50 protein-coding genes are annotated in these 56,992 nt (G+C 71.5%); 19 read left to right on the forward strand and 31 right to left on the reverse strand.

Features of this window, described 5'->3' with window-relative positions; all coding sequences use genetic code 11:
• Nucleotides 1-247: 247 nt before the first annotated feature.
• Nucleotides 248-607 carry a VOC family protein gene (locus tag ACGGAQ_RS07845; RefSeq protein ID WP_393045728.1) on the forward strand — a complete coding sequence of 120 codons (360 nt, stop codon included), beginning with the start codon at nt 248-250 and terminating at the stop codon, nt 605-607.
• 94 nt (nt 608-701) lie between these two features.
• Here ACGGAQ_RS07845 and ACGGAQ_RS07850 read toward each other — a convergent pair whose 3' ends face one another.
• From ACGGAQ_RS07850 to rph, 3 genes are all read right to left on the reverse strand, one after another.
• Nucleotides 702-1,949, reverse strand: a complete 1,248-nt coding sequence (locus ACGGAQ_RS07850; RefSeq protein ID WP_393045730.1) for an RNA polymerase sigma factor — start codon at nt 1,947-1,949, stop codon at nt 702-704.
• Nucleotide 1,950: 1 nt separating this feature from the next.
• Nucleotides 1,951-2,307 (reverse strand): YciI family protein, encoded by a 357-nt coding sequence (locus tag ACGGAQ_RS07855; RefSeq protein WP_393045732.1) that lies wholly within the window; start codon nt 2,305-2,307, stop codon nt 1,951-1,953.
• 158 nt (nt 2,308-2,465) lie between these two features.
• Nucleotides 2,466-5,087: a rifamycin-inactivating phosphotransferase gene (rph, locus tag ACGGAQ_RS07860; protein ID WP_393045734.1), complete on the reverse strand. Its 2,622-nt coding sequence runs from the start codon at nt 5,085-5,087 to the stop codon at nt 2,466-2,468.
• 232 nt (nt 5,088-5,319) lie between these two features.
• Here rph and ACGGAQ_RS07865 point away from each other — a divergent pair, with 232 nt between their 5' ends.
• Both ACGGAQ_RS07865 and ACGGAQ_RS07870 read left to right on the forward strand, forming a co-directional pair.
• Nucleotides 5,320-5,883, forward strand: a complete 564-nt coding sequence (locus ACGGAQ_RS07865; RefSeq protein ID WP_393045736.1) for an alpha/beta fold hydrolase — start codon at nt 5,320-5,322, stop codon at nt 5,881-5,883.
• A gap of 48 nt (nt 5,884-5,931) precedes the next feature.
• Nucleotides 5,932-6,768 carry an alpha/beta fold hydrolase gene (locus ACGGAQ_RS07870; protein WP_393045738.1) on the forward strand — a complete coding sequence of 279 codons (837 nt, stop codon included), beginning with the start codon at nt 5,932-5,934 and terminating at the stop codon, nt 6,766-6,768.
• 55 nt (nt 6,769-6,823) lie between these two features.
• On the opposite strand, the gene ACGGAQ_RS07875 is transcribed toward ACGGAQ_RS07870, so the two are convergent.
• Both ACGGAQ_RS07875 and ACGGAQ_RS07880 read right to left on the reverse strand, forming a co-directional pair.
• On the reverse strand, nt 6,824-7,537 hold the full coding sequence (locus ACGGAQ_RS07875; protein WP_393045740.1) for a hypothetical protein: 714 nt from the start codon (nt 7,535-7,537) through the stop codon (nt 6,824-6,826).
• Nucleotides 7,538-7,707: 170 nt separating this feature from the next.
• On the reverse strand, nt 7,708-9,306 hold the full coding sequence (locus tag ACGGAQ_RS07880) for a glycoside hydrolase family 27 protein (protein ID WP_393046780.1): 1,599 nt from the start codon (nt 9,304-9,306) through the stop codon (nt 7,708-7,710).
• Nucleotides 9,307-9,592: 286 nt separating this feature from the next.
• Here ACGGAQ_RS07880 and ACGGAQ_RS07885 point away from each other — a divergent pair, with 286 nt between their 5' ends.
• The gene (locus tag ACGGAQ_RS07885) at nt 9,593-10,486 is read left to right on the forward strand and encodes an SGNH/GDSL hydrolase family protein (protein WP_393045742.1); all 894 of its coding nucleotides are present in this window, start codon (nt 9,593-9,595) and stop codon (nt 10,484-10,486) included.
• Nucleotides 10,487-10,627: 141 nt separating this feature from the next.
• Here ACGGAQ_RS07885 and ACGGAQ_RS07890 read toward each other — a convergent pair whose 3' ends face one another.
• From ACGGAQ_RS07890 to ACGGAQ_RS07900, 3 genes are all read right to left on the reverse strand, one after another.
• A complete protein-coding gene (locus ACGGAQ_RS07890; protein WP_393046783.1) occupies nt 10,628-11,773 on the reverse strand; it encodes an RNA polymerase sigma factor in 1,146 nt (381 codons plus the stop codon).
• 8 nt (nt 11,774-11,781) lie between these two features.
• A complete protein-coding gene (locus ACGGAQ_RS07895; RefSeq protein WP_393045744.1) occupies nt 11,782-12,189 on the reverse strand; it encodes a YciI family protein in 408 nt (135 codons plus the stop codon).
• 101 nt (nt 12,190-12,290) lie between these two features.
• Entirely contained in the window at nt 12,291-13,355 is a 1,065-nt protein-coding gene (locus tag ACGGAQ_RS07900) for a LacI family DNA-binding transcriptional regulator (RefSeq protein WP_393045746.1), read from the reverse strand.
• Nucleotides 13,356-13,991: 636 nt separating this feature from the next.
• Here ACGGAQ_RS07900 and ACGGAQ_RS07905 point away from each other — a divergent pair.
• A complete protein-coding gene (locus tag ACGGAQ_RS07905) occupies nt 13,992-16,829 on the forward strand; it encodes a glycoside hydrolase N-terminal domain-containing protein (RefSeq protein WP_393045748.1) in 2,838 nt (945 codons plus the stop codon).
• Nucleotides 16,830-16,929: 100 nt separating this feature from the next.
• Here ACGGAQ_RS07905 and ACGGAQ_RS07910 read toward each other — a convergent pair whose 3' ends face one another.
• Together ACGGAQ_RS07910 and ACGGAQ_RS07915 are read right to left on the reverse strand one after the other, a co-directional pair.
• On the reverse strand, nt 16,930-17,241 hold the full coding sequence (locus tag ACGGAQ_RS07910) for a hypothetical protein (protein WP_393045750.1): 312 nt from the start codon (nt 17,239-17,241) through the stop codon (nt 16,930-16,932).
• A gap of 106 nt (nt 17,242-17,347) precedes the next feature.
• Complete coding sequence (locus ACGGAQ_RS07915) at nt 17,348-17,797, reverse strand: iron chaperone (RefSeq protein WP_393045752.1); 450 nt, start codon at nt 17,795-17,797, stop codon at nt 17,348-17,350.
• A gap of 239 nt (nt 17,798-18,036) precedes the next feature.
• Here ACGGAQ_RS07915 and ACGGAQ_RS07920 point away from each other — a divergent pair, with 239 nt between their 5' ends.
• A complete protein-coding gene (locus tag ACGGAQ_RS07920; protein ID WP_354856189.1) occupies nt 18,037-19,050 on the forward strand; it encodes a LacI family DNA-binding transcriptional regulator in 1,014 nt (337 codons plus the stop codon).
• Nucleotides 19,051-19,101: 51 nt separating this feature from the next.
• Here ACGGAQ_RS07920 and ACGGAQ_RS07925 read toward each other — a convergent pair whose 3' ends face one another.
• The 4 genes from ACGGAQ_RS07925 to ACGGAQ_RS07940 are packed head-to-tail and all read right to left on the reverse strand — an operon-like array spanning nt 19,102 to nt 23,923.
• Complete coding sequence (locus ACGGAQ_RS07925) at nt 19,102-20,814, reverse strand: amylo-alpha-1,6-glucosidase (protein WP_393045755.1); 1,713 nt, start codon at nt 20,812-20,814, stop codon at nt 19,102-19,104.
• A gap of 56 nt (nt 20,815-20,870) precedes the next feature.
• Nucleotides 20,871-21,695: a carbohydrate ABC transporter permease gene (locus ACGGAQ_RS07930; protein WP_393045757.1), complete on the reverse strand. Its 825-nt coding sequence runs from the start codon at nt 21,693-21,695 to the stop codon at nt 20,871-20,873.
• Nucleotides 21,692-22,663, reverse strand: coding sequence for a carbohydrate ABC transporter permease (locus ACGGAQ_RS07935; protein WP_393045759.1), 972 nt, complete (start codon nt 22,661-22,663; stop codon nt 21,692-21,694). The genes ACGGAQ_RS07930 and ACGGAQ_RS07935 overlap by 4 nt, the downstream gene beginning before the upstream one ends.
• 18 nt (nt 22,664-22,681) lie before the next feature.
• Entirely contained in the window at nt 22,682-23,923 is a 1,242-nt protein-coding gene (locus tag ACGGAQ_RS07940) for an extracellular solute-binding protein (RefSeq protein ID WP_393045761.1), read from the reverse strand.
• Between the two features lie 300 nt (nt 23,924-24,223).
• Between ACGGAQ_RS07940 and ACGGAQ_RS07945 the strand changes: the two genes are divergently transcribed.
• Nucleotides 24,224-26,059 (forward strand): RICIN domain-containing protein, encoded by a 1,836-nt coding sequence (locus tag ACGGAQ_RS07945; RefSeq protein ID WP_393045763.1) that lies wholly within the window; start codon nt 24,224-24,226, stop codon nt 26,057-26,059.
• Between the two features lie 189 nt (nt 26,060-26,248).
• Nucleotides 26,249-27,856 (forward strand): arabinofuranosidase catalytic domain-containing protein, encoded by a 1,608-nt coding sequence (locus ACGGAQ_RS07950; protein ID WP_393045765.1) that lies wholly within the window; start codon nt 26,249-26,251, stop codon nt 27,854-27,856.
• A 144-nt stretch (nt 27,857-28,000) separates the two neighbouring features.
• Here the strand turns inward: ACGGAQ_RS07950 and ACGGAQ_RS07955 are convergent, their stop codons facing one another.
• On the reverse strand, nt 28,001-28,618 hold the full coding sequence (locus ACGGAQ_RS07955; protein ID WP_393045767.1) for a TetR/AcrR family transcriptional regulator: 618 nt from the start codon (nt 28,616-28,618) through the stop codon (nt 28,001-28,003).
• Between the two features lie 189 nt (nt 28,619-28,807).
• Between ACGGAQ_RS07955 and ACGGAQ_RS07960 the strand changes: the two genes are divergently transcribed.
• Both ACGGAQ_RS07960 and ACGGAQ_RS07965 read left to right on the forward strand, forming a co-directional pair.
• Nucleotides 28,808-30,448 carry an MDR family MFS transporter gene (locus ACGGAQ_RS07960; protein ID WP_393045769.1) on the forward strand — a complete coding sequence of 547 codons (1,641 nt, stop codon included), beginning with the start codon at nt 28,808-28,810 and terminating at the stop codon, nt 30,446-30,448.
• An 83-nt stretch (nt 30,449-30,531) separates the two neighbouring features.
• Complete coding sequence (locus tag ACGGAQ_RS07965; protein WP_393045771.1) at nt 30,532-31,350, forward strand: phosphatase PAP2 family protein; 819 nt, start codon at nt 30,532-30,534, stop codon at nt 31,348-31,350.
• On the opposite strand, the gene ACGGAQ_RS07970 is transcribed toward ACGGAQ_RS07965, so the two are convergent.
• The 7 genes from ACGGAQ_RS07970 to ACGGAQ_RS08000 all read right to left on the reverse strand — a co-directional run bounded on the left by ACGGAQ_RS07970 (nt 31,316) and on the right by ACGGAQ_RS08000 (nt 38,306).
• On the reverse strand, nt 31,316-31,885 hold the full coding sequence (locus ACGGAQ_RS07970) for a hypothetical protein (protein ID WP_393045773.1): 570 nt from the start codon (nt 31,883-31,885) through the stop codon (nt 31,316-31,318). The genes ACGGAQ_RS07965 and ACGGAQ_RS07970 overlap by 35 nt on opposite strands.
• Nucleotides 31,886-32,026: 141 nt before the next feature.
• Nucleotides 32,027-33,502: an arabinofuranosidase catalytic domain-containing protein gene (locus ACGGAQ_RS07975; protein ID WP_393045775.1), complete on the reverse strand. Its 1,476-nt coding sequence runs from the start codon at nt 33,500-33,502 to the stop codon at nt 32,027-32,029.
• Between the two features lie 636 nt (nt 33,503-34,138).
• Nucleotides 34,139-34,498, reverse strand: a complete 360-nt coding sequence (locus ACGGAQ_RS07980; RefSeq protein ID WP_393045777.1) for a hypothetical protein — start codon at nt 34,496-34,498, stop codon at nt 34,139-34,141.
• Between the two features lie 10 nt (nt 34,499-34,508).
• Nucleotides 34,509-36,263 (reverse strand): hypothetical protein, encoded by a 1,755-nt coding sequence (locus tag ACGGAQ_RS07985; protein ID WP_393045779.1) that lies wholly within the window; start codon nt 36,261-36,263, stop codon nt 34,509-34,511.
• 19 nt (nt 36,264-36,282) lie between these two features.
• Nucleotides 36,283-37,479 (reverse strand): hypothetical protein, encoded by a 1,197-nt coding sequence (locus tag ACGGAQ_RS07990; protein ID WP_393045781.1) that lies wholly within the window; start codon nt 37,477-37,479, stop codon nt 36,283-36,285.
• Between the two features lie 191 nt (nt 37,480-37,670).
• Nucleotides 37,671-38,003 (reverse strand): putative quinol monooxygenase, encoded by a 333-nt coding sequence (locus tag ACGGAQ_RS07995; RefSeq protein WP_393045783.1) that lies wholly within the window; start codon nt 38,001-38,003, stop codon nt 37,671-37,673.
• Between the two features lie 36 nt (nt 38,004-38,039).
• On the reverse strand, nt 38,040-38,306 hold the full coding sequence (locus ACGGAQ_RS08000) for a helix-turn-helix domain-containing protein (RefSeq protein WP_393045785.1): 267 nt from the start codon (nt 38,304-38,306) through the stop codon (nt 38,040-38,042).
• 103 nt (nt 38,307-38,409) lie between these two features.
• Here ACGGAQ_RS08000 and map point away from each other — a divergent pair, with 103 nt between their 5' ends.
• Complete coding sequence (gene map / locus ACGGAQ_RS08005; RefSeq protein ID WP_393045787.1) at nt 38,410-39,228, forward strand: type I methionyl aminopeptidase; 819 nt, start codon at nt 38,410-38,412, stop codon at nt 39,226-39,228.
• 28 nt (nt 39,229-39,256) lie between these two features.
• Here the strand turns inward: map and ACGGAQ_RS08010 are convergent, their stop codons facing one another.
• The 4 genes from ACGGAQ_RS08010 to ACGGAQ_RS08025 form a co-directional block, all read right to left on the reverse strand.
• A complete protein-coding gene (locus ACGGAQ_RS08010; protein WP_393045789.1) occupies nt 39,257-40,252 on the reverse strand; it encodes a sensor histidine kinase in 996 nt (331 codons plus the stop codon).
• Complete coding sequence (locus ACGGAQ_RS08015; RefSeq protein WP_393045791.1) at nt 40,249-41,421, reverse strand: DUF418 domain-containing protein; 1,173 nt, start codon at nt 41,419-41,421, stop codon at nt 40,249-40,251. Before ACGGAQ_RS08015 ends, ACGGAQ_RS08010 begins: the two co-directional genes overlap by 4 nt.
• Nucleotides 41,422-41,493: 72 nt before the next feature.
• Nucleotides 41,494-42,138 carry a LuxR C-terminal-related transcriptional regulator gene (locus ACGGAQ_RS08020; protein ID WP_393045793.1) on the reverse strand — a complete coding sequence of 215 codons (645 nt, stop codon included), beginning with the start codon at nt 42,136-42,138 and terminating at the stop codon, nt 41,494-41,496.
• A gap of 41 nt (nt 42,139-42,179) precedes the next feature.
• Nucleotides 42,180-43,007, reverse strand: a complete 828-nt coding sequence (locus tag ACGGAQ_RS08025) for a PIG-L family deacetylase (protein ID WP_393045796.1) — start codon at nt 43,005-43,007, stop codon at nt 42,180-42,182.
• Nucleotides 43,008-43,209: 202 nt separating this feature from the next.
• On the opposite strand from ACGGAQ_RS08025, the gene ACGGAQ_RS08030 reads away from it, so the two are divergent.
• Nucleotides 43,210-44,103, forward strand: a complete 894-nt coding sequence (locus ACGGAQ_RS08030) for an alpha/beta fold hydrolase (RefSeq protein ID WP_393045798.1) — start codon at nt 43,210-43,212, stop codon at nt 44,101-44,103.
• Between the two features lie 10 nt (nt 44,104-44,113).
• Here ACGGAQ_RS08030 and prfH read toward each other — a convergent pair whose 3' ends face one another.
• Nucleotides 44,114-44,722, reverse strand: a complete 609-nt coding sequence (gene prfH, locus ACGGAQ_RS08035) for a peptide chain release factor H (RefSeq protein ID WP_393045800.1) — start codon at nt 44,720-44,722, stop codon at nt 44,114-44,116.
• On the reverse strand, nt 44,719-45,906 hold the full coding sequence (locus tag ACGGAQ_RS08040; protein ID WP_393045802.1) for an RNA ligase RtcB family protein: 1,188 nt from the start codon (nt 45,904-45,906) through the stop codon (nt 44,719-44,721). Before ACGGAQ_RS08040 ends, prfH begins: the two co-directional genes overlap by 4 nt.
• 231 nt (nt 45,907-46,137) lie before the next feature.
• On the opposite strand from ACGGAQ_RS08040, the gene ACGGAQ_RS08045 reads away from it, so the two are divergent.
• On the forward strand, nt 46,138-46,668 hold the full coding sequence (locus ACGGAQ_RS08045; RefSeq protein WP_393045804.1) for an adenylate kinase: 531 nt from the start codon (nt 46,138-46,140) through the stop codon (nt 46,666-46,668).
• 7 nt (nt 46,669-46,675) lie between these two features.
• Here ACGGAQ_RS08045 and ACGGAQ_RS08050 read toward each other — a convergent pair whose 3' ends face one another.
• The 3 genes from ACGGAQ_RS08050 to ACGGAQ_RS08060 all read right to left on the reverse strand — a co-directional run bounded on the left by ACGGAQ_RS08050 (nt 46,676) and on the right by ACGGAQ_RS08060 (nt 50,672).
• Entirely contained in the window at nt 46,676-47,326 is a 651-nt protein-coding gene (locus ACGGAQ_RS08050; RefSeq protein WP_393045806.1) for a class I SAM-dependent methyltransferase, read from the reverse strand.
• 63 nt (nt 47,327-47,389) lie between these two features.
• Entirely contained in the window at nt 47,390-49,588 is a 2,199-nt protein-coding gene (locus ACGGAQ_RS08055; RefSeq protein ID WP_393045808.1) for a hypothetical protein, read from the reverse strand.
• Between the two features lie 157 nt (nt 49,589-49,745).
• Nucleotides 49,746-50,672: an AraC family transcriptional regulator gene (locus ACGGAQ_RS08060; protein WP_393045810.1), complete on the reverse strand. Its 927-nt coding sequence runs from the start codon at nt 50,670-50,672 to the stop codon at nt 49,746-49,748.
• 82 nt (nt 50,673-50,754) lie between these two features.
• On the opposite strand from ACGGAQ_RS08060, the gene ACGGAQ_RS08065 reads away from it, so the two are divergent.
• The 6 genes from ACGGAQ_RS08065 (at nt 50,755) to ACGGAQ_RS08090 (ending at nt 56,353) form a co-directional block, all read left to right on the forward strand.
• Nucleotides 50,755-51,723: an SDR family NAD(P)-dependent oxidoreductase gene (locus ACGGAQ_RS08065; RefSeq protein ID WP_393045812.1), complete on the forward strand. Its 969-nt coding sequence runs from the start codon at nt 50,755-50,757 to the stop codon at nt 51,721-51,723.
• Between the two features lie 94 nt (nt 51,724-51,817).
• On the forward strand, nt 51,818-53,029 hold the full coding sequence (locus ACGGAQ_RS08070) for an aromatic acid exporter family protein (RefSeq protein ID WP_393045814.1): 1,212 nt from the start codon (nt 51,818-51,820) through the stop codon (nt 53,027-53,029).
• 66 nt (nt 53,030-53,095) lie between these two features.
• Entirely contained in the window at nt 53,096-53,623 is a 528-nt protein-coding gene (locus ACGGAQ_RS08075) for a hypothetical protein (RefSeq protein WP_354861050.1), read from the forward strand.
• A 57-nt stretch (nt 53,624-53,680) separates the two neighbouring features.
• Entirely contained in the window at nt 53,681-54,523 is an 843-nt protein-coding gene (locus ACGGAQ_RS08080) for a DUF4097 domain-containing protein (RefSeq protein ID WP_393045817.1), read from the forward strand.
• A gap of 34 nt (nt 54,524-54,557) precedes the next feature.
• On the forward strand, nt 54,558-55,568 hold the full coding sequence (locus ACGGAQ_RS08085) for an ATP-binding cassette domain-containing protein (RefSeq protein ID WP_393045819.1): 1,011 nt from the start codon (nt 54,558-54,560) through the stop codon (nt 55,566-55,568).
• Nucleotides 55,565-56,353, forward strand: a complete 789-nt coding sequence (locus tag ACGGAQ_RS08090) for an ABC transporter permease (RefSeq protein ID WP_393045821.1) — start codon at nt 55,565-55,567, stop codon at nt 56,351-56,353. Before ACGGAQ_RS08085 ends, ACGGAQ_RS08090 begins: the two co-directional genes overlap by 4 nt.
• Nucleotides 56,354-56,992: the final 639 nt, after the last annotated feature.

Raw genomic sequence — 56,992 nt, forward strand, 5'->3', positions numbered from 1 at the left:
TTCACCGTCGACCCCTGCAACCTCCAACTGCTCTACCAAGGCCGATCCCCCAACTCCGGCGGCGACTACGGCCTCCTGCCCTACCGCCCCGGCCTACTCACCCTGCAACGCTGACCTCCACCACCTGACATCCGGGGGCGGGCTCGGCACCAGGCCGAACCCGCCCCGCGTCACGTGCCAGGGCCGCCCGTCCGTGCCAGGGTGGGTCATGCCATTGAATGCACACCAGTTGAGACCATCGGTCGCCGTGTCCGACATCGCGAGGGCCGTCGCGTTCTACGAAGGCAAGCTGGGCCTGGTGGCGCTGTGGTCCGCGCCCAGCGCCACCATCGCCGACGGCAGCCGCATCTACGCCTCCGGTGGCGGTCCGGCCCTCAACGTGTACCAGTCGGTCACCGCCGGGAAGACCCCGGCGACGCTGGCGACGTGGTACGTCGACGACATCGACGAGATCGTCGACGAGCTGACCTCGGCCGGCGTCGAGTTCGCCCGCTACGAGCAGATCGAACACGACTCGAAGGGGATCACCGAGCGGGCCGGCGGTGGTCGTATCGCGTGGTTCCAGGACCCGGACGGCAACACCTTCGCCATCGAGGCCGACGTCTGAGCGATCGCCGGGTGCCGCCGCGCCGGGACTCGCCCCGCTGAACTCTGCCGGGGCGCAGACGGCAACGGATCGGCCTGCCGCGAGGTGCTGGCGCTCAGAGATTCCGCTGGACTTCGGTCAAGCGCTCATTGAGGAACGCGCGCTCGACGTCGTTGTCGGTGAGGGTCAGCGCCTCCTCGTAGGCCGTCCGGGCCTGCGACCACTGCCCCAGTTGGCGCAGGAAGTCGGCCCGGGCGGCACTGAGGTACCCGTACGTGGCCAGGGCCGGATCGGCGAGCAGGGGATTCAGCGCGTCGAGGCCGGCCCGGGGACCGTCGCGGAGCCCGATCGCGACGGCCCGGTTGAGATCCACCACGGGCGACGGCCAGAGCCGGAACAGGGCGTCGTAGAGCGCGACGATCTGGGCCCAGTCGGTGTCCCCCCAGATCACCGCCTCGGCGTGCAGGGCGGCTATCGCGGCCTCCAGGGCGTACCGCGTCGGTGGCCGCCGGCGCAGCGCGTCGGTCACCAACGACCGGCCCTCGGCGATGAGCTGCCGGTCCCAGCGGGAGCGATCCTGCTCGGACAGCAGCACCAGGCGCCCGTCCGCGGACATTCGGGTGTCCTGGCGCGAGGCGTTGAGCAGCAGCAGCGCGAGAAGCGCGCTGATCTCGGCGTTGGTCGGCATGAGCAGATGCAGCATGCGGGCCAGGCTGATCGCGCTGTCCACCAGATCCTGACGAACCAGGTGGGCGCCGAGTGGCGCCGTGTGCCCGGTGGTGAAGATCAGGTGGACGACCTCCAGGACGGCGCTCACCCGCTCCTCGAGCTGGTCCGGGCCCGGCACCCGGTACGGGATGCGGGCCGCCGCGATCTTCTTCTTGGCCCGGGTGATCCGGGCTGCCATGGTCGTCGGCTGCACCAGGAACGCGCGGGCGACCTCGGGTGTGGACAGCCCGCAGACCAGGCGCAGGGTCAGGGCGACCTGCGCCTCCCGGGCCAGGGCGGGGTGCGAGCAGGTGAAGATGAGGCGCAGCCGATCGTCGACCAGGCCGTCCTCGGGCCCCGGCGTGGTCTCGTCGGCGACGAGCAGCGGCATCTTGCGACGGAACACCGATTCGCGGCGCAGCACGTCGCGGGCCCGGTTGCGCGCGATGGTGGTCAACCACGCGCCCGGTCGGTCGGGGACACCGGTTTCCGTCCAGGTCTCCAGGGCCTGTGCGAACGCGTCCTGCGTGCACTCCTCGGCGAGGTCGAGGTCCCGGGTCAGATGGGCCGTGGTGCTGAAGACCTGGGCCCAGTCGCGGCGGTGCGCCTGGGCGACCGCCGCGACAACCTCGTCTTTCGTCCGTGGGTCGGCCACGTCAGCCGTGGTCGACCACCGGGCGGATCTCCACACCGCTGTGCGAAGCGTGCACCTCGGGAAGCAGCGTCGCCATCGACAGAACCTCGTCCAGGTCGGTGGCCTCGATCAGGTAGTAGCCACCGAGTGCCTCCTTGGTCTCCAGGAACGGGCCGTCGGTCGTCTGGATCTGACCCACCGAGTCCGCGCGCAGCGTGGTGGCCGTGGGCGCCAGCTCCAGCTGCCGGCCGTCGATGATCCGCGTGCCGGCCTTGGCGACGAACGCCTCGTGCGCCGCGTCGTGCGCCTTCCACTGCTCGTCGGTCATCGCGTCCCACTGCTGGGCGTCGCCGTAGATGAGGATCATGTACTTGGCCATCTGTCATGTCCCGTCGTGTGCCGGCCCCCTCGGTGGTGGCCTCTACATTACGACGGGTCGCGCGGGCGGTAGATCGACAGCAGCGCCGAAAATCTGAGCCTCGCTGACCCGGTACGTGGCCCGCCGCGACCGGCCGACGACTGGTTCCCGACGATGCCCTACAACTGAGCCTCGTCCGGCGGTGACAGGATCTCGACGTACCCGTCGGTGCCGTGCACCCGGATCCGCTGCCCGTCGCGGATCAGCCTGGTCGCGTCCGCCACCCCGACGACGGCGGGCAGGCCGTACTCCCGGGCGATGACCGCCCCGTGGGTCATCAGGCCGCCGACCTCCGTCACCAGGGCATGGACCGCGACGAACAGGGGTGACCAGCTCGGGTCCGTGTAGGAGGTGACCAGGATGTCGCCGGGTTCCAGCTCGGCCTCGGCGATGTCCAGCAGGACGCGGGCTCGGCCCTCGACGATCCCACCGGAGACTCCGAGGCCGGCCAGCGCGCCGGCCGGCACATTGTCGCGCCGGTACGCCCCGGCGATGGCCTCGCCCTCGGAGGTGAGCACCCGGGGCGGCGTGAGCGTCCGGTGCCACCGGAACGCGTCCCTCCGCCGCTGGATGAGGTGGTCGTCGACCTGGTGCGTCCGCACGACGTCGCGCAGCTCGGAGAAGGTGAGATAGAAGATGTCGTCCCGGTCGCGGAGCACGCCGTCCCGCACGAGGCGCTCGGCCTCGGGAAGCAGGGCCCGCTTGTAGACGAAGTAGCGGCTGATGATGGCGTACTTCGGATACTCCCGGTACCCGATGAAGGTGCGGACCCGGTCGATCATCCGCGCGGTCTCGTCGGCCTTCCGGTCCCCGTCCGGCAGGGCCCGCAGCCGCTCCAGCAGCTCCTCGCGCTTCTGCTGCGCCGCCTGAAGCCCCTGCTCGAAGCGCCGTCCGGCGGCGCCCGGTTCGAGGAGCCTGATGTTGTCGAGGATCAGGGGTACGAGCGTGGTGGGGCGTTCGCTCCAGCGCGGTCTGGTGATGTCGATCTCGCCGACGCACCGCATGCCGTACCGGTCGAGGTAGGCCCGGATGGCGTCGCGCGCCTCGGTCCCGCCCGCGAGCCTCGGCAGCTCGTCGAGGAAGCCGTCGTCCTCGACGTCCCGCAGGAAGGCCACCACCTCCGGATGCGGTCGGATGACGTCCGCGACGTCGAGCAGTGCCAGGCCCATCTCCGACGTGATGTTGCCCGGGGCGGACAGCGTGAGGGTGTCGGCGGCGTTCTTCTCGCCCAGCCATTCGGACAGCTGCTCGTTGAGCCACCAGGTGGCCTCGATGCCCGCCATGATCGCCTGCATGCTCAAGGGATCACTGAGGATCCGCTTGTGCTCCTCGAACGCCTTCAGCAGGAAGTCGAACAGCGCCGTCCCCGTCACCGTCGCGATGTCGCGTCGCAGGGCGGCGAGAGACGCCTCGCTGCGCTCGATCAGCTCGGCGACGATCGCCGGGTCGTTCTCGATCGGGGCGGGCGTGCCGCCGACGGGCGGGCCGCTGGGGCCGCCGTCCGGGAGCGTCGGAACGAAGTCGGGGCGGGCGAGGACTGTCTCCAGCGCGTCCCTGGTCAACGGATCGGATCTCTCCGCCATCCGGAGGAAGCCGGCGCGGCTCGCGGGCGCTGCCAGCAGCCGGGTGGCGTCGACGAACAATCTCCCGCCGGCCTCGTGCATCGGCGCCATGGCCGTCAGCTGCCACATGGAGAGCCCCAACGGCTTCATGGCGTCGGTCATCATCTGCTGGTGGCCGACGGAGAGGTAGACGTGGTTCTCCCCGTCCTCGGCCGCCGCCGGGACGGGGAACAGCGTCGTGATCGGTCGGCTCTGCACGACCGCGACCTCGCCGTCGACCAGGCACCATTCGATGTCCTGCGGGTGACCGAAGTGCGCTTCGATCCGCCGGCCCACGTCCACCAGCCGCAGGACCTGCGCGTCCGTCAGCGCCGGCTGCTCCTGTCGTTCCGGGCTGATCGCCTGTTTCGTGGTCCCGCCGCCCGGCAGCGCCTCGATGGCGAGACGCTTGCTGGCGATCGTCCGGTCGATGATCGCGCCGTCGCGCACCCGGTAGGAGTCCGGGTTCACCAGCCCGGAGACCAGGGCCTCGCCGAGGCCGAAGCTGGCCTCCACGGAGGCGACCTTCCGGTTGGACGTGACGGGGTCGGCCGTGAAGAGGACGCCGGCTGCCTGCGGAAATACCATCTTCTGCACGACAACGGCCAGGTGGACCGCGTGGTGGTCAATGCCGTTGCGCTGACGGTAGGTGACGGCCCGCTCGGTGAAGAGCGAGGCCCAGCACCGGCTCACGTGCGCGCTGATCGCCGCCGGACCTTTGACGTTCAGGTACGTGTCCTGCTGGCCCGCGAAGGAGGCCGTCGCCAGGTCCTCCGCCGTAGCGCTGGATCGGACGGCGTAGGCAGCCTCCTCGTCGTGCCGGCTGAGCGCCCGGCCGATGGCCGCCGCCACGTCGTCGGGTAGGGCGACCCCTTCGATGGCCCGGCGGATCTGGGCGCTGAGGTCGCGGACCGCCTCCCGGTCGTCGGGCTTCAGGCGCGACAGGTGGTCGAGCTGATCGTCGATCGAGGGCACCTCGGCCATGACCCGTCGGAAGGCGTTCGTCGTCACGCAGAAGCCAGCCGGTACGCGGATGCCGTCGATCCGCGACAACGCCCCCAGACGGGCGCCCTTGCCGCCGACGATCGCGATCTGCGTCTCGTCGACCTCGTCGAGATCTCGCACATACTGGTCGATCATCGTGCCCCGTTTCTTCGTCCGTTCCGGTGTCCGGCGGACGATTCTGCGGCAAGACCCGGGTCTTGCGGCAAGGCCCCCGTTGCGATATACGTTAAAGTGGGAGCGGATACCAGTGGTGTTTTTCCCGCTGTGAATGAATCGTTCCGTTGATCCCTGCCTGTCCCCGCCTCGCGGCTCAACCCGCCGCCGGCGCGTGATGCCGCGTCGACGCAGCACACGAGAGGGGATCGTCATGGCAGCGAACGCACAGGTCCTGTTCGTCCAGGGCGCTGGCGCCGGCACGCACGACGAGTGGGACAACAGGTTGTTCGACAGCCTGCGACGCGGGCTCGGGGACACGTACGAGGTCCGTTACCCGCGGATGCCCGACGAGGGCGACCCGAGCTGCGCCACCTGGAGCGCCGCCATCCGGCGGGAGATCGCGGCACTGGACGACGGAGCCGTCGTCGTGGGCCATTCGGTGGGCGGGGCGATCCTCGTCCACGCGCTCGCCGAGCGGCCACCCGAGCGGGACCTCGCGATGATCGTGCTGATCGCCGCCCCGTTCGTCGGCGCGGGCGGCTGGCCCGGCGACGAGTTCGAGCTTCCCCCCGACCTCGGTGCCCGGCTGCCGCGGGGCGTACCGGTGCGGGTGTTTCACGGCCTCCAGGACGAGACGGCGCCGCCGTCGCACGCGGACCTGTACGCGGGTGTGCTCCCGCAGGCGCGGGTGTATCGGCTGCCGGGGCGCGATCACCAACTGAACGACGACCTCGGTGACGTGGCGAAGGTGATCAGGCTTGACACGGCTAGCTAATTGAATTAGCTTAAAGCTAACGCGATTAGCTAGCCCCTGGAGGATCCCATGACCGAGTACCTGACCGTCGATGGCGGCACCCTGGCGTACGAGGTGACCGGCGCCTCCGGGCCGCTCGTCGTTCTCGCCCACGGCATGGGTGACAGCCGCGAGGCGTACCGCTTCGTCGTGCCGCGCCTGGTGGCCGCCGGCTACCGGGTGGCGGCGGTCGACCTGCGGGGTTGCGGCGAGTCGAGCGCGCAGTGGCCCTCCTACAGTCGCACCGACATCGCGGGCGATCTGCTCGCGGTGATCCGCGACCTCGGCGGTCCGGCCGTGTTGGTCGGTCACTCGATCTCCGGCGGGGCCGCCACCATCGCCGCCGCCCAGGCGCCCGAGCTGATCACCGGCATCGTCGAACTGGCCCCCTTCACCCGCAAGCAGTCGATCAAGCTGGGTGACCTGCGGGTCGCCCGCTACCGCAAGGGCATGGCCCGGCTGCTCGGCACCGGCCTGCTGGGCAGCGTGCCGCTCTGGCGCAGCTACCTCGACATCGCCTACCCGGCGAGGAAGCCGGCCGACTGGGCAGCCCGCACGACCCGGATCGACGCCATGATGCGCGAGCCCGGCCGGATGGCGGCGATGCGCAAGATGGGCCAGTCGGCGCCGGTCGACGCCGGGGCGCAGCTGGGTAACGTCCGCTGCCCGGCCCTGATCGTCGAGGGCTCGCTCGACCCGGACTGGGCCGACCCGCGAGCCGAGGGGGAGGCGATCGTGGCCGCGCTGCCGGCCGGGTTGGGCCGCCTCGAGGTCATCGAGGGCGCGGGTCACTACCCGCACGTGCAGTACCCCGACGAGACGGCGGCCCTGCTGCTCGCCTTCCTGGCCACGAACGCCCGCGCCTAGGGCCCTCTCGGGCTGGGGACCGTCCGGCTCCGGGGCGCGCCGTCGGCCGCCGCGGTCAGGCCAGCAGCTGTTCCCGCATCCGCGCGCCCAGGTTGATCCGTCCCACCGCGCGCGGGCCGGCCGGATCGTGCACGTCCACTGTGTTGTTGCGACGCATCAGCGCACGGACCGCAGGTGGCAACCGGGGCGGGTCGTCCATCGCGGCGAGGATCTGCGCGGCGCTCGTGATCAGACGATCGACGAACGCGGCGGCGTCGGTGTCCACCCGCACCCGGCCGTACTCCCAGCCGGCGGTGGTGAGGTCGAGCACCTCGAACACATGGGTCACCAGCGGGTTCGGGTCGGTCACTCGATCGAGCCGGGCTGCCCGGCCGCCGACCACCGCGGCGGCGGCGGCCACCTGGGCGTACGGGTGAAAGCCGCACGGCAGCGCGAACAGCGGCCACCGCAGGCCGGGACCGGCCTCCATCCACAGCGGCCGGTAGTTCCGCCGGTGCACCAGGAGCCGCCGGCCCGTGCGCCGGTGGATGTCCTGCGCCTGCGCCCGCAGATCCACGTGTGCCTCGTCGGCGACCTGGCTCAGAATCCGGGCCGCCACCACCAGGCCGTCATCGCCGCTGAGCATTCCGGTCGCCGCTTCGACCTGCGCGGGAAACGGGTTCCGGGAGTGCGCGCCGTATCCGTGCTGGAGGTCCCGCAGCAGCGCCTGCTGCCGCCCCGGGTCGAGCTGGACCCGCCCGCCGCCCAGCAACCGCTGGAGCCAACGCATGTCGCCTCGTTTCAGCAGAGCCGTCCCGAACCGTGGCAATGGTATGCGTCGGACGTTCCCCGCGTGCCGCAGGGGTGAGCATGGGGCGGCGTGCGCCGGCCGGGCGACGCGCGGGTCGGTGCCCGCGACCGCGCCCGGCCGGCCACGCCCCGCCTAGCGGGGCGGATCGCTCAACTGCGGCTCCACCGCTGGCTGGCTGCGCCGTTGCAGTCCCAGATCTGGGTGCGTGTGCCATTCGCCGTACCGTTGCCCACCAGGTCCAGGCAGCGGCCCGAGGCGACCGCCGTGATCGAGCCGTCGGCGTTGAAGCGCCACTGTTGGTTCGCCTGGCCGTGACAGTCCCAGATGATCACCGATGTTCCGTTGGCGGTGCCGGCGTTGTTGACGTCGAGGCACTTGCCTCCGTAGACCCGCAGCTCCTGAGCGCTGGTCGAGGTCCAGGACTGATTGGCCTGGCCGTGGCAGTCCCAGATGATGGCCGTGGCGCCGTTGGTCTGGGACGCGCCGTTGACGTCCAGGCACCGGCCGGCGGACGTGCTGCGGATCGTCGACGTCGTGCTCGGTGGGGGAGTGCTCGGTGGGGGAGTGCCGCCGCCGGTGACCAGGAACATGGCGGCGCCGTGCGCCGGCACCGACGCGCTGATCGTGCCGGTCGACGTCGAGGTCGTGTGGGACCACAGGTCACGTACGGCGTACGAGCCGGCGCTGCCGAGCCCGAGCGCGCTGGCCGTGGTGGAGATCGTGGTCGTGCCGCTGCCGCGGTTGAGCAGCACGGTGGCCACCCCGCCGGTGGACATCGGCTTGCGCCAGACCTCCAGGTCACCGGAGTCACTGATCTTGCGGCCCTGCTGACCGCCCCAGTCCTGGTTGACGGCGATCACGTCGGTGTTGGTCAGGATCGTGCGGGTGGCCGCCGACATGGTGCGGATGTCGTTGCCCGCCAGCAGCGGGGCGTTCAGCAGCGCCCACAGGCTGAAGTGGGCCCGGGACTCGGTGTCGGTGGGGCCGTTGCCGACCTCCAGCATGTCCGGGTCGTTCCACGCACCGGGTCGGGCGTACGACTCCTTGCCGACCTGCTGGTCGAGGATGCTCATGATGGAGTTCCAGTTCCCACCGATGTCGCCGGTGGTACGCCAGGAGTTGCCCACCCCCGCGCCCCAGGTCCAGACGCTGTCCTGTCCCCAACTGCACAGGCTGTAGAGGATCGGCCGATTGGTGGCCGCGAGCGCGTCCCGCATGGCGGTGTAGCGCTGCTGCGCGCTCCGACCGAGGTGGTCGCCGCAGTTGTCGTACTTGAGGTAGTCGATCCCCCAGGATGCCCAGAGGTTGGCGTCGCGTTGCTCGTAGTTGATGCTGGCCGGGTACCCGGCGCAGGTGAGGGTGCCGGCCGAGGAGTAGATGCCCAGCTTGAGGCCCTTGTCGTGGACGTAGTCGGCGAGAGCCTTGATGCCGCTCGGAAACTTCTGCGGATCGGCGACCAGGTCGCCGCTGGCATTGCGCTGTTTGGTGGACCAGCAGTCGTCGATGTTGACGTAGCGGTATCCGGCCGCGGCCATGCCGCTGGAGACCAGCGCGTCGGCCGTCTGCCGGATGAGCGTCTCGTTGACGTTGCAACCGAACGAGTTCCAGTCGTTCCAGCCCATCTGTGGCGTGCGGGCCAGCCCGTTCTCCAACGCCTGCGCGGGTCGGGTGGTGGTGAGCACCATCGCGCCGCTGACCACCGCGGTGCCGAGGGTGACCGCAAGGAGCGTGGAGAGCAGTAGGGCCATTCTTCGTCTGAGCACGTGCACTCCTTGCGGGTGGTTGGCGGCGAGGGCCGGCTGCCGGTCCACAGGAGCCGATGACATAGATAAGCGCCAATTTAACGCGTACGACACATGGCCGTCAACGCCGCCGGCATCAGGCGCGGACCTCGAAGGGTTGGACCCGCCGCGCAGCCCTCCTGGCCCACACCGTGGGACGGTATTTAGTGAGGGTCATCTATATTGACGCCCCCTCGGCGGCGGCGACAGGATCGCGGCACCACCACCACCGCGATCTCCCCTGGGAGGCGTCATGCCCCGTCCCCGCCTGCCGCTCCTGCGGGCAGCCACCCGACTCGCCGCGCTCGCCGCGGCCACCGCCGGTGTGCTGCTCGCCGTCGCCACACCCGCCAGCGCCGCGGTCCCCACCGGCCGCTACGTCGCGCTCGGCGACTCGTACACCGCCGGTCCGCTGATCCCCACCCAGGTCGACCTCAACTGTCTCCGGTCGAACCGCAACTATCCCTCGCTGGTGGCCGCGTCCGCCGGCTCGACGTCGTTCGCCGACGTGAGCTGCTCCGGCGCCACGACCGACGACATCCTCTACGGCGGCAGCGGCCAACTGGGCATCAACGTGCCACCGCAGCTCAACGCGGTCACGTCGAGCACGGCGCTGGTGACGGTGCAGATCGGCGGCAACGACATCGGCTTCTCCGGCATCATCAGCGAATGCGCCGAGGCGAGCCTCAGCAGTCCGCTCGGCTCACCGTGCAAGAACCGGTACACCGCCGGCGGCACCGACCAGCTGCAGGCCCGGATCGCGGCCACCGTGCCGAAGGTGACGACCACGCTGCAGGCGATCCGTCGGGCCGCGCCGAGCGCGCGGATCGTGGTGCTCGGATATCCGGCGATCCTGCCCGACAGCGGATACGGCTGCTGGCCCGTCGTCCCGATCGCCTACCAGGACGTGCCGTACCTGCGCGGTATCGAGAAGTCGCTCAACGCCATGCTGGCCAGCGCCGCCGGGGCGAACGGCGCCACCTACGCCGACGTCTACACGCCGTCGATCGGTCGGGACGCGTGCAAGGGCAGCGGCACCCGATGGGTCGAGGGGTTGGTGCCGGAGAACTCGGCCGCGCCCTTCCACCCGAACGCGCGCGGTGAGCAGGGCATGAGCAGCGCGCTGCTCGCCAACCTGAACAGCTGACCGAGCACGATCGTTCGCGCCGGCCCCGTCACGCGACGACGGCGGGGCCGGCAGTCGAAGCCGATCCGGGATGACCGCGCCGAGCGCTCTGCGTCGTGCCGCTGGCGACACACCTCTGACGGGGGCGCCGATCGGGCGCCGTCACCGTTGCCGGCGGGCGTTGAGCCGGGCGGCCTGGCGCGTCAGGTGGTCGCGTTCGGCGAGGTTGGGGGCCTGGTGGGCCGCCTCGACGTACAGGCGGGCCGCCGTCGCGAGCTGGCCGTCGCGCTCGTACAGGTACGCGGCCACCGCCGTGTGACGGGGCAGCGAGTCGTCCAGCTCCGCGAGCGCCGCCAGGCCGGCCCGGGCGCCGTCGGCGGCACCGACGGCCACCGCGCGGTTGAGCCGGACGACCGGGCTGTCGGTCAGGCGTGCCAGCTCGTCGTACCACTCGACGATCTGCACCCAGTCGGTCTCCTCGGCGGTGGGCGCGTCGGCGTGCAGCGCCGCGATGGCGGCCTGGGCCTGAAACTCGCCCAGCCGGTCCCGGGCGAGGGCCGCCTGGAGGATGTCGACGCCCTCGGCGATGACTGTGGTGTCCCACCGGCCGCGGTCCTGCTCGGCGAGCGGCACCAGGCTGCCGTCGGACGCGGTCCGGCTGGCGCGGCGGGCGTGGTGCAGGAGCATGAGGGCGAGCAGTCCCGCCACCTCGGGATGGTCGATGGCGGCCGCGAGTTGCCGGGTGAGTCGGATGGCCTCGGCCGCGAGGTCGACGTCGCCGGTGTAGCCCTCGTTGAAGACCAGATAGAGGACGCGCAGCACGGTGGCGACGTCGCCGGGCTGGTCGAACCGCACGGTGGCGACGGTGCGTTTGGCCCGGCTGATGCGTTGCGCCATGGTCGCCTCGGGCACCAGGTAGGCGTCGGCGATCTGCCGGGTGGTCAGCCCGCCGACGGCCCGTAACGTGAGCGCGACGGCGGACGACGGCGTCAGCGACGGGTGGGCGCAGAGAAAGTAGAGCTGGAGGTCGTCGTCCACCGTCGGCGTGGGCCCCGGCGCCGGCTCGGAGTCGACGAGGTCCTCACGACGGCGACGGGCGGCGTCCGCCCTCGTGGTGTCGAGGAACCGGCGCCAGGCCACGGTGATCAGCCAGCCCTTCGGGTCCCGCGGCGGGTCGGCCGGCCAGACGCGGATGGCCTCGACCAGCGCGTCCTGCACGGCGTCCTCGGCCGCCGCGAAGTCAACTCCGCGGCGGACGAGGACGCCGAGCACGCCCGGCGTGAGACTCCGGAGCAGTGCCTCGTTCATCGCCGAGGTCACTCAGCGATGGTGGGGGGCTCGGTCAGGAAGGGGCGCACCTCGAGCCACTCGTGGATCGGCTTCCCGCCCGCCCCCGGAGCGGCCGACAGTTCCCCGGCGAGCTCGACGGCGCGGTCGTAACTGTCGACGTCGATCACCATCCAGCCGGCGATGAGGTCCTTGGTCTCGGCGAACGGACCGTCGGTGACCGGCGGGCGTCCCGGGCCGTCGTAGCGGACCCATGCTCCCTCGGGGGCGAGCGCCTGACCGTCGATGAACTCGCCGGTCTTCTCCAGCCGGGACGCGAAGTCGTGCATGTACTGCATGTGCGCCGAGATCTCCTCCGGCGTCCACCGGTCCATCGGCACGTCGTTGACCGCGGCCGGACCGCCGCGGTAGTGCTTCAGCAGCAGGTACTTCGCCATCGTCGTGTTCCTTCTCGCTGGTGTGACCCGTTGCGGTCACGTTCACCTCGGGGACGGAGCCGCGCGCCGTTTCTCGACATGGCCGCCAAGAAAACTTTGGCTCACGGGCGGAGGGCGGCGTCCGGCCGCCGGAAACCGGGCGGCCCGGTGCTGCCCCGCACGACAAGCGCGGTGCCCAGCTCGTACCGCTCCTGGGGCAGGGAATGGCCGTCGGCCAGCGCCAACGCCAGCCGGGCAGCGGTGGCTCCGATCTCGCTGAACGGCTGTCGCACCGTGGTGAGCGGTGGCGTGGTCCAGGTCGCCTGGTCCACATCGTCGAAGCCGACGACGCTGAGGTCGTCGGGGATGCGCAGACCGGCCTCGTGGGCCGCCGCATAGACGCCGAGCGCCTGGAGGTCGTTGCCGCAGACGACGGCGGTGGGCGGTTCGGCCAGGGTCAGCAACTCACGGCCGAGGTCGCGGCCGTCCTCGAAGCTGAAGACTCCGCGCTGTTCGAGGCTGCCGTCGAACGGAACGCCGGCATGGTCCAGCGCGGCGCGGAAGCCGTCGAGGCGAGCCCGCGCGGACAGGTCCTGCTGCGGGCCGGTGACCACTCCGATCCGTCGGTGGCCGAGGTCGAGCAGATGCCGGGTGGCGGCCAGGGCGCCGCTCCAGTTGTTCGACCCGACGGCGGGCGTGGGGAACAGCTCGCCGACCGGGTCGATGGCCACGAGCGGGATGCCCATGGCGGTCAGCTGTCTGCCATGCTCGGCGGTGACCACGGAGCAGACCGCGATGACGGCGGTGGGCTGCCGCACCAGCAGGGGCTCCAGCCAGGGCAGTCCCGCCGCCACGCGGTGGCGGATGTCGATGAAGCCGACCGTGCAGTCCCGGGAGCCGGCGACCTCCTGGATCCCCCGCAGGATCTCCAGGGCGATCGAGGACAGCATCTGGTGAAAGAGCACCTCGATGCAGAGGGTCCTCGCGGCGGTCTCCGGCCGGCGGTAGCCATGGTCCCGCAGCAGTGCCTCCACCCGCTGCCGGGTCTGCTCGCCCACCCCGGCGCGGCCGTTGAGAACCTTGGACACCGTGGGTGAGGACACCCCGGCGAGCGCGGCGATCGTGGCGATGGGCAGGTCACCGCGCCGGGGCTTGCGCGGGTGGTGCCGCCGGCTCTCCTCGATCACACGGGGAGTCTACGGTGATCCGTCGATGGCGAGCCGGTCCGCGCTCAGTCGGTCGGCCGTGCTGCCGGCCGGTAGTCGAACCAGCGGTGACGATGAAGTGTCGGCCCAGGCTGACGTTGGTGGCGGTCGCCCAGAACCGGCCGGCGTGCCTGCGGACACCGGCGCCACCTTCCGCGCGGTCCGTACCTGAGGCTACTGAGTGTTCGCGATAACATCGTCTGCCCTGGATGCGCCGAAGATGCCGTCGAGATGGCAAGCCGGTCCGAGCGTCGGGGCGGGGCGGTCGCCCCGCGAACCCGAAGGGACGCCGGCGGGAAACATGGCCGACATCCCTTGACGAGCGGCACCGCCATCTACGAAGGTCTATAGAGGGAGAGATGACCCGCCGTCGGGAGCTCGGCGCGTCGGTCCCGGCTGTGAACGTTGCTGCAGGGTGCGAACGGGCGGCACTTGTTAACGCTAACAGCAGGGTGCCCCACCACACGTCCAACGGCAGCAGCCGCACGTCTCGCAGGAGACCTCGAACGGCGCGCTGGCCGTGGGCACGTCCACGACATTCGACTTCTTCGGCGGTGGCCCGGCACGGGCGCCGTCCTCACCCTCCTGCGCCTCTGAGCTGCGCTGATTGGAGAGACCATGCCTGAAGTGACACGAAGGAACGTGCTGAGGGCCGGTGCGGCGGGCGCCGGAGCCGCGCTGCTGCCAGTCGCGTGGTCCGCCGTCGCCCGCGCCGGCTCGGTGGCGCCGCCGCAGGTGCTCGCCGCCGGCGACCTGGCCCTGTGGTACGACGAACCCGCGGGCACCGACTGGCTGCGGGCGCTGCCGGTCGGCAACGGCCGGCTGGGCGCGATGGTGTTCGGCAACGTCGACACCGAACGACTCCAGCTCAACGAGGACACCATCTGGGCCGGCGGCCCGTACGACTCCGCCAACACCCGGGGGGCGGCCAACCTGGCCGAGATCCGGCGGCGCGTCTTCGCGGACCAGTGGACCCAGGCGCAGGACCTCATCAACCAGACGATGATGGGAACCCCGGGCGGCCAGCTCGCCTACCAGCCGGTGGGCAACCTCCGGCTCGCCTTCGGATCGGCCAGCGGGGCGTCGCAGTACAACCGGGCGCTCGACCTCACGACCGCCACCGTCACCACGACGTACGTGCTCAACGGTGTCCGGTACCAGCGTGAGGTGTTCGCCAGCGCACCCGATGCGGTGATCGTGCTCCGGCTGACCGCCGACCGCGCCAACTCGATCACGTTCAACGCCACCTTCGACAGTCCACAGCGGACGACCATGTCGAGCCCCGACGCCGCCACGATCGCTGTCGACGGCATCTCCGGCGCCATGGAGGGTGTCAACGGATCGGTGCGTTTCCTCGCCCTGGCCCAGGCCGTCGCGACCGGCGGTACGGTCAGCAGTTCCGGAGGCACCCTGCGGGTCTCCGGTGCCACGAGCGTGACCGTACTGATCTCGATCGGTTCGAGCTACGTCAACTACCGCACGGTCAACGGCGACTACCAGGGCATCGCGCGCAGCCGCCTCGCCGCGGCCCGTGGCGTGGGCATCGACCAGCTGCGCAGTCGCCATCTCGCCGACTACCAGGCCCTGTTCAATCGGGTGACCATCGACCTGGGTCGTACGGCCGCCGCCGATCAGCCGACCGACGTGCGGATCGCCCAGCACGCGAGCACCAACGACCCGCAGTTCTCCGCCCTGCTGTTCCAGTACGGCCGCTACCTGCTGATCTCCTCGTCGCGGCCGGGCACCCAACCGGCGAACCTCCAGGGCATCTGGAACGACTCCATGACGCCGCCCTGGGACTCGAAGTACACCCTCAACGCCAACCTGCCGATGAACTACTGGCCCGCCGACACGACGAACCTGGCCGAGTGCTTCCTGCCGGTCTTCGACATGATCAAGGACCTCACGGTGACCGGTGCGCGGGTCGCCCAGGCGCAGTACGGCGCCGGCGGCTGGGTCACCCACCACAACACCGACGGGTGGCGCGGCGCCTCGGTCGTCGACGGGGCGCTGTGGGGCATGTGGCAGACCGGTGGCGCCTGGCTGTCCACCCTCATCTGGGAGCACTACCTGTTCACCGGCGACGTCGGCTTCCTGTCGGCCAACTATCCGGCCCTCAAGGGCGCCGCCCAGTTCTTCCTCGACACCCTGGTGGCCCACCCGGCGCTCGGCTACCTGGTCACGAACCCGTCGAACTCGCCGGAGCTGCCGCACCACTCGAACGCCAGTGTCTGCGCGGGCCCCACCATGGACAACCAGATCCTGCGGGACCTGTTCGACGCGGCTGCCCGCGCCAGCGAGGTGCTGGGCGTCGACACGACGTTCCGCTCCCAGGTGCGCACGGCCCGGGACCGGCTGGCGCCCACGAAGGTCGGCTCGCGCGGCAACGTCCAGGAGTGGCTCGCCGACTGGGTCGAGACCGAGCGGAACCACCGGCACGTCTCCCACCTGTACGGCCTGCATCCCAGCAACCAGATCACCAAACGCGGCACCCCGCAGCTCTACGAGGCCGCGCGCCGGACGCTGGAGCTGCGCGGTGACGACGGCACCGGCTGGTCCCTCGCCTGGAAGATCAATTACTGGGCTCGGCTGGAGGACGGCGCCCGCGCCCACAAGCTCCTGAAAGACCTCGTGCGGACCGACCGGCTCGCGCCGAACATGTTCGACCTGCACCCACCGTTCCAGATCGACGGCAACTTCGGCGCGACCTCCGGCATCGCCGAGATGGTGCTGCACAGCCACACCGGCGAGCTGCACCTGCTGCCGGCGCTGCCGAGCGCCTGGCCCACCGGCCAGGTCGCGGGGCTTCGCGCGCGCGGCGGATACACCGTCGGCGTGGCCTGGACCAGCGGGCAGGCCGACGAGATCAGCGTCCGCGCCGACCGGGACGGCACCGTACGACTCCGCGGCCGGCTCTTCACCGGTTCCTTCACCCTCGTCGACGTCACCGACGGCAGCACGCCCACCACCACCCGGCCGGAGACGGATGTCGTTCAACTCGCCGTCCGCGCCGGGCACACCTACCGCGCCGCGCGGCCCGGTGTGACTCCGTCGCCGACGCTGAGCAGCACGCCCACGCCCACCGCCACTCCGACCCTGAGCCCGACGCCGACGCCGACGCCGACGCCGACCGTGACGAGCACGCCGTCGCCGTCCGGTGCGCGGGCCACGTACACGGTGACGAGTTCGTGGTCGGGCGGCTTCCAGGGCGAGGTCACCGTGACCGCCGGCGCGGCCGCGATCCGTGGCTGGACCGTCTCCTGGACCTTCCCCAACGGGCAGGTGATCAGCCAGATCTGGAGCGGCGCACACACGCAGAGCGGCGCGAACGTGCGGGTGACGAACGTCGACTACAACGGGTCGCTGCCGGCAGGCGGCTCGACGACGTTCGGCTTCATCGCCTCCGCGACCGGCGTCAACAACCCGCCGACCGACCTCACCTGCACGACGACCTGACCCGGCGCGTCCCGCGCCTGCGCTTCAGCCCGCCGTCGGCCCGGTGCCGGTGGCGGGCTGGGGCGGCCGGCGTCCGCGTCGCGTCGTCCCGGACCGTCGGCTACCGCCCTCGCTCGCCCGTGGGCCGCGCCTGCCTTCGCCACCGATGGTGACGCCACACGGCGACCACGCAGGCCACGGCGACGAGCAGCGCCGCGGCACCCTTCCAGGCGCGCTCGAACCACGGTCGGTCGGTGCCGAACGCCGCTTCGCCGGCGGCCATGAGCCACAGCCCCGTCCACGCCCACTGCCAGCCGCGTGGCCAGGAGAAGGAGTCGGGCGGCTCGGTGAACGCGCCAGCCACGACGAACGCGGCGCCGACGACGGCGATCAGCGGTACGCCGATGCGCGAGACGACCTCCCAGAGCGACACGGACCGATCATCGCCGGTGGGCGCAAGCGCCAGCGTCACCGCGGGCCGGCGGGCGTGCGGTCGCAACCCGGTCCGCCGACCGTGAGCCACCCGATCGCGGCGATGCTCAGGAGGCCGCCGCGCGTACCAGCTCGATGACCCTCTTCTCCACCTCGGGGCTCCACGTCCGCAGCGCGTACGCCACCGGCCAGATGTCTCCGTCATCGAGGTTGGCCGTGTCCTGGAAGCCCAGGGTCGAGTAGCGGTAGTTGAACTTGCCGGAGTCCTGGAAGAAGACGACGATCTTGTCGGCCGCGTTCGCGTAGGCGGGCATCCCGTACCAGGTCTTCGGCGTCAGGTCGGGGGCGGCGGCGGTCACCGCCACGTGCACGCGCTCGGCGAGCGCGCGATCGTCGGGCGCCATCTGCGCGATCCGGTCGAGGACCGCCTGCAACCCGTCGGCCCTCTTGGCGCCCTTCTTGCCCTCGGCGCGCAGCTCGGCCGCACGCTCCTTCATCGCGGCGCGCTCCTCGGCGCTGAAGCCGTCGGACTCGGTCGTGGAGGTCTTCGCGGACATGTCGGGCTCCCTCTCGATGTTTCCCGGCCCGGCGTGGTGCCGGCTACCTGGGAAAAGGCTAGGCCGGGGCGCCGACCCGGCGCTTCTTGATTCCTGACCGGGTCGAGGAGGGCGGACGGGCGGGCCGACCCGGTCACTCGGGCCGGGCGGGGCAGCCGGGTGCCGGTGCGGAGCGCTTATGCTCGGAACCGGAGCTGGGCGCGTCCCCGTCGGGGCAGGAATCGATTCGAGGGCGGCGTATGAACATCGGAGAGATCGCCCGGCGGGCGGGGGTGTCCCGCAGCACCGTGTCGTACGTGCTGAGCGGCAAGCGGACCGTCTCGGAGGCGACCCGGCAGCGGATCCAGGCGGTCATCGACGAGCTGGACTACCGGCCGAACGCCAGCGCCCGCGCCCTGAAGGAGGGGCGTACCCGCACCCTCGGGCTGGTGATCCCACCGGCGAGCCAGCGGTTGACCGACATGCAGTTGGGCTTCGTCGCCAGCGTCGTCGAGGCCGCCGCCCGCCACGACCTGGATGTGCTGCTGTCCCCGTCCGGAGGCGACCACGACCGGTCGTTCGAGCGGATCGTCACCGGGCGTCGGGTGGACGGCGTGGTCCTCATGGAGATCCGGTTGGAGGACGACCGGGTCACGCGGCTGGCCAGAACGGGCCTGCCGTTCGTCACGATCGGTCGGACGGCCGAGGCGCACGGCATGAGCTGGGTCGACATCGACTACGCCGGGCTGATCGCGCGCTGCGTGCACCACCTGGCCGATCTGGGGCATCGACACGTGGCGCTTGTCAACCGCTCCGCCGAGCTGGTGGCGGCGGGTTACGGGCCCAGCCATCGCGCGTTGGCCGGTTTCCAGGCGGCGGTGGCGGAACGGGGTCTGGTCGGCGTGGACGTCTGCTGCGGCGACGACACGGCCTCCGGTGAGGCGTGCGTGGAGCAGTTGCTCGGGACACATCCGGACGTCACGGCGGTGGCCACCATCAACGAGGCGGCGCTGCCCGGGATGCAGCGTGCGTTGACAAGCGCCGGGCTGTCCGTGCCGGCCGACTTCTCCGTCACCGGGGTCGCCGCCCAGCACTGGGCGGAGGATTTCCGCCCGCCGCTGACCGCCGCGGACGTGCCCATGCGGGACATGGGCGCCGAGGCGGTGTCGCTGCTGCTGGAGATCATCGCGGCCCCCGGCAGCGTGCCGCGGCATCGCCTCTACAGCCCGCCCATCTCGCTGCGGTCCAGCACCGGCCCGGTCCGGACCCACTGATCCTCCACCGGCGCGCGGGCCCCGGCAGTCGGCGGGGCCCGCGCTGACCGGCTACCGCCGCGCGGCTCGGCGCTCCTCCTGGGCGGCCGCCAGGATGAGGTAGCTGCTGGCCGTCCAGGTGTACGCGCGATCCCGCAGTCCGGCGCCGGTCTCGGCGTCGAAGTTCTCCGCGAAACCGGACTTCTCGCACAGCGCGAGGAAGCGCTGGCTGATGTCATCGGCGATCCCGGTGTGCCCGGCCCGCCGCAGACCGTCCTCGACCAGCACGGTGGAGGGCGCCCAGATCGGGCCCCGCCAGTAGCCGTCGGCGAGGTAGTGGGCCGAGTCCGTCGGTTCGGTGGCCAGCCCGTGCGTGGTGAGGTGGGTCTCGACGCCCCGGGCTAGCGCGTCGGCGATCGAAGCGGGCAGGTCGGCGCCGAGAGCGACGGGCATCAGGTCGAGCAGGCTGCGGCTCGTCCGCCGCTGCCCGGTGTGCGGGCTGCGGGCGGTGAAGCGTTCGCCGTCCCACAGCTGCCCGATCATGGCCGTGCGGATCCGGTCGGCCTCCCGGGACCACCGGTCGGCGGGTTCGCCCAGCTCGGTGGCGAGGTCGGCCAGGCACCGCAGCTGGGAGACCAGGAACGCGGCCAGGTCGGCGGTCTGCACGACCCGGCCTCCGTCGAACGTGGTGGCGTTGTCCCAGCCGCTGTCGTTGCCGTGCTGGTAATGCGGCAGGTCGTGGCCGGGCGCGCGGCGCGCGTCGAGCCAGAACCCGGTCCAACGGGCCAGCCGGTCGTACGTCTGCGCGAGCGCCGCCCGGTCCGGTGGCGCAGGGAGGCGTCGGCGCAGGTGGCGCAGGGCCCAGCCGTGGATGGGGGGCTTGACGTAGTTGTGCAGGACCTCCGAGTGGGTGACCGAGTCGGGCAGGGCTCCCGCGCCGTCCTGGTGGTCGAAGGGCAGGTGGAACTGGTGCCAGGCCAGCTCCGGCTCACCGGCCGCGAGCGCGATCGCGTTGAAGCAGTGGTCCCAGCTCCACACCTTGTCCATCCAGTGCTTGGACATCAGGACGGCGGGCCGGGTGACGAAGCCCGCCGGGGCGACGGTGGCGGACCACAGTACGTACGCGGCCAGTTCGGCGGCCGGGGTGTCCGCGCCGCGCCACGGCGCGACGGCGTCGACGAACGCGGCGAACTCGGCGCTGCGGTCGCGGCACACCTGGTCGAAGGGGACGGCGGCGGCGTACGGCCGGCGGGCGGTGGCGTACTCCTCGATGGCGATCTCCCAGGGTTGGTCGCCGGGGAGGTCCAGGCAGCGCTCGGCGGTGCCGAGCGCCTCGACGCCGTCGGCGCGGCGCAGCGCGCCGGAGAGCACCGTGATCCGGTAGCGGCGCCCGGTCTCGTACGAGGTGAAGACGTGTGAGCCGTCGACCGGGTCGAGGTAGAGGTAGGTGCCGCTGAACGGGGTGAGGGTGCCCGCGGCCGCGGCGATCCGCAGGCCGAGGTGCCGGCCCCGGATCCGCAGGGTGTCGGGTGCGTCGTAGACGGCCTCGATCCGACCGGGACCGGCACGCCAGGTCAGCAGCGCGGGCGTGGCCACGACCGTGGTGCCCGCGGCCGTGGGGGAGAGGCGCAGCACCGGGTGCAGCCCGGTCTGGTGCGACACCAGGTGCAGGTCGTCGGCGTACGTCTTCTCGGCTACCACCGGGGAGATGTTGAACCAGGACCCTCGGTAGCTGAACGGGATGTCCTGGATGGCGAACTCCGGACCGGACGGGGCGGCGGTCATGGGTGGCGGGTGCCTTTCTGTGGTGCGGGTGGTCAGTCCTCGACCGCCGCGGATGGTCAGTCCTTGACGGCGCCGGCGGTCACGCCCATCGAGACGTACCGCTGCGCCAGGATCAGCAGCACGGCGGCGGGGATCGAGGCGACGACGGCGGTGGCCATGATGGCGTTCCACTGCTGGTTGTTGTTGCCGATGTAGTGGTAGATGCCGAGGGTGATCGGCTGGTGGTCGCCGCCGCCGGCCAGGGTCGAGGCGAAGATGAAGTCCGACCAGGACCACAGGAACGCGAAGAGCGACACCGTGACGATCGAGTTGCGGCTGACCGGCAGCACGATCGACCAGAAGGTCCGCAGCCGTCCCGCGCCGTCGACCACGGCCGCCTGGAGCAGCTCGTCGGGGATGCCGGACATGAAGGCCGTGAAGATCAGTACGGCGAACGGCACCGCGAGCGTCGTGTCGGCCAGGATCAGGCCCGGCAGCGTGTTGAGGACCCCGAGGGTCAGGTAGATGGCGTAGAAGCCCATCGCCATGATGATTCCCGGGATCATCTGGGCGATCAGCAGCAGGAAGCTCAGCGCCGGGCCGCCGGGTGGCCGCAGCTTCGCCAGCGCGTACCCGGCGGGGGCGGCGAGCGCCACGGTCAGCGCCACCGTGCCGAGCCCGACGAGGAAGCTGGTGCCGAGGTACGGCAGTTGCTGGTCGAGGACGGCCCGGTAGCCGTCCAGCGTGCCGTCGGTCGGGAACAGGTGCGGCGGACTGGCCCGCATGTCCTGGTCCCGGGTGAACGAAACGTTGATCATCCAGTAGACGGGGAAGAGCATCAGCCCGGTCAGCACCAGACCGACTCCGGTCTTCCACCAGACGCGACGCGGTGACGTGATCATCGTAGGTGCTGCCTCCGTTGGGACCGGATGTAGACGAGCCCGGCGACCAGGGCCATCACGATGAGCAGGTTGCCGACGGCCGCGCCCGGACCGAACTCGGGCAGCAGGTTGCCGAAGCCGAGGCGGTACGACCAGGTGGCGAGCGTGGCGGAGGAACCGGTCGGGCCACCCCTGGTCATGATCCAGATGATGTCGAAGACCTTCAGCGTGTAGATCAGCCCCAGCAGCAGCGTGATCGCGGAGACCGGGCGCAACAGCGGGAACGTGATCGACCAGAACCGTTGCCAGCCGGTAGCGCCGTCGAGCGCGGATGCCTCGTACACCTCGACCGGGATCGCCGACAGGCCGCTGTAGAGCACCACCAGGTTGAACGGGATGCCGATCCAGACGTTCGCGATGATCACCGAGGTGAGCGACCAGGTCGGCGAGGTGAGCCAGTTGACCGGATCGATCCCGACGACGCCCAACGCGGCGTTGACCAACCCCGAGTCGCTGTTGAGCAGCCACGACCAGGTCGAGGCCGACACGATCAGCGGCAGCAGCCACGGTACGAGGATCAGCGCCCGCAGGGTGCCCGACAGCGGGAAGTGCTGGCGGAAGAAGACGGCCAGGGCCATGCCGATGGTGAACTGGAAGACGAGCGACGCGCCGGTGAAGACCACTGTGTGCGCCAACGTCGGCCAGAACGCCGGGTCGGCCAGGACGGTGCGGTAGTTGTCCAGGCCGGCGAAGGGTGCGCCGCCCTGCACGAACGAGCGGACGGTGTACTCGCGCAGGCTCAGCTCGACGTTGCGGTAGAGCGGGTAGGCGTAGAAGGCCAGCAGGTAGACGACCGTCGGCGCCAGGAAGCCCCACGCCAGCCATCGTCCGGGCCGGCGGCTTCGAGGCGCGGGGGGCCCGGGTGGGGCGGCCTGAGCCGCCCCACCGTGGCCTCGCGTGATGGTGGAAATCCGCGTCGTGGGGGTCATCGTGTCGGTTCGGCGCGCTTACTTGCTCGTGGCCGAGGCCTGCGCGGCGGTCAGCGCCGCCTGCGGCGACTTCCCGCCGCTCAGGGCTGCCTGCACGGCGGTCCACAGTGGTTCGGAGATCTTCGGGTACTTCGTGCCGAGGTTGTCACCGGTGCGGCCCTTCGCGGCCCGGACGGCCTCCACCCAGACCTTGAGCTTGGGGTTCTCGGTTGCCTGCCGGTCCTGTACGGCGGCGACGGGCGCGACGTAGGAGAGCGTGGTGTCGGTGGTGAGGAGATTGTCGGCGCTGGTGAGGCAGGTGACGAGCTTCTGCGACGTCGCGTACCGGTCGGTCTTTTTCTGCACCGGGATCGAGACGAACTCGCCACCGGTCGGCGCCGGGGCCGGCCCGCCGGCGCTGGCCGGGATCGCGATGGTGCCGTACGAGAAGCCCAGCTTCTCCGCGTTTGCCAGCTGCCAGGTGCCGTTCTCGGCGAACGCGAAGTCGCCGGTGGCGAACTCCTGCCAACTCGTGGTCTGGGTGTTGTTGATGACGGAGTTCGGGGCGTAGCCCTGCCCCAGCCAGTCCGTCCAGAGGGTCAGCGCGGACACCGCCTGTGGCGAGTCCAGGCTGGTCAGCTGGGCGCCCGATCCCCAGAACCAGGGCAGGAACTGGAAGCTGCCCTCCTCGGTGCCGATCGCGGAGAAGGTGATGCCCTTCTTGCCCTTGGCCTTGACCTTCGTCAGCGCCGCGGTCAGTGACGTCCAGTCCTTGACCGCGGCCGGGTCGACGCCGGCGGCGGTCAGCAGGTCCTTGTTGTAGTAGAGCGCGAGGGTGTTGGCCCCGATCGGCACCCCGTACGTCTTGCCCGCGTTCTGGCCGGCGCCGAGCAGGTTCGCCGCCATGCTCGACACGTCCAGCTTGTTCTCTTCGGTGGTGGTGAGCGCGCCGGCCTCGGCCAGTGTCGAGATGACCGGGTTGTCGACGATCAGCACGTCCGGCGAGTTGCCCTGCTGGGCGGCGAGCAGCGCCTTGTTGGTGAGGTCGGTGGTGTCGTAGCCGGTCCGCTCGACAGTCACGCCGGCTGAGGTTCCGCACTTCTTGAGCAGGGCGACCCAGTCGGAGTCGTCGGCGAACTGCGGATACGGGTCCCAGACGAGGTACGCGCCGCCGCCGCCGTCGGAGTCGCCGGACGACGACGAGCAGGCGCTGGCCGTCACCGCGGCGAGCGCTATCACGGCGACGGCGGCGAGGCGCCGCCGCCGGTTCAGTCGTGTCATGTGCTGCCTCACTTCAAGTCGATCGTCAGGTGGGGTGTCGTGGGTTGACCGTCGCGGGCCGGACCACGTCCGACCATGAGGCGAACCGATTCGACGAAACGGTTCGCACGAAGATAGGACCGCTCATGCGTGCTGGTCAAGGGTTGGTGGGCGTCCAGGGAGGTGCTGCTGGGAAACACCGACTTCACGCGATCGTCATTTCATTGACACGGATGAGTCCCCGACCTACGATCCGTGCGAATCGATTCGCAAGCGCAGCCCTCCGGAGAGCGTCCCCCGCGCCCCACCAAGGAGCCGCCCGTGAAAACCCCGTCCCGCAGCAGGTCGGGGCGAGCCCACGCGCTCGTCGCCCGACTCGTCGTCGGCCTGCTCGCCGCAACCACCGCCGTCACCGTCGCCGCGTCCCCGGCCCAGGCCGCCGACGAGTCGATAAGCGTCAACTTCGCCACGACGACCGGCACGCCGACCTACCGCGCGTCCGGCTGGATCTACGGCATGACCGAGAACGTCAGCGGCCCGCCCGACCACTTCTACCGCGACGTCAACTTCCGCTACATGCGCGCGGGTGGCGCGCAACTGCCCGGCAGCGGCTGGGTTGGTGGAAACTACGACCGCCGCTGGAACGCCACCGTCGCCCAGGCCCGTCGGACCGTCGCCCTGGGCGGGCAGTTCATCCTGCTGCCGCACGATCTCTGGGGCGCCGACGGCGCCGGCATCTCCCGCTTCCCCGGCGACAACGGCAACTGGACCGACTACGACAACTTCCTGACCCGGGTGATCAGCGACGTCCGGGCGTCCGGACTGTCGGTGCAGTGGGACATCTGGAACGAACCCAACATCACCATCTTCTGGAACCGGCCGATCTCCCAGTACCTCGAACTCTGGCGGCGCACGTACCAGCGCCTCCGGACGGAGTTCCCCAACCAGCTCATCGTCGGGCCGAGCTGCGCCTGCGTGCCGTCGACCAACCACGCGTTCTGGAACCAGTACCTGGACTTCGTGCGCTCGACCAACACGGTGCCGGACATCATCAGCTGGCACTCGCTGCCCGGCGACCCGGTCGCCAACGTCGCCGCCGCCAACGCCACGCTCGATCCGCGCGGCATCGCGCATCCGCGTCCCTACCAGATCAACGAGTACGGGGCGTCCAACGAGCAGAACCCGGCCGACGGCGCCTGGTACATCGCGCGCCTGGAGCGGGCCGGCGCGGACGGTCTGCGGGCCAACTGGGCCAGCGCCGGCAACCTGCACAACGACCTCGGCAACCTGCTGATCCGCAACTCGGCCGGCCAGCACCAGCCCAAGGGCGAGTGGTGGGTCTACCGCTACTACGCCTCCCAGGCCGGCCAGATCGTCTCGGTGACCGGCAGCCAGTCGTACGACGCGTACGCCACGAAGGCGAGCGGGGTGGCGAAGGTCCTGGTCGGTGGTGGTCGGACGACCGGGAACCTGGCGGTCAACCTGCAACGCCTCGACACGACAAGTGGCGTGGTGCAGAACAACCAGGTGCGGGTGCTCACACAGCGCATCCCGTACAACAACGGCGGCGCGGTGCAGGGGCCGATCACGGTCTCGAACAGCGTCGTCACCGTGTCCAACAACAACGCCACGGTGACCCTGCCGTACGGCAACCAGAACGACACGTACACGGTGACCCTGCTGCCGCCCTCCGAAGCGGGTTTACAGTCGGTGGCGGTGGCTCAGCACTCCCAGCAGTGCCTGGACAACACCGGCCTGAGCACCGCCGACGGCAACGTCCAGCAGCAGTTCTACTGCGAGGGCGGTGACCAGCAGCTCTGGAACTTCCGGCCGGTCGCCGGCGTGGCCGACACCTACACAGTGGTCAACCAGCAGAGCGGCAAGTGCCTCGACGTCAGCGGCGCCTCCACCGCCAACGGCGCCGCCGTGACCCAGTGGACCTGCCAGAACGGGGCCAACCAGCAGTTCACCCTCCGGAAGGTGACCTACTCCGGTAACGACTCGCACGACTACCAGCTCGTCGCCCGGCACAGCGGCAAGTGTGTCGACGTCAACGGGGTCTCCACGGCGGCCCGCGCGACGGTCCTGCAGTGGCCCTGCAACGCGGTCAGCCAGGGCAGTCCGCTGAACCAGACCTGGCGGATCTGGGGGCGGTAGGCGTCGCGGAAGAGGTCAGGCGGTGGCCGTCGGCACGGGCGGCCACCGCCGGACTCCCGCCGAGCGGGCTTTCATTGACACTCATCGAAAATTGATCCTACGATTGCCGCGAATCGATTCGGCCGCCCCCGCCACCACCACCTGCGGCGTCGGCACCTCCACGCCGTTACGACTCCGAGGAGCCACCTCGTGCGAACCCCGTCCCCCGCCGGGCCAGGTATGGCCCGCGATCCCATCCCGAGACGTCGCCTCCCACGCCTGGCCGTCCTGGCCAGCGCAGTGGCCGGCGTCCTCGTCCTCGTCACCGTCGGTGCGACGGCCGGCGCCGGATCGTCCGCCGCCGAGGCCGCCGCCGCGCCGCTGGCGGCCGCCGCCATCTCGCCCGGGCAGAGCACCACAATCGTCGGCGTCCCGTCCGGTCGATGCGTCGAGGTCCCCAACTCCAGCACCACCAACGGCACCCAGACCCAACTGTGGGACTGCAACGGCGCGGCCGGCCAGACCTGGACCTGGACGTCGAGCAAGCAGCTCACGGTGTACGGCAACAAGTGTCTGGACGCCTCCGGCCGAGGCACCACCAACGGCACCGCGGCGATCATCTGGGACTGCAACGGCCAGACCAACCAGCAGTGGAACGTCAACAGCAACGGCACCATCACCGGTGTGCAGTCCGGGCTGTGCCTGGACGCCAACGGCGCGGCCACCGCGAACGGCACCAAACTGATCCTCTGGGCCTGCAACGGCGGCGCCAACCAACAGTGGGCCTCGCCGATTACCCCGCCGACCACGACCCCGCCGACCACCACCCCGCCGACGACCCCGCCGCCGAGCGGCGCGCGCCCGTGCGACATCTACGCCTCCGGCGGCACCCCGTGCGTGGCGGCCCACAGCACGACGCGAGCCCTCTACGCGACGTACGCCGGCAACCTCTACCAGGTCCGGCGCTCGTCGGACAACACCACCCGCAACATCGGCCTGACCGGCACGGGCGGCACCGCCAACGCGGCGACGCAGGACTCGTTCTGCTCCGGCACGACCTGCGTGATCACCGTCGTCTTCGACCAGTCCGGGCGCGGAAACGACCTCTGGTACCAGGGGTCCAGCGTGGTTCCGGGCTCGCCGCAGAGCAGGCCGGCGACCGCGACCTCGGAGTCCCTGACGGTCGGCGGCGCCAAGGCGTACTCGCTCTACATCAACCCCGGCAACAGCTACTGGCGCGACGGACACCTGACCGGCGTGCCGACCGGCGCGGCGCCCGAGGGCATGTACATGGTGACCAGCGGGACCCACGTCAACAGCGGCTGCTGCTTCGACTACGGCAACAGCGAGACGACGCGCAAGGCCGACGCCGCCGGCGCGATGGACGCCATCAACTTCGGCAAGCAGTGCTGGTTCGGCGGTTGCTCCGGCAGCGGTCCCTGGGTGCAGGCCGACCTGGAGTGGGGTCTGTTCCCCGGTGGCAGCAGCTCGTGGAACCCGAACCAGCGGGCGTTCACCAGCAAGTTCGTCACGGCGACGCTCAAGAACAACGGCACGTCCCGCTTCGCCATCAAGGGCAGCGACGCCCAGTCCGGCAGCCTCTACACGCTGTGGGACGGCTCGCTCCCGCCGGGATACAGCCCGATGAAGAAGCAGGGCGCGATCATCCTGGGCAGTGGCGGTGACTGCTGCAAGCCCGACGGGGGTGCGAACCTGAGCGCCGGCACCTTCTACGAGGGGGCCATGGTCGCCGGTTATCCGTCCGACGCGACCGAGAACGCGGTGCAGGCCAATGTGGTGACCGCCGGTTACCGCTGACCCCGTCCAGGGCGGGCCTCGTCCGCCGGCCACCACCGCCGCGAGCAGTGGTGACCGGCGCGGCGGGGCCCGCAGTCGTTCCGCTGCGGCGCTCGCTGGCGGCGGGCCGGCGCACGCCGTGTCGGGTCGTACACCTCTCGATGGTCAGGTCGTCGAGTCGTCTGCCGGTGCGGCGGCCGACGGGGGAGCGACCTCGGCGAGCGCGGTGCGAACGATCTCCAGCAGGTCGTCGCCCGGGTGGTCGATCCAGTGCTGGGTGGCGATGCGCAGGGCGGCCAGGAACGTCGCGGTCAGCAGACGGGAGCGCAGCTCCACCGCCGCGCCGGTGAGCCGGTGCGCAAGCTCCGCGGCCAGCTCGCGCTCGATCGCGGTGTACGCCGCCACCTGGTGCGCGGCCAGGCCGGGGTGCCCGCGCAGCTGCCGGCGTCGGGTCAGCCAGCTGTGGTCGCGATCATCCGATGATTCCCTGGTCACGTGTTCGGCCGCCCGGCTCAGCGCGGTCCACGGCGGCTCGCTGTCCGGCCGCTCGTGCACCAACTGCAACAGCCGGCGCAGGCGCACCGTGTCGCCGTGAAAGAGCGCCTCCTCCTTGCTGGAGAAGTAGTTCGAGAACGTCCGCCGGGAGACGTTCGCGGCGTCGGCGATCGCCTCGACGGTCACGCCGTCGGGGCCCTGCTCCGCCGCGAGGCGCAGGGCGGACTCGTGCAGGGCGAGGCGGGTGGCCGCCTTCTTGCGTTCCCGTAGGCCGGTGATCTCGTCCATCGCGCTCAGCGTACGTCGAGTGACCGGCTTCTCAATGCGCAAACTTGCCGACTGGGCAAGATCGGTAGATGCTTGCGTGAGGCAACCAACTCAGCTGCGCGAATGCGCGGGTTCGAAAACCCACGGCGCTCGCCGCGCAGCCCTGTTCGACGTCGCCCTCGTCAACCACGACAAGCTGGAGGCCGCGCGATGAGCGCACCCACCACCACGGCCGGCACCGAGCCGATGACCCATCGACAGACGCTCGAGGCGCTCAGCGGTCTGCTGCTGGTGCTCTTCGTCGCGATGTTGAGCAGCACTGTCGTCTCGACCGCGCTTCCCAAGATCATCGGATCGTTGAACGGCTCCCAGAACCAGTACACCTGGGTGGTCACCGCGACCCTGCTCACCGCGACCGCCACCACCCCGATCTGGGGCAAGCTTGCTGACCTGTTCAACAAGAAGCTCCTCATCCAGATCGCCATCGTGGTCTTCCTGCTGGGCTCCGTCATCGCCGGCTTCTCGCAGAGCGCGGGGCAGCTCATCGCGGCCCGCGCGTTCCAGGGCATCGGGGTCGGCGGTCTGCAGGCCCTCGTCCAGGTGGCGATCGCCGCCATGATCCCGCCGCGTGAGCGGGGTCGCTACAACGGCTACCTCGGCGGTGTCATGGCGGTCGCGACCGTCGGCGGCCCGCTGCTCGGCGGCCTCATCGTCGACACGTCCTGGCTGGGCTGGCGCTGGTGCTTCTTCGTGGGCGTGCCGGTCGCCGCCATCGCGCTGATCCTGCTCCAGGCGACCCTGCACCTGCCGACGCTGCGGCGGGAGAACGTCAAGATCGACTACCTGGGCGCCACCCTGATCGCCGCCGGCGTCAGCGTGCTGCTGATCTGGATCTCCTTCGTCGACGGGTCGTTCGCGTGGGTCTCCTGGCAGACCGGGGTGATGGTGGGCGGCGCTCTCCTCCTGCTCGCGCTCGCGGTCTGGGTGGAGTCGCGGGCGGCCGAGCCGGTGGTCCCGCTCGGCATCGTGCGCCAGCACACCACCGCGCTGGCCATCCTCGGCAGCCTCGCGGTCGGCATGGCCATGTTCGGCGGCGCGGTCTTCCTCGGCCAGTACTTCCAGATCGGCCGCGGCTACAGCCCGACGGAGGCCGGCCTGCTCACCATCCCGATGATGGCCGGCGTCCTCGGCTCCTCGATCGTCGCCGGGCGGCTGATCACCCGGACCGGGCGGATCAAGCCGTACATCGTCGCCGGTTCGATCATCCTGGTCGCCGGGTTCGCGCTGCTCGGCACCATCGACCACGAGACGTCGCTCGTCCTGGTCGGCGTCGCCATGTTCATCGTCGGCACCGGCGTCGGCATGACCATGCAGAACCTCGTCCTGGCCGTCCAGAACACGGTGGCCCTCAAGGACATCGGCGCGGCCAGCTCCAGCGTCGCGTTCTTCCGGTCGCTCGGCGGCACCATCGGTGTCTCGGTGCTCGGCGCCGTCCTCGCTCACCGGGTCACCGACCAGATCACGCGTGACCTGACCGCTGCCGGGATCCCCGCCTCCGGCGCCGGCGGCGACAGCAACCTCAACATCACCGCGCTGCCCGACGGGATCCAGCACATCGTGCGAGCCGCGTACGGCGACGCCACCGGACACATCTTCCTCATCTCGGCCGCCATCGGGGTGGTCGGTGTCATCGCCGCGCTCCTGCTCCGGCCGGTGACCCTGCGGACCAGCCTCGACCTGCCGGACGCCGCCACGACGACGGCGGTCGGCGCCGACGCGGTCGACGGTGCGCCCGCGTTCGACCAGGCCTTTGTCGACCCCGCGCCGAGGGGGGCGCCCGAGCGGCGCTGACGTCCGACCGCAGCGGGCCGCCACCGTCTCCGAGACGATGGCGGCCCGATCCACCCGGCGACAGTGACTGAATCGAGGCGCCTGTGGAGATCGCCGAGCTGGCGGTGCCGCAGCCGGTGGCACCCGGCCGGCGGGCCGTCCCGGCCCGCCGCGCGGCGCGCGAGCTGCTGCTCGTCGCCACGCTGTTCCTGCTCTACAAGGTGGCGCGGATGGCGGTGGCCGGTCGGGTGTCGACCGCGCTGGCCAACGGCGAGTCGATCTGGCACATCGAGCGGCTGTTCCACCTGCCCGACGAGGCTGCCGTCCAGCATCCGCTGCTCGCGCACGACCTGGTGGCGCACCTGGCCAACGGCTACTACGCGTACGTGCACTTCCCCGCCACGGTGATCACCCTCAGCTGGCTGTATCTGCGACACCCGGCGCACTACCTGTGGACGCGTCGCGTGCTCGCCTGTCTCACCGCGGCGGCTCTGGCCCTGCACCTCCTGGTCCCGCTGGCGCCGCCCCGGCTGACCGCGCTGACGGGTCTGGTGGACACCGGCCGCCGGTTCGGACCCACCGTCTACGGTCCACCCGACACCGACACCCTCAGCAACCAGTACGCCGCCATGCCGTCCCTGCACGTCGGGTGGGCGCTGGCCGTAGCCGTCGCGCTCGTCGCGGTGACCCGCGGGCGCCTCCGGTGGCTGTGGTTGGCCCACCCGCTCGTCACCCTGCTGGTCGTCGTGGCCACCGGCAACCACTACTGGCTCGACGGTGTGGTGGCGGCAGTGATGCTCGGGGTCGTCCACCTGGTCCTGCCCACGCCCGCCGAGCGACCGGAGCCTCTGTCCCAGCCCCAAGCCACCGCGGCAACGGAACGAGATCTCAGCCCACCGGTACGCCGTACTCGCGCTCGGTGAACAGGTCGACGTCTCGCGGGCCCAGTTTGGCGACCCGGCGGGCGTGCAGGGCGAGCTGCCGACGTGCCTCGCCGAGGCGGCGGCTGGCGATCGTCATGTCGTCGGACGCCTCGAACGGCTCCGTTGCGCTGGCCCGCAGCGCGGCGGCCAGCACCGCGTGGAACGCGGTCATCAGCCCGTTGGCCAGCGCGATGCCGTCCTGGTCCCCGCGCGTCCAGATCTCCGACCAGGCGGCCTCCACCGTGACCATGTCCCGGGCCAGCCAGTCGTGCAGCATCATCGGCCCCACCGGCTTGTGCCCTCCGAGCAGGTCGTTACCCGCCTCCGGCAGGCCCGACCGCCAGTACCCGGTCTGCCGCAACGCCTCGGCCTTGTGGGCGAGGCGTAGGGCGCCGGACAGAACCAGGACGTACGCCCGCTGAAGCTCGGCCCGCTCGCGCTGCTGCCGCCTGATCCGACTGTGCACCCACACCACGAACAGCGATGCGAAGGCGGTGATCGCGGAGCCGAGCAGGGCGGCCAGGGTTGAGTTCACGCCGACATGATGCCTGCCGCCGCTTGGCGTCGCCGCGCGGGCTCACCCCGGCCCGGGAGCCTTCCCGGGCCGGGCCACGCGGCGTGGCGGATTGGTCGCGGCCGCCACACGCCGCGAGGCGGGGGTGGCGGCCGCGGGACCTCAGCGGTAGCCGGCGGCGACGATGTTCGCCTGCACCGCGTTCTCGGTCGCGTCGGACGGGTAACCCGCCACCATCGCGCCCTCGTAGAAGGTTCCGACACTCTGGTTGGAGTTGTCGATGCAGCAGTCGCCACCACTGCCCAGGATGATGGCGCCCTGCTTTCGCATCGGGTTGTAGCCCGACGGCAGCGAGCCGTCCCAGAGCGTGTAGAGGTTGCCGGACTGGGCGTTGCTGCCCTTGATGGCGAAGCGCGTCGTGCCGTTGTTCTTCAACGTCGCGGTGACGAACTTGCTGGTGAACGCCCGCTGGTTCGGGTTCCACGAGCTGCTGCCGCCCGGGAACAGGCCCCACTCCAGGTCGGCCTGCACCCAGGGACCGCTGCCGGAGCAACCGCCGAACCAGCAACTCGTTCCGAAGTAGATGGCGTCCATCGTGCCCCGGCCGTCGGCCCGACGGGTGGTCTCACTGTTGCCGTAGTCGAAGCAGCAGCCGCTGTTGACGTGGGTCCCGCTGGTCACCATGTACATGCCCTCCGGCGCGGCCCCGGTCGGGATGCCGGTCAGGTGCCCGTCGCGCCAGTAGCTGCTGTTGCCGTTGATGTAGAGCGAGTAGACCTTGTTGCCGCCGACAGTCAACGACTCCCTGGTCGCCACCGCGGGCTGCACGGCGCCACCGATGCCCCCCGCGCCCTGGTAGCCGAGGTTGTTGCCGCGCCCGGACTGGTCGTAGATGACCGTGATGACGCACGTGGTGTTCGCGCAGAAGCTGTCCTGGGTGGCGGAGTTGGCCCGTCCTCCGGTGCTGAGCACCCCGATGTTGCGGGTGCTGTTGTCCGAGGATCGGCGTACCTGGTAGAGCGACCCGTTGTAGGAGGCGTACAGGGCGCGGGTGGTGCTGTGCGCCGCGACGCAGGGTGTGCCACCGGCCGTGTAGATGTCGCAGGGCAGGGTCGTGCTCGGCGGAGGTGTGGTGGGCGGCGGTGTGGTGGGTGGCGGGGTCGTCGGCGGCTGTGTGGTGGGCGGCGGAGTGGTCGGCGGCGGCGTCGTCGGGTCCACCCCTCCCGTACAGGGGGTGCCGTTCAGCGCGAAAGAGGTCGGTACGGGGTTGCTGCCGGTCCAACTGCCGTTGAAGCCGAAGCTCGTGCTGCCGTTGGTGGGAATGCTGGCGTTGTAGGGGGCATTGGTGACGGTGAGTTCGCTGCCCGCCTGGGTGTAGCTGCCGTTCCACAGTTGGGTGACGGTCTGGCCGGCGGCGAAGTTCCAGGTCAGTCGCCATCCGTTGACGGCGTCGCCCAGGTTGGTGATGGTGACGTTGGCGCCGAAGCCGCCCTGCCACTGGGAGCTGACCGAGTAGGTGACCTGGCATCCGGCGGCGGCAGCCGAGGCGCCGGTCTGGGTGAGGGCGGCGCCGACGAGCACGAGTGTGGCGGCGGCGATGAGCGCCGGCCGCCGGTGCCGGGGTTGTGTGAGTCGCACGTGCTCTCCTCATCGGTGAGAGATTGACGATGTGCCGAGGTCCCGCCCGTTCCCCCTGCTCGGGCCCGGACTCTGAGCAGGGAGACGGCGGGACGTGGCCCGGTCTGCGGCCGCGTACGACGACGCCGAGGCCGCTCGGCGTCGGGGTGAGCGGTCGGGGACGGCGTGGTCGGCGGGCCAGGCGGTTCGGTACGTGGCGTCACGGTTGCCGGTCAGCGCCGACGGTCCTGCCCAGGGACGCGACGGTGATCGATGAAGTGGCCGTTGCCTGGAATCGTCCGGCCCTCGGCGCGGGTCGCCCGGTGGTGATCTCGGGCCGTCCCGTGCCGGCCACGCTCCACCCGCCCCACGCCGCGAACGATGTCGACCGCACAACCGGGACCAGCAAAGACAGGACCTTCGTGACGGTCAGATTACGCTCAGATATCGACGGTCGTCGGCTACGTTAGCGTTAACAGGACGGTATGTCCATAGACGACTGTCGGTATTCGTCGAGCCAGGCCGCGACGGAGGCTGGCGGATTCTCGGCGGCGGCAGGGGGCTCGACCGCGCGGAGGCGGTGCGCGACGGTGTCGACGTCGCCGACCCGGGCGCCCTTGGTGCCGTCGGGCCAGCGAGCTCTGCCCACCGTACCGGTCAGAGTGGCCAGTGCGCAGAGACGATGTCGATGGCGCCTCTGACCGCATCCGCCAGCGTGCCGCCGACCGTGGCCAGCGCGGCAAGTGTCTCCAACGACGTCAGCACCGGCTTGGGGTCCGGCTGCCGTTGCTCGCGGGCGACCTCGATCGCGGTCACCTCGCGGCCGGCGCGATCCGGGTCCTCGAAGTCGGCGACATGCTCCTTGAGGGTGCGCAGCAGCGCGTCGAACCGCTCGGCGAGGTCGTTGGTCCCGTTGTACTGGACCATCGTGACATTGTCACTGGCCATCGCTTGTTGACCACCATGGATCGTGTTGTGGAAAACGATCGACCGGGCCGGCTGATCCGGGTCCGCCATCGAGGGCCTCCTAGGTGTGCTGTTCGAACGTGACATTGGAGCTGGCGAACGCCTGCTGACCGCCGAAGATGTTGTTGACGTTGCCGAAGATGTTCTGGACCTCGGACGCGCGCTGCACCAGATCGCCGGTGTCCAGGCCACGCTCGCTCAGGAACGACACGACCGCCTCCAGCACGGCCCGCTCCAGGAGTTTGGTGTACTTCCACTCGTCGAGCAGTTGCAGGTGCTTGACCGCGGCCCGCTCGGCGACGAGCTGACGCACACTGACCCGGGCGCCGTAGTCGTGCGTTCGGAACTGCTCGCTCGCGGCGAGCGCGTCGTCCATCCGGGTCTTCATACCCCGATCGTGCCGCAGTCGCTTGACGAGGTGCCAGCCGCTGAGCACCGAGTCGGTCACCATGTTCGCCAGCACGTCACGCACGATCCGGACCATCGACTGCTCGGGCCGCAGCCGATCGACCACCGCGTACCGGGCCTCGATGGGGGGCATCACGGTGGTGACGAACTCGACGTAGAGCAACCCGCCCTCGACGGCGGCGTGCACGAACGCGGAGATGTCGATGCCGAGGTTCTGCTCGGGCAGCACGAGCCGTCCGTCGGCGGTGTGCAAGGGCTTGCCGGCACCGCTGACCACGATCCGGTCGTAGTAGCGCAGGCCGCCCTGCGGATGCCGGACGATCACGTCGATCACCTCTTCCGAGGCGCGGCTGCGCGGCATGCCGGTCACCGGGTCGAGCAGCGGGTCACCCTGCCGTCGTACCCCGTCGGCGACGATGTGCGGCACCAGGGAGAGCCCGGGCACCCGGACGGCGCGGGGCAGCGGATCCTCCCGCATCCGCCGGATCGCCGCCCGGACGTGCGCGGTCAGCGCGGGCCCCAGCTCCGCCTGGTCGATCGGCGTGGCGTCCGCGCCGCCGGCCCGGCCGGGGGCGGGCCGCACCGGGATGGCGTACGACCAGCCGTGCTCCGCCGCACCGCAGCCGAGGAAGGGGTCCCGCTCCTGGACGGTGATGTTGCCGTACTGGGCGCGGGCCACCAGGTCGAGTCGGCGGGCCACCCGTTCGTTGGGCAGGGTCGGCAGGACCGGTGGGACGCCGGGGCGCAGCTCGTCGGTCAGGATCTGGTGGGTGGTGCGCTCGAACCGGACGAGGACGGTGAGCGTGGCGACGCCGAGCAGGAGGGGCATCCAGGCCAGGAAGCCGAAGAGGCCGGCTGCCATCCTGGCCTGCAGCGCCTCGACCAGCGAGTCGGGACTGAGGTCGGAGCCGGTGCCCAGCAGGGAGCCGACGAAGAGCTGGAGGCCGCTGGACACACTCCACAGAGGCAGCACGAGCGCCAGGCCGCCACTGCACAACACGATGGTGATCAGCGTGCCGAACACCAGGACGCGGACGGGCAGGGACAGCTGGCGCGACTCCCGGGACCGGGCCAGCAGCACGATGATCCCGAGCACCACCCAACCCACGGTCGCGGTGATCGAGGTCAGCAGACCGATGACGAGCAGCCCGAACAGGATGCTGTCGCGGACCAGGTAGCGGCGCTGTGCCCGGAAGCAGTGCCGGACGACCGCGTTGAGGTCGAAGCCGAACGAGAGCGCGACGGCACGCCGCTCGTCCTCGATCACCTCTCTGATCACCGTCTCGGCGTACTCCTGGTCGAGGTAGGCCGCGCCACACAACTGCCGGGTGGTGTCGGACAGCCGCGGTGGCACCTGGTACGACGGGAAATCGAAGTGGTCGGTCTGCGGCGCCTCGGTCACCGTCACGTCGTCATCTCCCGGCTCCCTAGATTTCCTTGCTGGTGCGGGTGGGCAACCCGCATGAGGTGGCGATCGGGTTCCACCGGCGCAGGAACTCGTTCTTGGCCTTCTGGGACTGTTCGGAGAGCTGGTTGCCCCGCCGCCAGTTGGCGTCGAGCGAGCAGCCGGAGCTGATGGAGCGTCGCGTCCAGGCGGCGTAGGCCGCGTCGGCGTCCCCGGCGTACGTGAAGGCGGAGACCAGGTGGGAGCGCATCGCCGGCCCGTCGGTGAGCGCGTCGACGGCCAGCGCCTCGGCCTGGTCACGCTGGGTGCGGCGTTGACGTGTCACGCCGTCCAACAGACCGAGCGAGCGGTTCAGGTCGCGGCACTCTCCCACGGCCGCGATGGCGATGGCCAGGTCGCCGCGCGAGGCGATCGACTCCGACAGCAGCGCGTCCACCGCCTGGGCCTGCGTGCGCCGCCGGTCATCCGGATCGTCGCTCACCGTCGGTGTCGGCGTCTCCGGGCCGGGCGTCGTCGTCGGGACCGGGTCGGGCGTCGGCGGCGTCTCGGTGGGCACCTCGTCGTCGGCGGTCGGGGTCGCCGAGGTGGACGTCGTTTCGGAGACGGCGGCGGGCAGCGGCACCGTCATGCCCGCGACGAGCGCCACCGCGACGGTCACCACGAGCGTGGGCACCACAAGCTGGAGCCCTCGCCTCAGGTCACCGTCACGGCCGTCACCCCGGGCCGCGCGCGCCCACAGGTAGCCAGGTGACTCGGGTACGCCCCGAACGGCCGTCAACAGGTAGATGGCCACGGCGAGCGCGGCGAGCACGTAGTGCCACAGGGCCAGTCGACCCGGCACCTCGGACGGATCCTGGGCGCCCCGGGCGAGCGCGACGAGCAGCAGCACCAGCGCCCAGCCGGCGAACAGCACCGCGCACACCAGCAGGTCCCACAGCGGCGGTGGCAGGGCCGCCCCCGACATCGCGCCCAGGGCCCCGCCGACGACGGGCGACGCTACCGGCGGTTCGGTCGCGAGGGGTGTCGCGCTGGGCGTTTCGGTCGCGAGGGGTGTCGCGCTGGGCGGTTCGGTGCTCGGGTCGGGCGGCTCGGTCGCGATGGAGAACGCGCGGGGCGGAGACTCCTGCTGCGGCGCGGCGGCGCCGGGCAGGGCCGAACCGCACCGTTGGCAGGTGGGGAGCGCCGCATCGGTGTCGGCCCCACAGGTGACGCAACGCATCGATCACCGCCTTCCCCGGCAGGCGCTTGTCACGTGGACCCTAGCGACGAGATCGATGTCCGACATCCTCCACCCGGGCCGGCGTTGGCGATCGCGGATATCCGACAGTCCCCAGTGGAGCCACCGGCACGGGTTGGCGAGGAGGGCCGAGCGGACCGGCGGAAAGTGGCACCGCCGACGTCGGCCGGCGGTCAGCGGGCCTCGGGTACGGCCATCTCGCCGAGCAGCGACCAGTCCTGCTGTGGGACCGTGGCGTTGACGATGCGCGGCGTCTCGGCCAGGTGCGGCGGCAGCGTCTCCTGCGCGGCGCGGAAGTGGGCCGACTGGACGTGTGCCGCGCCTGCCTCGCCGTCGCGGAAGGCCTCGACCAGGACGTACTCGGTCGGGTCGTCCAGGCTGCGGGACCAGTCGAACCACAGGCAGCCCGGCTCGGCGCGGGTCGCCTCGGTGAACGCGGCGGCGATCTGCGGCCACTGGTCGGCATGCTCGGGCAGCACCCGGAACTTCGCGGTAATGAAGATCATGGGCTAAAGGCTACCCAGCGGTCGTCGACCGAGGGCTCAGGACGCCGCACGGAGCCGCAGATCGGCCAGCCACACCTCGGCCAGGTCGCTGAGCGCGACGCCGAGAACCTCGCTGAGGCACACCACGGTGCCGAACGCGGGTGCCGGGAGCCGGCCCACCTCGATCTTGCGCAGCGTCTCCGGTGAGATGCCGGCCGCCAGGGCCACCTCGACGAGACTGCGGCTGCCCCGTGCGACCCGAAGCGCCGCCCCGAGGCGTTGCCCCGCGGCGATCTGTTCCGGTGTGAGGGGTGGGCGGACCATGTGAGCAGGATAGATGTGCCCGCACGGACCGGCAATGTTGACCCGCCGACCCCTCGGGTCAGCGTGGTATAAATATACCGCACCGGAGACGGAAGGGTTGATCGTGATCGAGCTGAAAACCGCCGCGGAAGTCGATCGAATGGCCGTGACCGGCCAGTTCGTCGGCGAGCTGCTGGCCGAGCTGCGTGCGGTGGCCGCCGCAGGGGTCAACCTGCTGGACCTGGAGCACCACGCCCGCCGCCGAATCAGGGAGCGGGGCGCCGAGTCCTGCTACTGGGACTACACGCCGTCGTTCGGTCGCGGCCCGTTCCGCAACGTCCTGTGCCTCTCCGTCAACGACGCCGTGCTGCACGGTCTGCCACACGACTACGTCCTGCGCGACGGTGACCTGCTGAGCATCGACATGGCGGTCGGGATCGACGGCTGGGCCGCCGACTCCGCGCTGTCCGTCGTCGTCGGCACCCCCGACCCGGCGGATCTGAAGCTGATCGAGGCCACCGAGGTCGCGCTTGCGGCCGGCATCGAGGCCGCGCGGCCGGGCAACCAGCTCGGCGACATCTCCGCCGCTATCGGCGAAGTCGCCCACCGCTACGGCTACCAGGTCAACGACGAGTTCGGCGGGCACGGCATCGGCCGCACCATGCACGAGGCCCCGCACGTGCCCAACAACGGCCGACCCGGGCGGGGCATGAAGCTCAAGCCCGGCCTGACGCTCGCGATCGAGCCATGGTTCTGCCGCAGCACCGGCAAGATCAAATTTGACCAGGACGGCTGGACGATCCGGTCCGCGGACGGCTCGCGCTCGGCCCACTCCGAGCACACCGTCGCGGTCACCGAGACCGGCCCCCGGGTGCTGACCTGTCGCCCCGACCAGGGCGTACGGCCGGACAGCCGCAGCGGGCAGTCGGCCGCGACGTCCTGAGGCGTACCGCCGCGGTGCCTGCGCACCTTCATGCCGGCTCGATCGGGATCGTGACGGTGACCCGGGTCGGGCCGCCGGCCGGGCTGTCGACCGAGAGGCGGGCGTCGATGGCGTCGAGGCGACCCATGATGCCGCGCAGGCCGGTGCCGCGGCCCGGATCGGCGCCACCGGAACCGTTGTCGTCGACGTGGATCCGTAGCAGGTCGCCGGCCCGGTCGAAGGTCACGCACGCTTCCGCGGCGGCGCTGTGCTTCGCCACGTTGGCCAGGGCTTCGGCCACCGCGAAGTACGCCGCGGTCTGCACCGCCGGTGGGAGCTGCGCGGGCGGTTCGCCGGTGACGGTGACGGGCACGGCGAGGTCGAGCGCCAGGGCGCGGACGGCGTCACCGAGGCCGCGGTCCGCGAGGACCGCCGGGTGGATGCTCTGGGTGACGGTGCGAATGTCGTCGAGGGCGGCGGTCGCCGTGGCGCGGGCCTCCGCCAGCAGCTGCGCGGCACCGTCGACGTCGCGGCGCAGCAGGTCCCCGGCCAGGCCGAGGGTCAGCGCCAGGGACACGAGACGGGCCTGGGCCCCGTCGTGCAGGTCGCGCTCGATCCGTTTCAGCTCGGCCGCCTGCTGGTCCACGGCGCTGCGGCGGGAACGGGTCAGCGTGGCGATCCGCTCGGTGAGCTCCCGCTCGCGGGCCCCGGGAGGGCGACTGACCACCCAGGCGTGCAGCCCCACGATCGTCGCCAGGCCGAGCAGCGTCCAGGCCGGCCAGAAGTAGCCGCCGCCGGTGAGCACCCAGACGCTGAGGTCGGCGCACCCGATCAGGGCGCAGGCGGCGGCGTCGAGGGCCAGCCAGAGTCGCCGGCCCGGTGGCACCCGCAGTGCCCGCCGCAGCAGCAGCCGGCCGAGCAGGACGATGCCGACCGCGAAGTACACCCACCGGGGCCAGAACACGCCACGGCCGGTGACCAGCCAGGCGACCGTGGCCGCGACGCAGAGCGCCCCGGCCACGGTCCTGCGGATGGTGGCGGTCATCGGCGGGTGGTGCGGTAGGTGATGCGTCGCAGCAGCGTCTCCGCCGGCCCCCGGTGACCAGTGACGCTCAGCGCCCAGGCGGCGGCCAGCGAGACCAGCCAGGTGACGACCGCCACGCTGGCGGCCGCGTACGTGCCCTCCAGGTGCAGCGCCCACGGCGCGAACAGGGCCAGCCACACCGCGGACTGCAACAGGTACCCGCTCAGCGACCGTTGCCCGAGCGCGACCACCGGTGCGAGCAGGGCTCGGCCGCGGCGGGCACTGTCGAGTCGCAGTGCCAGCAGGCCGAACAACGCCACGTAGCCGGGCCCTCCGTACTCGCCGCTCACGGCGTGAACGAGTGCCATGGTCTCGACCGTAGCGGCGTCGACGTGCACGGCACCAGCGGCGATGAGCGCGTACGGGAGCGCGCCGACGACGGAGATGCCGAGGCAGCCGACGGCGACGCGGCGCAGCAGCACGCGGTGCGCGGCGGGGTTCTCCAGGATGCGGTGCCGGGCCGCCCAGATGCCCAACCACACGATGACGATGAACGGGAGCACGGTGGCGGTGTGGACCGGCCACTCGGCGAGGCGGTCGAGGATGGACTGGCCGTACGACGAGGCGGCGAGCGACGGGTTCGGCGTGTTGGTCAGGACGGCGTTGCCGCCGCGCGCGCCGACGAGCGCGGTCACCGCCAGGACCCCGGCGTACGCGGTCTGGATGCCCCAGAGCCACAGCACGACGCGGTGGAACCGGTCGCCGCGGCGCAGCAACAGCAGGGTGGCGGCGATACCGACGATGCCGTACGCGCCGAGGAAGTCCCCGAAGTACAGCAGCGTCGCGTGGCACAGGCCGAAGACGATCAGGGCGGCGTTGCGCCGCAGCAGGATCCGCCGTGCGCCCTCGCCCTGTCGTCGGGCGATCTGCACGAGGCCGTACCCGAACATGACGGCGAAGACCGGGTAGGCGCGGCTGTCGACGAACGTCGCCAGGACGGCGTTGACGACGCGCTGCGCGCCGTGCGGCGTGCCGTCCAGGCCGGGCTGGCCGGCGAACGCGGCGTTCGCGGCGTTCGCGAGCGCGATGAACAGCAGCATGGCGCCGCGGGCGAGGTCGGGGGCGAGGGCGCGGTCGGCGCGGGGGACGGGGCCCGGTTGGAGGACTGTCGTGCTGACGGTTGCGGTCATGGTCTCAGGCTCGCCGCTGGCGCGACGCGTTTCGAGGAGCCTGGAACCCCTCCCGTGGTGGTACCAGTACCCCTATGCGTCGAGGTAGGCGAGGACGGCGAGGACGCGCCGGTTGTCGTCCTCGGAGGACTGCAGCCCGAGCTTGGCGAAGATGCTGTTGGTGTGCTTGGCGACCGCCTTCTCCGTGATGAACAGGGCGGCGCCGATGGCGGCGTTGGACCGGCCCTGCGCCATCTGCCCGAGCACCTCCCGTTCGCGGGGCGTCAACCGGTCCAGGGGCAGCACCCGTGTCCGGCTGTCGAGCAGCTTCGCGACCACGGTGGGGTCGAGCGCGGTGCCGCCCGCGGCGACCCGGCGGACCGCGGCGACGAACTCGCCGAGGTCGGACACCCGGTCCTTGAGCAGGTAGCCGATCCCGCCGTGGCCGTCGGCGAGCAGTTCCCGCGCGTACAGTCGCTCCACGTACTGCGAGAGCACCAGCACCGGCAGTCCCGGCACCTCGGCCCGCGCCGCGAGCGCGGCCCGCAGACCCTCATCGGTGTACGACGGCGGCAGCCGCACGTCGACCACGGCCACGTCGGGGCGTCGCGTGACGAGCTCGGTCAGCAGATCCGGCCCGGTGCCCACGGCGGCGACCACCTCGAAGCCGTGGGCCTCCAACAGCCGGATCAACCCGTCCCGCAACAACATGAGGTCTTCCGCCACCACCACCCGCACCCGGCAACGGTAACGGGCCCGCCGCCGGGTGTGGGTACGCGTCAGCGCAGGCCGGCGAAGAGGTCGTCCTCGGGCACCGGCGCGTCGGTGGTGTCCCGCACCCGGACGAAGGTCTCGGTGCCCATCAGCTCGGTGAACCGCTCCTGGCCCAGTTGGAGGAAGAAGATGTTCTCGGTCTGGCTGGCGTGCGCGGCCAGGGCCTCGAACTTCTGCGCGCCGTAGCTCCGGGTGTCGACCCAGGTGGTGATCTCGTCGTCGGGCAGCCCCAGCTCAGGCTGGTCGGACGACGGGTCCGGATCGGCCCACTCGACGCCGAGTTCCTTCATGATCCGGCCGAACTCCGCGAACGCCGTCCGCGGCACGGTGGTCCAGTAGACCTTCGCGGGGATGTCGGTCTGCGCGACGGCGGCCATGGTGATGCGATGCGCCTGGATGTGGTCCGGGTGGCCGTAGAAGCCGTTCTCGTCGTAGGTCACGATGACGTCCGGCTGGTAGCGGCGGATCAGGTCGGCGAGCCGGTCCGCGGCCTCGGCCACCGGCGTCGTCCAGAAGGAGCCGGGCTGGTCGTTCGTCGACCAACCCATCATCCCGGAGTCGGCGTAGCCGAGCGTCTCCAGGTGGGTGACCTTCAACGTCGCGCAGCTGTCCTCCAGCTCGGCCTGACGCATCGCCACGACGGCGTCCGGGTCGTGGCCGGGCTCACCGGGCTTCACCCCGCCGGGGCCGTCGCCGCATCGCCCGTCGGTACAGGTCACGAGGACCGTGGTGACACCTTCGGCCGCGTATCGGGCGAGGACGCCGCCGGTGCTCGTCGCCTCGTCGTCGGGGTGCGCGTGCACCGCCATCAGGGTCAGGGATCGCTCAGCCATGTCATCACCCTACGACCAGCGTGGCGACCACACGGGAAGTGTCCTGTTCGCGGACGCATTCTAGCGAGCCGTTCACCGGCCCTGCTGTTCTTGCGCAACTCGCTGTCGGACGGCTCGTGGGTTCCTACGATTTCGGGGCTGGGCCGGTGGTCCGGAGCCGCGTGTCGACAGCGGGATTCAGCCGAGGAAGGGGACCGGTTCCATGGCACTGTTCGATGACGTGCGACAGGTCGACGCCGGGGTCCTGAACGTCGGATACGTGGACGCCGGCCCGGCCGACGGCGCTCCCGTGATCCTGCTGCACGGCTGGCCGTACGACATCCACAGCTTCGTCGACGTCGTACCGCTGCTCACCGACGCCGGCCACCGGGTCGTCGTGCCGTACCTGCGGGGTTACGGCACGACGCGGTTCCGATCCGACGACGCCGTCCGCAACGGCGAGCCGGCCGCCATGGGGCTCGACCTCATCGCCCTCATGGACGCCCTGGGCATCGACAGCGCGAAGCTGGCCGGGTTCGACTGGGGCGCGCGTACGGCCGATGTCGTGGCCGCGTTGTGGCCGGAGCGCTGTTCCGGTCTGGTGTCGGTCAGCGGCTACCTGATCGACGGCCAGGAGTCGGGCAAGACGCCGCTTCCGCCGAAGGCCGAGCTCGCCTGGTGGTACCAGTACTACTTCGCCACCGAGCGCGGCCGGCAAGGGTACGACCGCAACCGCCGCGACTTCGCCCGGCTGATCTGGCAGACCGCATCGCCGCAGTGGACGTTCGACGACGCGACCTTCGAGCGCAGCGCCGCCGCGTTCGACAACCCCGACCACGTCGACGTCGTGATCCACAACTATCGGTGGCGGCTGGCCCTCGCCGAGGGCGAACCGCAGTACGACGAGGAGGAGAAGCGCCTGGCCGGCAAGCCGAAGATCTCGGTGCCCAGCATCACCCTGGAGGGTGACGCCAACGGTGCCCCCCACCTGGACCCGAGTGTCTACGGCAAGCAGTTCGCCGGCCGGTACGAGCACCGGACCGTCGGCGGCGGCGTCGGGCACAACCTGCCCCAGGAGGCGCCGCGGGCCTTCGCCGACGCGGTCCTGGAGGTCTGAGCCCGCTGGGCTACGGGCGTTCGGTGCGGGTCGGGTCGCCCCGCACGAGGTCGTCGTGGATGCGCCAACGGGCGGTCGTGACCGCGCGGCGGGCCGCCTCGTCGCCGCGCTCGACACGCTGGCGCAGCAGCTCAAGGGCGATGCGCCGGTTCAGACTGAACTGCCGTTCGTCGTCCACCACCACGACCAGGCCCGAGGGGCGGTGGGTGGCGCGTACCGCCGTGCTGGCCTTGTTCCGGTGCTGGCCGCCCGGGCCGCCGGTGCGGCACCCGACGATGTCGACGTCGGCCTCGGCGAACGTCGTCGTCGGCGCGTCGCTCGGCGGCGGCTGCGCGGTCACGTACCAGTTCTTTCGACCGGCGCTCCTCCGGTAGGGGCTGGGCGCCTGCCAGCACAGCGTCCCCGTCCAGGAGGCGGCGAACGCCTCGACGTCGGCGCCGGACAGCCGGATCAGCACCGACCGGTAGGTTCCCGGACGGTCGCCGGGCACCGCGTGGACCCGCTGGACGGTCACGCCCTGCCGGGTGGCGTCAGCCTCCAGGCGGCGCAACAGGTGGGCCAGCGCCCACGCGCACTCGCGCGGCCCACGGCCGGCGGACAGCAGCAGCTGCGCGCTCACGACCGACCCCGCCCGCGACGCTGATCGCGCCGGTCCGACCGCGGCGCGGCCCCGACATCCGGCGTCTTGTAGGTGACCAGGGGGATCGTGGTGGCCACCGGCGTGGCGAGCCGGTGCCCGACGAGATCGCCGATCACCTGCTCGATCCGCTTGTACGCCGTGGGCGCCTCCTCGAAGAGCAACTGGCGGTCACCGCACACCACCAGGGAACCCACCGGGGTACGCCGCAACTCCTCGACCGTGTGCTTGGCCCGGCCCCGGCGCAGCGCGTCGGCGCGGGACATCTTCCGGCCCGCGCCGTGCGCCACCGAGTGGTTGGCGTCCGCCCCGGCGTGGGCGGCCACCAGGTACGACGCGGTACCCCGCGTACCGGCGACGAGCACGTCGCGGCCGTCACCGGGCGCCGCCCCCTTGCGGTGCAGGTAGACGCCGTCACGCACCTCGACCAGGTTGTGGCACTGGTCGACGACCGGCTCGGTCGGTTCGGCCCCCAGGGCGTACGCGACCCGGGCGGCCAGCAGCCGCCGGTTGAGCGAGCCCCAGCGCACCGCCTCGTCGTGCCGGGCCAGGTATGCGGCCGGGTCGGGAGCCGGGCCCGCCCCGTGCGCCTCGGTGTGCGTGCGCAGGATCCGCTCGCCCAGGCCCCGCGAGCCGCTGTGCACGACGAGGACGAGGTCACCGGTGGCCAGCCCGAGTCGGTGCGCGTGCTCGGGTGCGAAGACGGTGTCGACGCGAGCCAGCTCGACGAAGTGGTTACCGCGGCCGACCGTACCGAGACCGTCCCGGTGGCCGGCGGGAACCTCGCCCGCGACGACGGTCCAGGCAGGATCGTCGGCGTCCCGCTCGGGGTCGAGCGCGCGGTCGAGGTCGGGGAACCGGGCAGCCAGCCGCTCGGGTACGACGCGCCGGAGTCGAATGGGGAACACCGCGATGCCGCAACCGATGTCCGAGCCCACCAGGAACGGGTACAGGACTGTCGACGCCATGGCCGCGCCGATGGGGGCGCCCTTGCCCGGGTGCAGGTCCGGCATCCCGGCAACGTGGACCATGCCGTCGAGGGCGGCCACCTGCCGACACTGGTCGAGCGCGGCGGACTCGATCCAACTCGCGGGGGACGCGAACACGGCAACGGTGGCCGGGGCGGACGGGGACGAAGACTCCCGAGGGGAGTGGTGCTCAGACAACGACGCTCACTTCTCGCTGAATCGCAAGGGGACGGACGGCGGTACGGCACCGGGCGGCGCGAAGCGGCCTCGGCGCGGTGCTCAGGTGGTGTCCGTCAGTACGTCATGGGCACCACTCTGGCGGCGCCCGTCGCGTGCGGCAAGCGATTATCGGCGGGGCCCGGCGCGCGGCGGGCCCGGCTCGGCAGCATCTGGTGAGGCCCCCTCGACGCTGCGGCGTACGCTGCCGCGATGACCGCACCGCGTCGCATCCTGATCTACGGGGTGTACGGCGCGGGCAAGTCCACCCTCGCCGCTCGGTTGGCGCAGCGCCTCGGAGTGCCCTGGTATCCGGTGGACGACCTGCTGTGGCTGCCGGGGTGGGTCGAGGTGCCCGTCGCCCAGCAGCGCAGCCGGATCGAGGAGATCTGCCGCCGGGACAGCTGGATCCTCGACGGCGCGTACCACGGATGGCGGGACGTGCCGCTGGCGCGCGCCGACCTGGTGGTGGCCCTGGACTACCCGCGGTGGCGCTCGTTTGGGCGGTTGCTGCGTCGTACGCTGCGTCGCCTGGGGACGGGCGAGGTGATCTGCAACGGAAACCGCGAATCCCTCGGCAGTGTGCTGTCCCGCGACTCGATCCTGCTCTGGCACGTCGGCGCGTTCGGCCGTGCGCGGCGGCGGATGCGGGCCTGGCAGGCCGATCCGGCCGGGCCGCCGGTGCTGCTGTTCGCCAGCCCGGCGGCCCTGGACGACTGGCTGGAGGGCCTGCCGACCCGGTGAGCGGCGCTCAGGCCGCCTGCTGTTCCCGCCGGATCGCGCGACCCAGAACGCACGGCGAGGAGGGGCTGGAACTGCCGGCCGGGAACCGGAAGCGACGCAGCTCGTCGATGGCGAACCCCGCCGCCTCGATGGCGGCCGTGGTGTCGCGGCCGGTGTGGCAGCCGGCGAACAGTTTCGGCCAGAGCGTGGCGTCGGAGAACCGCTGGACCCGACGGAGGCGACCCGGCTCCTCGGCGGCGACGTGCTCGAAGAAGCGCAGCTGCCCGCCGGGGCGCAGCACGCGGTGGATCTCGGCGAGCGCGGCGGCCTGGTCGGGCACGGTGCACAGCACCAACGCGACCACGACCGCGTCGAACTCGCCGTCGGCGGCGGGCAACGCCTCGGCCAGGCCGTCGACGACCGTGATCGGCACCGGTGCGGCCGGGGCCGCCCGGACGGCGGCGGCACGCAGCCGTCGTTCCGGCTCGACCGCGACGACCTCGGTCACCGTCCGCGGGTAGTGGGCGAACATGCGCCCGTTGCCGGCGCCGACCTCGAGCACCCGGCCGGTCAGGCCGGCGACCAGGTCGCGGCGGAACTCGGCGGTGCCGGCGCGGTCCATGGCGACGCTGAGCCTTTCGTAGACCCGCGCGAACACCGGGTGGGACACGGCAGCCACATCGCCCTCCAGCCTCTGCCGATCAGGATTCCCGGGCAGCGACCACAATCATGGGCGGCGATGTCAACCGCGCGGCTGCGGCGCGCTTCGCAGGCGTTGCGCCAACTCCCGTACCGCGTCGACGTATCGCTCGTCGGATTCGGACGGCCAGTGCCCCTGGATCGGTGGGGGAACGCTGTCGCCCGGCGGGGTCACCACGTCGCTGGGATCGCGCTCCCGGCGGTCCACCGCCGCGGCCGGGTCACCATCGGACGCCTGTGACCCCCGGTCGGGAAAGACGCGCCCGCCGATCGGGTCGGTGTCGCGCCACAGGTTCACCCACCGCCAGCCGACCCGGCTGCCGATCTCGCGCAGCACCGCGTCGTCGAGGTACGCGGGAAAGAGCCGCGCGTAGAGCCGGCGCAGCGGTGACCCGTACGTGAGCAGCGCGATTCGGCTGCCGATCCGGGGCGGCAACTGGAGTACGGCCGCGGCGAGCAGGACCGAGCCGTGGCTGTGCCCGGAGAGCAGCACGGCGTTGCCGCGCTCGACCAGGTAGGTGATGCGCCGCGTCAGCTCCGGCACGGCCCGCTCGGCGTAGCAGGGCGGCGCGAACGGGTGGGCGGCCCGGGGCCAGAAGGTCCCGAGGTCCCAGATGACGCCGACGTGCCGCCGGAACCCCTCGGTGCGGTAGGCGAAGATTCCGCCGAGGACCAGGCCGACGATGACGGCTGCCTTCGCCCAGCTGGCGAACGCGATGCTGAAGGTGATCGCGTCGGACGGCAACCGCGCGTACCGCTCGACGACGTCGCCCGGAAACACCCCCAGCAGATCGAGGGTGGTGGTGGCGGAGCCGATCCCGGCGAGACAGCCGAAGACCACTGCCAGCAGCACTAGGCGTTCGGTGAATCTGGCGCGGGCCAGCGCGTCGCGGACCTGGCGCAGCCGCGGCCGGGCCTCCGCCGGCGCGTTCGGGTAGTCGCGCGCGATGATCGCCGCCGCCGCGCGGCGGCGGCGGGGGCGGGAGACGATGACGACCAGGCCGGCGACGAGCACCGTGACCACCGCGGTGCGGAGAAAACCGAAGGTCGCCCAGGTGTACGCCCGGGGCGGGCCGGTCGCGATGCCCTCCCCGGTCGGCAGGTCGCGGTCGAGGTAGTCCGCCACCCGGTAGACGAGTTCGGCGGAGTACGCCACCGCTGCGCTGATCGCCGTGGCCGCGATGACCAGCGCTCCCAGCCCGAACAGTGGGCTGCCTCTGCGCCGCCAGAGCAGGATGACACCGAGAGCGGCCAGCAGGGTCGTCTGGGCGGAGAACAGCCAGATCAGGGTGGCGTCGTAGCCGGGCAGGGCATCCACCTCGCGCCACCTGGCGGAGCTGGTCAGCACATGGGCCACGACCACGACGGTCAGGATGATCGCGGTCGTCCGGAGGGCGGTGGTGATCGCGTCGAGCCGCCGGTCGGTGGGGGACCGGTCGATCAACGGTGGCGTGCAGAGCAGCGCCACGCAGGCCGCCAGGAGCACGCCGGTGGCCACCGCCAACGCGACAGTGGCGATCGACGCGCCTCTCGCGGCGCGGGCGGCGAGCAGGACGAGGCTCAGCGTCCCGAACGCGGCCGCGACATGTATGGACCGGAGCCGTCCGACAAGCGGTTCGGAGTGCCACGTGCCGACAGTGCTGAGCCGATGCCCGGAGAATTCCTCGTCGGGCCTGCGGAACGCCTCGAACGACCTCCCGGGGCGGTTGCTGAGCCGCCAGACCAGGCCGATCGCGACGGCCGGGACCAGCGCGAACACCGCCAGCCGCCGCCCGACCGGCTGGCCGCTGAACCAGGACAACCAGCTGCGACCGGCCAGGCAGCGGGGCGAGTTCAGGCAGTCCCAGGCGACGAGGTCGAGGGCGACGCCGGCGATGGCGAGCACGTACAGCGCGGTGAGCGTCAGCGCCAGCACCCGGCACAGGGACTTGACCGTGGCCTCCGAGCGGGGGTTCGCCGGACGCATCCAGATCGCCACGTTGACCAGCAGGAACGGCAGCAGGAGCACCCGTGCCAGGGTCCGGGCCACGGTCCCGGAGGGCAGGTCGCCCCAGCGGTACGCCTCCAGCGTCACGCCCCGCGCCTCGGGCGTCGACCAGTGGGGGCGGACGCGGACGAAGCCGCCCATGCGGTCGCCGGCGACCTGCACCGTCCGCTGCAGGCCGAGCACCTGCTCGGTGCTCGCGCCGGAGACGCCGTGCACCCGCAGCTCCACGATGTCGCCGGTGTCGGGCCCGCTCACCCGCGCTGATCCATCGGCCATCGCCCCCTGAGGCGTCCGACCGCCCGGTGCCGGCGATCCAGCCGCGGGTGGCCCCACCACCCGCGTGGCAGACCGGGGTGTACCCCGCCCGGACGCCCCCAACCGCGCGGCGACACGCGCACCGTACGGGCGACCCCTATGCGGTCCGGGCGCTCCTGGCCACCTGCCTGCGGTAGGTCCGTGGCGAGACGCCGGTGACACGTTTGAAGGCCACGCTGAGGGCGCTCTCCGAGCCGTACCCGACGGCCAGGGCGATGGTGGCGACGGTGTCCGAGCCGCGGCGGATGCGGTCCGCCGCGAGTTCGATCCGCCATCGCGTGAGGTACTCCAGCGGGCCCACGCCGACGACCTGCCGGAAGCGGGCGGCGAGCGTGGAGCGGGAGACGGACGCGGCGCGGGCGATCTCGTCCACCGTCCACGACTGCGCGGGCCGCCCGTGCATCGCCCGCAGCGCGGGGGCGACCACCGGGTCGGCGAGCCCGGCCAGCCAGCCGGACGTGTGCTGCGGACCGCGGGCCAGGTGCAGTCGCAGCACCTGGATCAGCAGGACGAGCGCCAGGTGTTCGGCGACGAGTCGCGATCCGAGCTGTGGCTGCCGCAGCTCGCTGTCGATTTCGTCGAGCGCCCACCGGATGGTGGCGGCCGCGGGGGTCTCGGCGGGCACGTGGATGATCGGCGGAAGGCCGTCCAGCAGGAGACTGCGACCCCGGTCGCCCAGGGAGAACGCGCCGCCGATGAGGAACATGTCGTCGCCGTCGCCCGCGTGCGCCACGCCGTCGGCGGCGGCGGCGAAGATCGGGTACGCCGGCTGGACCGGCGCGTCGGGGTCACTGAAGAGCGTGTAGGCCACCGGCCGGGTCAGCAGGTAGCAGTCGCCCTCGGCGAGGCCGATCGGCTCGGGCTCGCCGTCGACGAGCAGGAAGCAGCGGCCGCGCCGGACGGCGTTGAACTTCGCGCCGGCCGGTGGGTCGAACCGGACCGCCCAGCGCCCTCCGGCGACCAGGCCGGCGGAGACGTGACTCGTCGCGCCGAGCAACGCCAGTACGTCCTCAAGGGGATCCATCCGCACCGTCCTGGACGATCACTAAAGTATCGCGGATCCTAGACTATAGGCAGTCCAGGTTCAGGTTCATAGTGTGGCTGACATGACAGCGAACCCACGCCTCACCACGTCGTTCACCGCCCGTACCACCGCCGCCGCGATCCTCGACGGCGTGGACCTCAGCGGGCGCCGGATGATCGTCACCGGCGGCGCCTCCGGCCTCGGTGTGGAGACGGTTCGCGCCCTGGCCGGCGCCGGCGCCGAGGTCACCGTCGCGGTCCGTGACCCGCAGCGGGCCGCCGCGCTCGTCGCGGAGTTCGCCACCGACGCCACCCGGGGCGCCGTCCGGTCCGCCGCGCTCGACCTCGCCGATCTGACGTCGGTGTACGCCTTCGTCGCGGCCTGGCGGGGCCCGCTCGACGCGCTGGTCGCCAACGCCGGCATCATGGCGCTTCCGACCCGGCAGCTCTCCGCGCAGGGCTGGGAACTCCAGCTCGCGACCAACTACCTGGGGCACTTCGCGCTCGCCGTCGGTCTGCACGACAACCTGCGGGCCGCCGGGCCGGCCCGGGTCGTGGTGGTCAGCTCCGGGGCGCACCTGGGCGCTCCGTTCGACGTCGAGGACCCCCAGTTCGAGCGGCGCCCGTACGACCCGTGGTCGGCGTACGGGCAGTCGAAGACCGCGGACGTCCTGCTCGCGGTCGGCATCACCCGGCGGTGGGCGAAGGACGGGATCACCGCCAACGCCCTCAACCCCGGGTACATCCACACCAACCTGCAACGTCACATCGACGACGACATGATGCGCGCGCTCGGCGCGATGGACGAGTCGGGCAACCTCGTCGTGCCGGACTACTACAAGACGCCCGCCCAGGGAGCGTCGACCACCGTTCTGCTCGCCGCGTCACCCCTGCTCGACGGCATCGGCGGCCGGTACTTCGTCGACAACCAGGAGGCGGAGGTGGTGCCCGGCGGCCCGGACGCCACCGGCGGGGTGGCGGACCACGCGATCGACCCGGTCGCCGCGGACCGGCTCTGGGCGTACGCCGAAAAGGTGCTCTCCGCGCGCTGAGCGCGACCGCCGTCGGGCGCCGGGCGCGGCGCGCTCGCGTGTGGCCGCGCCCGGCGGTCAGGATTGATCGGGGTACGGCGGGGTAGCCGCCGCCATGGTCGCTGCCGGTCGGCCCGCTACGGGCGGGGGTGCCGCGGCGCGGTCCGGCGAGGGAGCGCACGCCGCTGCGCCGACGACCGTCGCCCGGCTCCGCGCCCGCCTGTGGGGCACGCTGCGGGAGCGGGCGCGGCGGGTACGGGGCATCGGCGGCCTCGCCCTGCAGGCCGGTCTGGCTGCGGCGCTGTCCTGGCTGGTGGTGCGCGAGGTGCTGCACGTCTCGCAGCCGGTGTTCGCGCCGATCTCCGCGGTCTCGACCCTTGCCGCGTCGGTCGGGCAACGGCTGCGGCGCACCGTCGAGTTGATCATCGGTGTCACCGTGGGGGTGCTGGTCGGCGACCTGCTGCTCACGGTGACCGGCACCGGGTGGTGGCAACTCGCCCTGATCGTCGTGCTGGCGATCCTCGTCGCGTTGTTCCTCGCCGGCAGCGCGGCGGTGGTGATCCAGGCCGGGGCGACGGCGGTGCTCATCGCCACGTTGAGTCCGTCCGTGCGGGACCTGGAGATCCCCCGCTTCGTGGACGCTCTCGTCGGGGGAGCGGTGGCGCTGCTGGTCACCGCCGTCCTTTTGCCGTTGAGCCCGCTGCGGGTGCTCAACCGGGCCGCGCGCCCGGCGTTGGACCTGCTCAGCACCCAGCTCGACGCCACCGCTGGCGCGCTGGCCGACCGCGACATCGCCCGTGCGCTGGCCGCCCGGACGCAGCTGCGGGAGAACAAGGACGAGCTGCGGGCGCTCGTCGAGGCGACCCAGGGCGCCCGGGAGGCCAGCACCCTCTCGCCGGTGCACTGGCATGAGCGGCACGGGCCGGTGGGCCGGTACGCGCAGGCGGCGGGACCGATCGACCGGGCGATGCGCAACGCCGGGACGCTGATCCGCCGCGCGGTGAGCGTGATCGACGACGGCGAGCCGATCCCGAGGCCGCTGCCGGAGGCCGTCGCCGACCTCGCCGAGGCGGTACGCGTGCTCAAGCGGCAGTTCGCCGCGGGTCACGAACCCACCCAGGCGCGGGAGCAGGCATTGCGGGCGGTGTGCGCCGCCGGTGACGCCTACCGGGAGGGGGTCGGTTTCTCCGGTGCCGTCGTGGTGGCGCAGGTCCGGACGACCGTCAGCGATCTGCTGGTGGCCACCGGACTGACGCAGGAGGTCGCGAACCGGCTGGTCCGCCGCGCGTTCGGGGGGCCGGAGCGGCGCACCAGCGATCGACGATGAACGTCATGGCAGCACATTGAGCCATGGCTGTTGCATCCCGAGCCAAAGTAGTGCCATGATGGCACCATGGACTTGAGGCCGTACGTCGAGAACCTGCGCAACGAGTTCGCTGTGGCCGCCGAGGGCGTCGACCCGGAGGGTCGGGTGCTGGCCGAGCGACTCTTCACTCAACTGGAGGCGGCGACCCACCTCACGCTGCTCGAGGCGCTGTCCGACGCGGCCGACGAGATCACCCGCGATCTCGCCCCCGGGTCGGTGCACGTCCGGCTGCGCGGGCGCGAGCCCAATTTCGTGGTGACGCCCGCGAACCCGCCGGCGGACAGCACGGATGCGGTAAGCGAACCGCCCCCGGCGCCGGCGCCCCTGCTCCCGCCCGAGGGCGACGAGGGCGGCACGTCCCGGATCAACCTCCGCCTCCCCGACCATCTCAAGGCCAGCGTCGACGGTGCCGCCAGCCGGGCCGGGCTGTCCGTCAACGCCTGGCTGGTGCGAGCCGTCGCCGCCGCCGTCGCGGCCGGCGGCACGGATCGCCAGCCACCGCGCCGGCTGGAGCCGCCGCGGCCGGGCCAGCACGTCACCGGCTGGGCGCGCTGACCGCCGCGCCCCTTCTCATTCCGCTCGCCTTCGCCACGCACCTCTCGGGAGACCACCATGCCTGTTTTCGATACCCCAGAGCCGATTTCCGTCCAGGTCGAGCTGCCCGTCGGGGACGCCTGGATTGCCGCGACCGACCGCACCGACACGGTGGTGCAGGTGCGGCCCCGCGACCCGTCGAGCAAGGCCGACGTGAGCGCCGCGGAGCAGACCACCGTCGAGTACGCCGCCGGGCTCCTGCGGATCAGGGTGCCGAAGAGCTGGCGCCGATACGGCTTCGGCTCCGGCCCCTCGGTCGACGTCCTCATCGAGGTGCCGAGCGGGTCACGCCTGCATGCCGAGGCGGCGTGGGCGGCGTTCCGCGGCGAGGGGCGGCTCGGCGAGTGTCGCATCAAGACCGGCAGCGGGATCCGGCTCGAGGAGACCGGGCCGCTGGAGATCGACAGCAGCCACGGCGAGGTCGCGGTGGAGCGGGTCACCGGTTCCGCCCGGGTGAAGGCCTCCTCCGGAAAGGTGCGCCTCGGCGCGGTCGACGGCACCGCGGAAATCAAGAACTCGTCCGGTGACTGCTGGATCGGCCGCGGCGGCGGTGACGTCCGGATCAACACCGCGTACGGCGACATCACGGTGGACGCGTCGATGGCCTCGGTGGCGGCACGGACCGCGTACGGCAACGTCCGGCTGGGCGAGGTCGTACGCGGATCGGTCGAGTCGCACACCTCGTACGGCGCGATCGAGGTCGGGGTCCGGCGCGGCACCGCCGCCTGGCTCGACGTCAGCTCCCGACACGGGCGCGTGCACAACGCGCTCGAGTCGACCGACAGCCCGGCCGAGACCGACGAGACGGTCGAGATCCGCGCGAACACCTCCTACGGCGACATCACGATCCGCCGTGCCTGATCCGGCGCGACCCCCCACCACAAATGAGGAGACCATGACCAGCAGCAGGAAACCCGCGATCGTCACCACGGAGCTGCGCAAGTCCTACGGTGACAAGGTCGTGCTCGACGGCATCGACCTGATGATCACCGAGGGAACGATCTTCGCGCTGCTCGGCCCGAACGGCGCTGGCAAGACCACCACCGTGCAGATCCTCTCCACCCTGCTCCGGGCGGACGGCGGCCACGCCCGTGTCCTCGGCCACGACGTGACCCGTGAGCCCGACGCGGTTCGTGAGCTGATCGGCGTCACCGGCCAGTTCTCCGCAGTGGACAACCTGCTCACCGGTCGGGAGAACCTGAACCTGATGGCCGACCTGTGTCATCTGGACCGGGCGACGGGTCGGCGACGGATCGCCGACCTGCTCGGGCAGTTCGACCTCACGGAGGCGGCGGACAAGCCGGCCGCGACGTACTCCGGCGGCATGCGCCGTCGGCTCGACCTCGCGATGACCCTGGTCGGCGACCCCCGCGTCATCTTCCTCGACGAGCCGACGACCGGCCTCGACCCCCGCAGCCGCCGCGCCATGTGGCACATCATCCGGGCCCTGGCCGCCGAGGGCGTCACCATCCTGCTGACGACCCAGTACCTGGAGGAGGCCGATCAGCTCGCCGACCGCGTCGCGTTCCTCGACCACGGCCGGCTGATAGCCGAGGGCACCCCGCACGAGCTCAAGCGGCTCATCCCGGGCGGCCACGTCGTGTTGCGGTTCGCCAACCAGGAGGGGCTCGACTCGGCGGCCCGTACGTTCGCGGCGGCCACCCGCGACGACGCCGCGCTCACCCTCCAGGTGCCGAGCGACGGCGGGGTCGGTTCGTTGCGGTCCGTCCTCGACCACCTCGACCGCGACGCGATCACCGTGGCCGGCCTCGCGGTGCACACCCCCGACCTCGACGACGTCTTCCTCGCCCTCACCGGCCAACCCGACAGCCGAGCCGGCCAACCCGACAGCCACCCCGACACCCGGGCCGGGCGGTCCGGCCACGAAAGGGCTTCCGCGCGATGAGCACCCTCAACCTCGCCCTGCGCGACTCGAACACCATGCTGCGGCGCAACCTCCTGCACATGCGGCGCTACCCGTCGCTGACCCTCATGCTCGTCGGCATCCCGGTCATCCTGCTGCTGCTCTTCGTCTACGTCTTCGGCGGCACGCTCGGCGCCGGCCTCGGACCCTCCGGCGACCGCGCCGACTACGCCAACTACGTCACCCCCGGCATCCTGCTCATCACGGTGGCCAGCGCGGCGCAGGGCACCGCGATCTCGGTCGCCATGGACATGGCCGAGGGCATCATCGCCCGCTTCCGTACGATGGCGATCTTCCGGCCGTCGGTTCTCACCGGCCACGTCGTGGGCAGCGTGCTCCAGACGATGTTCAGCCTCGCGGCCGTCACCGGCGTGGCGCTGCTCGTCGGGTTCCGTCCCACCGCCAGTGCCGTCGAATGGCTCGCCGCGATCGGCGTCCTCACCATGATCACTTTCGCGGTCACCTGGCTGTCGGTCGCCCTCGGCCTGGTCACGAAGAGCGTCGAGACGGCCAGCAACCTGCCCATGCCGCTGGTGCTCCTGCCGTTTCTCGGCAGCGGGTTCGTCCCCACCGACTCCATGCCGACGCCGGTACGCCTCTTCGCCGACTACCAACCCTTCACCCCGGTCATGGAAACCCTCCGGGGCCTCCTGTTCGGCACCGGAATCGGCAGCAACGGGATCCTCGCGGTCGCCTGGTGCGCCGTCATCACGGTGGCCTGCTTCCTCTGGGCCAAGGCGCTCTACAACCGCGGCCGGACCGCCTGACCCGCCCGGCTCGCCCCGGCCCGGCCCTTCGGGGTCGGGCCGGGGCGCATGATCGACCCCAGCTCGGCGATGTCGCGGTGTCCCGCCGACCGGACACCGCGACATCGCCAACCTGGAGTCGATCACCACCGCGGGAACGCTTCGGAGTCCCCACCCCGGCCCGTGGCGGCGACGCCGCAGCGGCGGGTGCCCACGAGACGCGCTGGGTCGAGACCGTGCGCGCGGCGACCGCGAAACGTCGAATGTTATCGATAACACGATTCCCGGGCCGGGCAAGCGAGGTGCACGTCGGCGACCGGAGTGCGCGCTCATGGGCTCGGCGGCGGCTGCGGCGCGGGTCATAGATCTGATCATGCGAGGGTGGCGGCCGCAGCGATGTTATCGCTGACATCGCCGACGCCCCGGCCACCGTCGCGATCGGACCGTCATCCCGTGGCGCAGTGGTGCGGGGACATCGCTGTCGCCCCGCCGGCTGCGGAGGCGCCGGGCCGACGGCCGGCCGAGGGGCCGCCCGGCGGGCGAGGAGGTTTCGGCCGACTGTCGCTCAGCTGTCGCCCTCCCGGCGCCGCGCCGCCGGCTGGGGAGGGAATCGCGGACTTTGCACCAATCCGGTAGCTACCCGCACAAGTGGGCGGGCGT

Origin of the sequence: Micromonospora sp. NPDC047557, from assembly GCF_043205095.1 — a bacterium.
Lineage (GTDB): Bacteria > Actinomycetota > Actinomycetes > Mycobacteriales > Micromonosporaceae > Micromonospora.

Bases quoted from the DNA above. Each gene is read 5' to 3' on its own strand.
- ACGGAQ_RS07855 (WP_393045732.1), bottom strand. From the start codon at position 2,307: ATGGCCAAGTACATGATCCTCATCTACGGCGACGCCCAGCAGTGGGAC.
- rph (WP_393045734.1), bottom strand. From the start codon at position 5,087: ATGATCGACCAGTATGTGCGAGATCTCGACGAGGTCGACGAGACGCAG.
- ACGGAQ_RS07865 (WP_393045736.1), top strand. From the start codon at position 5,320: ATGGCAGCGAACGCACAGGTCCTGTTCGTCCAGGGCGCTGGCGCCGGC.
- ACGGAQ_RS07870 (WP_393045738.1), top strand. From the start codon at position 5,932: ATGACCGAGTACCTGACCGTCGATGGCGGCACCCTGGCGTACGAGGTG.
- ACGGAQ_RS07875 (WP_393045740.1), bottom strand. From the start codon at position 7,537: ATGCGTTGGCTCCAGCGGTTGCTGGGCGGCGGGCGGGTCCAGCTCGAC.
- ACGGAQ_RS07880 (WP_393046780.1), bottom strand. From the start codon at position 9,306: ATGGCCCTACTGCTCTCCACGCTCCTTGCGGTCACCCTCGGCACCGCG.
- ACGGAQ_RS07885 (WP_393045742.1), top strand. From the start codon at position 9,593: ATGCCCCGTCCCCGCCTGCCGCTCCTGCGGGCAGCCACCCGACTCGCC.
- ACGGAQ_RS07890 (WP_393046783.1), bottom strand. From the start codon at position 11,773: ATGAACGAGGCACTGCTCCGGAGTCTCACGCCGGGCGTGCTCGGCGTC.
- ACGGAQ_RS07895 (WP_393045744.1), bottom strand. From the start codon at position 12,189: ATGGCGAAGTACCTGCTGCTGAAGCACTACCGCGGCGGTCCGGCCGCG.
- ACGGAQ_RS07905 (WP_393045748.1), top strand. From the start codon at position 13,992: ATGCCTGAAGTGACACGAAGGAACGTGCTGAGGGCCGGTGCGGCGGGC.
- ACGGAQ_RS07915 (WP_393045752.1), bottom strand. From the start codon at position 17,797: ATGTCCGCGAAGACCTCCACGACCGAGTCCGACGGCTTCAGCGCCGAG.
- ACGGAQ_RS07920 (WP_354856189.1), top strand. From the start codon at position 18,037: ATGAACATCGGAGAGATCGCCCGGCGGGCGGGGGTGTCCCGCAGCACC.
- ACGGAQ_RS07925 (WP_393045755.1), bottom strand. From the start codon at position 20,814: ATGACCGCCGCCCCGTCCGGTCCGGAGTTCGCCATCCAGGACATCCCG.
- ACGGAQ_RS07930 (WP_393045757.1), bottom strand. From the start codon at position 21,695: ATGATCACGTCACCGCGTCGCGTCTGGTGGAAGACCGGAGTCGGTCTG.
- ACGGAQ_RS07935 (WP_393045759.1), bottom strand. From the start codon at position 22,663: ATGACCCCCACGACGCGGATTTCCACCATCACGCGAGGCCACGGTGGG.
- ACGGAQ_RS07940 (WP_393045761.1), bottom strand. From the start codon at position 23,923: ATGACACGACTGAACCGGCGGCGGCGCCTCGCCGCCGTCGCCGTGATA.
- ACGGAQ_RS07955 (WP_393045767.1), bottom strand. From the start codon at position 28,618: ATGGACGAGATCACCGGCCTACGGGAACGCAAGAAGGCGGCCACCCGC.
- ACGGAQ_RS07960 (WP_393045769.1), top strand. From the start codon at position 28,808: ATGAGCGCACCCACCACCACGGCCGGCACCGAGCCGATGACCCATCGA.
- ACGGAQ_RS07980 (WP_393045777.1), bottom strand. From the start codon at position 34,498: ATGGCGGACCCGGATCAGCCGGCCCGGTCGATCGTTTTCCACAACACG.
- ACGGAQ_RS07990 (WP_393045781.1), bottom strand. From the start codon at position 37,479: ATGCGTTGCGTCACCTGTGGGGCCGACACCGATGCGGCGCTCCCCACC.
- ACGGAQ_RS07995 (WP_393045783.1), bottom strand. From the start codon at position 38,003: ATGATCTTCATTACCGCGAAGTTCCGGGTGCTGCCCGAGCATGCCGAC.
- ACGGAQ_RS08000 (WP_393045785.1), bottom strand. From the start codon at position 38,306: ATGGTCCGCCCACCCCTCACACCGGAACAGATCGCCGCGGGGCAACGC.
- ACGGAQ_RS08010 (WP_393045789.1), bottom strand. From the start codon at position 40,252: ATGACCGCCACCATCCGCAGGACCGTGGCCGGGGCGCTCTGCGTCGCG.
- ACGGAQ_RS08015 (WP_393045791.1), bottom strand. From the start codon at position 41,421: ATGACCGCAACCGTCAGCACGACAGTCCTCCAACCGGGCCCCGTCCCC.
- ACGGAQ_RS08025 (WP_393045796.1), bottom strand. From the start codon at position 43,007: ATGGCTGAGCGATCCCTGACCCTGATGGCGGTGCACGCGCACCCCGAC.
- ACGGAQ_RS08030 (WP_393045798.1), top strand. From the start codon at position 43,210: ATGGCACTGTTCGATGACGTGCGACAGGTCGACGCCGGGGTCCTGAAC.
- ACGGAQ_RS08045 (WP_393045804.1), top strand. From the start codon at position 46,138: ATGACCGCACCGCGTCGCATCCTGATCTACGGGGTGTACGGCGCGGGC.
- ACGGAQ_RS08060 (WP_393045810.1), bottom strand. From the start codon at position 50,672: ATGGATCCCCTTGAGGACGTACTGGCGTTGCTCGGCGCGACGAGTCAC.
- ACGGAQ_RS08065 (WP_393045812.1), top strand. From the start codon at position 50,755: ATGACAGCGAACCCACGCCTCACCACGTCGTTCACCGCCCGTACCACC.
- ACGGAQ_RS08070 (WP_393045814.1), top strand. From the start codon at position 51,818: ATGGTCGCTGCCGGTCGGCCCGCTACGGGCGGGGGTGCCGCGGCGCGG.
- ACGGAQ_RS08075 (WP_354861050.1), top strand. From the start codon at position 53,096: ATGGACTTGAGGCCGTACGTCGAGAACCTGCGCAACGAGTTCGCTGTG.
- ACGGAQ_RS08080 (WP_393045817.1), top strand. From the start codon at position 53,681: ATGCCTGTTTTCGATACCCCAGAGCCGATTTCCGTCCAGGTCGAGCTG.
- ACGGAQ_RS08085 (WP_393045819.1), top strand. From the start codon at position 54,558: ATGACCAGCAGCAGGAAACCCGCGATCGTCACCACGGAGCTGCGCAAG.
- ACGGAQ_RS08090 (WP_393045821.1), top strand. From the start codon at position 55,565: ATGAGCACCCTCAACCTCGCCCTGCGCGACTCGAACACCATGCTGCGG.